Origin of the sequence: Polyangium jinanense (assembly GCF_028435265.1) — a bacterium.
Classification (GTDB): Bacteria; Myxococcota_A; Polyangia; order Polyangiales; family Polyangiaceae; genus Polyangium; species Polyangium jinanense.
The window spans coordinates 1-57671 of record NZ_JAGTJK010000034.1 but is presented as its reverse complement, the minus strand read 5'-3'; the positions used below and the strand labels follow the sequence as shown (position 1 = coordinate 57671).

Genomic DNA, 57671 nt, shown 5'->3' with positions numbered 1-57671 from the left:
CCTCGAGTTACCAGTCGATCGGAGCGATTTCAAAGACCGCGCTGCTCCACCTGGCGCAATTCTTCCAGCGCGAGCTGACATTTACGTGCGTGCCCCCCGGAACCGGTGAGCGAATTGGTATCGACCGGGACGAGGACGGTATCCGGGACGGCGACGAATGACACTGCGCGCCGCCGCCCGATGCGCATCCGATGGCGAGGCGGTCGAGTTAACGGTCGTCGATCTACGCTAAAAACATCAAGCTCAGGACCATCCCCTGTCCCGCGGGCCGACCGGCAACGGGTCCACGTCGAGCATCGACTCGCCCCTCTCTCGTAAAATCTTGTAACTCCAGGCGAAAACGAAGACAGCTGGCGCTCAGGCTCGGCTCTTCCGACGCACATCCACATTCATTTGGCGCTTACAGTGTCACGAGAACCCTTGCAACGGCGGCCCCAACTCGGGTAGGGTCTTCCCTTAAAGCCAAGCTCCTCGGAGGAGGCAACATGGTCGCGCAGTCTGCATTTCCCGCCTCGGCATCCGATGCATTCGACGGCTACGCATTCGTGGTGCCCGTCTATGAAGGCGCCGAAACGTTCGTGTACCGGGCGCGGAAACAGGATGGCGGGGCGCAGGTCATCCTGAAGCAGACGAAGAACGACTATCCGAGCGCGCGAGAGAACGCCAGGCTGCGGCGCGAATTCATGATCCTGCGCGAGCTTGGGCTCGACAACACGCCCCAAGCGCTCGCGCTGGAGGAGCACGGGCGCGGCCTGCGCCTCGTGATGGTGGACATCGGCCACCCCACGCTGCGCGAGATCCTCGAGGGCGGGAAGCTCGACATCGACACCGTCCTCGTCCTCGCCATATCGATATGCAACGCGCTCGCGGCGATCCACGAGAGGCGCGTCATCCACAAGGACATCACACCGAGAAACATCCTGGTGGACAGGTCCTCCTCCAGGGTTTTTCTCATCGATTTCGGCATATCGGCGCGCATCTCTCGCGAGCTCAACGCGCCGACGAATGCGCGTTCGCTGGAGGGCACGCCTCTCTATGTTTCGCCCGAACAAACGGGGCGCATGAACCGCGCCGTCGACGCGCGGTCGGATCTTTATTCGCTCGGCGTGATTCTGTATGAGATGCTCGTCGGTCATGTGCCTTTCCCGGACCGCGAGGTCGAGGACGTCCTTCAGGCCCACCTGACACGAAGCCCGGTGCCGCCGCGCGAGATGTCTCCGTCCGTGCCCGCGCCGCTCTCGGAAATCGTCATGAGGCTCCTCGCGAAGACACCCGAGGAGAGATACCAGAGTGACGCGGGCCTCGCGTTCGACCTCGCCGAATGCCTTCGGCAGTGGAGGGAGCGCGGCGCCATCGAGTCATTCCCTCTGTATACGAAGGACAGGGCGCCCGAACTGCGGCGCGCGCAGCGCCTGTACGGCCGAGAGCGTGATATCGAAGCGCTGCTCGAGGCGTTCGAGCACGCCCGCCAGCGCGGCCCGGAGCTGGTCCTCGTCTCGGGCTATTCCGGCATCGGCAAGTCGGCACTGGTCCGCGAGATTCACAAGACCATCACGCGGCACGGTGGTTTTTTCATCTCGGGCAAATTCGATCAGCTCTCCCGCGACGTGCCGCTCGCGCCGGTCGTATCGGCGTTCCGGGAGTTGATGCGCGAAATCCTGACGGAGTCCCCCGCGGCGCTCGCACGATGGAAAGAAAACCTGCTCGTTGCGCTCAAAGGCAATGGCGCGCTGCTCACCGAGCTCGTGCCGGAGCTCGCGCTCGTCGTCGGCGATCTGCCCAAAGTGCCGGATCTGCCGCCGGATCAAGCCAAGAACCGCTTCGAGCTGACGCTCCTCGACTTTTTGCACGTCTTCGCGAGCGCGGCGCACCCCGTCGTCCTCTTCCTCGATGACCTTCAATGGCTCGACCCGGCCTCGCGGCGGCTTTTGCATATTCTCCTGACGGACGCGTTCAGCCGGCACTTGTTGATCATCGGCGCCTACAGGGACAACGAAGTCGAGCCCGGCCATCCGCTCCTCTCGCTCGTCGCGGAGCTCGGCAAGTTCGGCTTCCGCGCCACGGATATCCAGCTCGGGCCGCTCGATCGTGAGACGTTGCATCACCTCGTCGCCGACACGCTCACGAGCCGGCCCGAGGAAGTCGAGAGCTTGGCCGAGCTGGTTTACGAAAAGACGCACGGGAACCCGTTCTTCGCGCATCAATTCCTGGTCACGCTGAACGAACGGAACCTCCTCCGCTTCGACCCGTCCACGGGCGCGTGGTCATGGGAGGTCGACACCATCCGCGCGGCGAACGTGACCGACAACGTCGTCGATCTGCTCATCGAGAGCATGCAGGAGCTCCCGGCAGCGACGCAAGAGGTGCTCTTGCTCGCGGCGTGTATTGGCCATTCGTTCGAATATGGATTGCTGGCCATCGTCGCGAACAAACCGCCGAATGATATCCTCGCCGCGATCTGGGACGCGATGAAGGCCGGGCTCATCGTCTCTCTGGACGGTGACTACAGGTATCTCGAGGTCGGGCTCGGAGGCTCGGAGGCGAGCGACTCGGCGGCGCGCTTCGACGTCCGCTATCGATTCGTCCACGATCGCGTCCATCAGGCTGCATACCTTCTCCTCCCGCCCGAACAGCGAGAAACGATCCATCTCGGCATCGGGCGCCTCCTCCAGCAGCACATCAAAGGAGCATCCATGGACGAGCATCTGCTCAAGCTCGTCCACCACCTCAACATCGGCGCTGCTTGCATGGATGATCATGCCGAGCGGGTCGACCTCGCGAGGCTCAACCTGCGAGCTGCCCAAAAAGCCAAGGCTTCCACGGCCTACCACGCGTCCACCGAGTATGCACGCGCCGGCATCGACCTGCTCCGCGACGAGGATTGGCACGAGCATTATGATTTGTGCCTCGAATTGCACATGCTCGCAGGTCAATGCGCATATCTGGGCGGCGATGCCGAACGCGCCGAGGCCGTCTTCGCGGAGCTTTCGCGCCGGGTGAAGACCGATATCGAGCGGGCCGCGATCCAGAGGGAGCGCGTCTTCAGCAGGATGTCCCACGGGCAATTCGTGGAAGGCATCAAGATCGGCCTCGATACGCTGGGGCTGCTCGGGCACCCGCTGCTCATGGAGGAGATCAAGTCGCCGCAGGTGATGATGGCGGAGCTCGCCCAGGTGACGACCAACCTGCGCGGACGCCGCATCGAGGACGTGGTCGACGCGCCGGCGGTGAAAGACCCGGTCATCGGCGCGGTCCTCTCGATCCTCGACTCCATCGGCGACGGCTCGCACCACCTCGGCGCGGTCGCGTTCTCCATCATCAATCTCAGGGCGGTCAACATCGCCCTCGTGCACGGTCATACCGAGCTCGTCGCGCTGCCGTACAGCTGCGTCGGCTACATGCTCGCGGCAATCCGTGGGCGCGTGGACGAGGGGATGGATTTCTGCAAACTGGCGGAAGCGATCAACGCGAAGTTTCCAAGCGCCTTGCAGACCGCGAGGCTCGGCTTCGCCGCGAGCAGCTGCGCGCATATGCGATATCCGATGCGCCAAGTGGGAGAGCGGTTCGCCGTCACGCGGCAACGCTGCCTGGAGACCGGCGAGCTTCACATGCTCGGCGTCGCCTGCTTCCTCGGGACGATGGCAAACCTCTTCGCCGGAGATCAGATCGACGATCTCATGGACCTCGCCGAGAAAAACCTGGCGATCGTCCGGCGCAGCAACATCCAGCGCAACAACGCCGCCATGACCGCCGTTCGGCAGGCCGTCGCATGCCTCGCAGGCAAGACGCGGGACGCGACGTCGTTCAGCGACGACAACTTCGACGAGGACAAGTTCGTCCGTGACCTGCAGAGCCAGCAGCCCAGCAGCACGAATGTCCACTATGGCGTATTGAAGTCATTCGTCCTCCTCGTGCACGGAAAACACGCGGAGGCCTGGGAGGCATCGGAGATCGCCGAGCGTGCCTTGATGTTCGGCGGAGGGACGATCCAACCGAAGATCCATTCCTTCTTCCGAGCGCTCCTGCTCCTCGCCCTACCGCCGGCTGAGGAGCCCAACGAGGCGGCGAGGCGCAAGGAGCTCTTCACGAGATACAGGGCGGAGATCGCAGACCTCGCGGCGTGGTCCCCGAAGAGCTTCGCGCATTTGAAGGCGCTCGTCGACGCCGAAGAAGCACGAACGCAAGGTGATATCACCGGCGCCATGCAGCGCTACGAAGGCGCAATCGCGCTTTGCCAGGAAAACAAGGCCCCCCACTTCGAGGCGATGGCCAACGAGCTCTTCGCCAAGTTTTTCGTGAGCATCGGCATCACCACGGGCGCCGGCGCCTACATGCGAAATGCATACCGGGCATACCTGCATTGGGGCGCCCCCCTCAAGGCCGCCTCGCTCGAGTCGGAGTCCTCACACGTGTGGCCCTCGTTCCGCGACGTTACGCGTACCAGGTCGAGCACGGGGACGACGAGCCAATCCGGGCTCACGGAGCTCGGCAGGACCCTCCTCAGCAAGACGGGCGCCGGCAGTCTCCGCGACGCCGCACTCGTCGTCCGTGCCGCGCAGGAAATCGCAAGCGAGACCGATCTCGCGAAGGTCATCGATCGCCTCGCCAACCTCGTCCTCAGCAACGCGGGCGCCGATCGTGGGGCTTTGATCCTCGCGCGAGACGGGCAGTTTGCGATTGTCGCGAGGCTCGGGGAGCAGAGCAGGACCATCGACGCCGGCGAGGGGGAGCCGCTGGACGGCGCCGCCGAATGCGCCAGGAGCGTCATCCTTTATGTGTCAAGAACACAGGAGGTCGTGCTCCTCGACGACAGGGAGAGCGCCGCGCGCTTCTCGGACGATCCGTACATCGTCCGCGAAAACCCACGGTCGATCTTGTGCCTGCCGCTCCTGCACCAAGGCCGGCTGAGCGGCGTACTCTACCTGGAAAACCGCGCCATCGCCGGCGTCTTCAACGAAGCGCGCGTCGAGCTCCTCACCCTGCTCTCGTCGCAGGCCGCCATCGCCATTGAAATCGCCAGGCTCCTCGAGAGCTCGCGCGCGGCCAATGAAGAGGTCAAGCGCGCCAACGAGCGGCTCGAGCTCGAGGTCGCGCGCAGGACAGAGGAGCTGCGGTATCTCAATCGTGATCTCACGGATGCCAACGGCCGCCTCGAAGCCGAGCTCTCCCAGCGCCGCATGGTCGAGGAGCAGCGCGAGGCGCTCCAGGCGCAAATCATCACGGCACAGCGCGCCAGGCTCGCGGAGCTGTCGACGCCGCTCCTGCCCATTACCCGCGAGATCGTCGTCATGCCCCTCATCGGCACCATGGATAGCGAGCGCGCCGCCCAGGTCCTCGCTGTCGCGCTCGAAGGCGCCCAGCGCCAAGGCGCGCGCGTGGTCATTCTCGATGTCACGGGAATGAAGGATGTCGATACCCATACAGCGCGAATGCTCATCGACGTCGCAGGCGCGCTGCGGCTCCTCGGCGCAGAGACGCTCATCACGGGCATCGCTCCGCGGATCGCACAGACGCTCATTTCGCTCGACGTCGATCTGCGGTCTTTCGTGACGATGAGCACCCTCCAGGGCGGAATGGAATACGCTCTCCGGCGCGTCCGCGGCGCGACGGCAGCTGCCCCTGCGCCGAGGCTCCGGGGGCGGTGACCACGCCTCGACGGCCTGAGCATTGGTCTCATCTGGGAGCCGCTTCGCTGGGGCGTTGCCCCAGGCCCCACCGGGGCTATCCGCCCCTGGACCCGGACCAGCGCAAGCGCTGGACCCGGGGTCGATGAACTGCGCTCCGCGCAGTTCATCGAACAGGCCGAGGAACGCCCCCTGCCAACCAAGACAGCCGCGCTGCCATTTCTATTGGCAATGCTGTCCCTGGTCTTGCCACCGGCCCGTGGAAGAACTGCGCACCGCGCAGTTCTTCCAACCCGAATCCAGGGCTTGCCCTGGTTCGGGTCGAGGGGCGAACAGCCCCCGCGGGGTCCGGGGCAGCGCCCCGGCGCGGCGTCCCCAAGAAGAAACCAATGGTCAGCGCAACGGCACCCGCGTCACCGCCCTCCCTTCATTTCGCCACGAGCACCAGCACGCTCCGGGCGCACATCCCGTATTTCGTGGATTCGCCGCCTATGAGCGTTTCCGCGCCCGGGTTTGCGACCTGGTTATCGCCCTCGGCCCAGTTGCAGGTGTCCGTCACGCGGTGCCACGCCTTCCCGTTGCCCGGCCACGGCAGCGTGAAGTCGACGCTGCCCGACCAGCCGTTGTAGGCGATGTAAATTGCGCTCGCCGGGTCGCCGAACTCGGTGCCGTCGATGCGCCACGCGAGGGCGTGGTTGCTCCCGCTGTTGAAGTAGGCGCTGTCGGGCACGGTCCCGTCCGACTTGAACCAGCGGAGCTGCTCCATGACGTTCCCGTTGCCGTCCGTGCCGCTGTAGTATTGATCGGGGCGCAGCGCGGGGTGGGCCTTGCGGAATGCGATGAGACGCCGGGTGAACGTGCGGAGGTTTTCCTTGTCCGTCGACGTCGTCCAGTCGATCCAGTTCTTGTCCGAGTCCAGGTTGTAGACATTGTTGTTGCAATACTGCGTGCGCAAGAGCTCGTCCCCGCCGGTGAACATCGGCGTGCCGGCGCTCAGCATGAGGAACGCGAAACCGTTCCGGGCTGCCCTGCGCTGGTCCGCGGCGGCGCCGCCCTGGTCCCAGCTGTGGTTGTCGTCCTCGCCCCCGTCCGAGGGCCCGTACGGCCAGGGTTGCGAATTGCTCTTTTGGTTGCACGCGTAAACATCTCGCAACGTGAAGCCGTCGTGGGCGACCATGAAGTTGATGGAGTTCCACGGCTTGCGCCCGTCGTCGCCGAAGAGATCCGACGAGCCGACGAAGCGGCTGGCGAGTTGGCCCGGGGTGACCGTCGCGACGCCGAGCTGGTTCTGATCCTTGCGCAGCGTGTCGCGGAAAATGCCGTTCCATTCGGACCAACCCGAAGGATAGTTGCCGACCTGGTACGAATTGCCGCCGATGGCCCAGGGCTCGGCGATGAGGTCCACGCCGGCGCCGCCGCCCGCGGGGCGGGGCTCGAGATCCTTCCAGATGCGATTGAGCGCGGTGTTCGCGTCGAACTTGTCGTAGTTGAAGCAGCCGTGCTGGCAGGTATTGCCCAGGACCGAGGCGAGATCGAAGCGGAAGCCGTCGACGCCGAGGGTGTCCTTCCAGTGCGCGAGCGAATGGACGATGAGGTCCTGGGCGATCGGGTTGTATGTATTGAAATTGCCGCCGACCCCGGTGTTGTCCCAGCTGTGTTGCAGGTCCGCGCTCAGGCTGTAGTAGGTGGGATTGTCGAGGCCCCGGAAGGACATCACGTTGTAGGTGGTCTTGTCGTTCGCGCTCCAGGCGCCGCCTTCGCCGGTATGGTTGTAGACGACGTCGATGAAGACCTTGATGCCCTGGTCGTGGAACGCCTTCACCATCTCCTTGAACTCGCGCGTGGGGCCGCCGGCCGTCTGATCGGAGGCATAGCGGCGATCAGGCGCGAAGTAATTCAGCGTCATGTAGCCCCAGTAATTGTCCCCCGCGGTGCTGGTCGGGGCGACGTCGTTCGCGTCGTTGTCCGTCTCCTGCACGGGGAGGAATTCGACCGCCGTGACGCCGAGCTGCGCGAGGGCAGCCGCCTTCAGGCCCGCACCCTTGTACGTGCCGCGGTACGCGGCGGGAATGCTCGCGTCGCTCTTGGTCAAGCCGCGGACGTGGACCTCGTAAATGACGTCGTCCTTGAGGGACCGTGTGGGCTTCGCGCCATAGGAGGTCGCGTCCGGCGGCAAGACGATGCCCTTCGTGGCCTTCGTGCCGCTGTCGAGGTTGCGGTACGAGGCGCCTGAGGCGAATACGGTGCCGTCCGTGTTGCTCGGGTTGATCGGGTCGTGGCTGATCTCGAAGGCGTAGGGATCGAGGAGCAACTTGTTCGGATTGAAGCGATTGCCCTGCGCGTCCACGTCCGCGAGGAAACCGGAGCCCGAGCCCTTGGTCCAGCTGCTCGTGTACGGCCAGTTCGGCCCCCAGGCGCGATACCCGTAATAAACGGGGCCGGTGATGCCGTAGGTATTCTTGAGCGTGGAGACGGCGACGGTCTTCGACCAGACGTTCGTCGCGGCGTCCTTGGTGAGCACGTACTTGATCTTCTCCTGCGCGCCTTGCGACTGCGCGTAGAGGTAGACCTCGATACGCGTGGCCCGAGAGGAGTAGACGCGGAAGGTGATGTTGCTCTGCGTCGCGTCGTAACGCGCGCCCAGCGTGAAGGTCACCGCAAGCTGGGAGGGCGCGGGGCCGTCGGGGAGCGCGAGGAGCGGCGCGTCTTCGTCAAGCGTGTCGTCGGGCGCGGTCTCCGTGAGCGCATCCTCCAGCGTATCCTCCGGCGCATCCAGCGCGGGGCCGCAGCCGGCGAGGAGTGTAATCAAGACCGAAGCAGCAAAGCGGCGCCCGAATACGTGGCGCCGCCCGCCCTGCGAAGTTTCGTCGTTTCCGGTGAGCATGGATAGGACCTCTTTCGCGCGGCCCGAGAAGGGGCCCGCACCGCCAGAGGTCCCGGCGTAAAGTCGCTCCCCGCACGAGTCAAGAAACCTTGGATGCGACCCTTGGACGTTTTTTTATGATGATATGGCTAAAATCTCCCATGACGGTCGAAGGGGGAGCCGGCCCCCGGAGCCGGCGCGCGTTTCCCCCTCGGCGTCCGCCTCCGCTCCGCTCCGATGGATGTAGCGTCCACCCTGCGATGAACGACCACACTCTCGTCTCGGAGTGTTTCCGGATGCGATTCAGGGATGCGGCTTCGAGGGCGCGTCGCGCTCGCCCGGAGCCGCGTCGCGTCTGCGGATTCCCAAAGCCTTCAGCTTGTGGACCAAGGTTCGGAGCGGCATGCGCAACCTGCGCGCGGCCTCCGTTTGATTGCCGCCCGCTTGCCGGAGCGCCTCCTGGATCAGCTCGCTCTCGTAGCGCTGCACGCGCTCGCGCAGGTCCGCCTGATCGTCGAGGGGAGCGGCGGCGCGGCGCGCAGGGCTCGGGGAGGCAGGCCGAGCGCCGTCACGTACGCGCTCCGGCAGGTCGCCCAGGGTGATCGTATTGCCCTCGGCGACGATCACCGCGCGCTCGATCGCATTGCGGAGCTCGCGAACGTTGCCCGGGAACGAATAACGATGCAGCGCCGAGAGCACCGCGGGGTCGATGCCCCGGATCTCCCTCTCGTGCTCCCGCGCAGCCTGCCTCGTGAAACGCAGCGCGAGCGGCTCGATCTCCTCGGGGCGCTCGCGCAGCGGTGGCAGGGTCAAGACCATGGTGTTGAGGCGGTAGAGCAGATCGAGGCGGAACGTCCCCTCGTCGCACATGACCTCGAGATCGCGGTGGGTCGCGGCAATGAGGCGAATGTCGACCGTCGTCTCCCTGCTCGAGCCGACCCGGGTCACGCGCTTGGTCTCGAGGACACGCAGGAGCGCGGCCTGCGCCGAGGCGGGTAGCTCCCCGAGCTCGTCGAGAAAAACCGTGCCGCCGTGCGCTGCCTCGAATACGCCTTTCTGCTGCTGCACCGCGCCCGTGAATGAACCCCGCTCGTGCCCGAAGAGGGTGCTCTCGACGAGCTCGCGCGGCAGGGCGCCGCAATTGACGGAGACCATCGGCCCCGAGCGTCGATCGCTGCGGTCGTGGAGGGCGCGGGCGAGGATCTCCTTGCCGGTGCCGGTCTCACCCCGCAGCAAAACCGAAATCGAAGAGCGCCGCAGCTTGTCGATGGCTTCGAAGAGGCGGCGCATCGCGGGGCTCGCGATGATGGGCCCGTCGTCCTCCCCACCGTCTGCGGCGCGCGAATGCGGCGAGGCTCGACCTCTCTCGCGGCGCGCGACGGCATCGTCGGGCGCGAGCGCGTACACGGAGACCACGACACGACCGAGGAGCAGCTGATCGCCGGGGCCGACCTCGCCGCGCGTGACGCACTCGCCCCGGATGCGAACCCCATTCGTCGAATCCAGGTCCTCGACGCGCACGACACCACCCTGCAGCGTCAAACGCGCGTGTCGTCGTGACAGGCTCGCGTCCGGGATCCGGACATGCGACGGCTCGAGGCGCCCGACGATAATGGGGCGCCCGGGGCTCAACGGGACGAATTGCGTTCGCCCGTCGTGATGGACGACCAGCGCGACACCGGCTCCCTTTCGATCCACCTGCTCCACGGCCTCGACGGCGCCTTCGGGTAGGCGCACGGTGATGGCGGCGGCGACCGGATCGATGCTCGGGATATTCATGGCTCCTCGGGACGAGCGAGACGCCCCGGGGACCGGGCGGTCATCCAGAGCATTGCGTGTCGCCATATCACCGGCGGCATCCGGCGCAAGGAAAACCAGCTCGCCCGCGGCCCTCGGTCGTGGCGTGCCGTACGGCGCGCCCACGGTGCCCATGGTTTCGTTTTATTCGAGGATTGCCCGCGGAGGTCGAGATGCGGGAGGGGGAAACGCAGCCGGTCGAGGACGACGAGGGCAGCAGGGGGCCCGACGGGGCCCCCGCCATTTGGAGGGTTCAGGGCACGTTCGCGGCGCCGGGCGTCACGGTGGAGGTGGCGGCCCAGTCGGCGGCGGCGTCATCGGTGTCCGCGCCGCTCGGGATGCGGCAAAGCGAGCGCTCGGTCCGGCCGCTGTCCGCGGTGGTGAAGGGGTTGCCCTCGACGAGACTCACCTGGCCGACATTCGGGATATTCGCGGCCGTGATCCGGCCCTCGTACGAGAGCGCGTCGAGCATGGCGCCGTCCTTGATGAGCGCCACGCCGTCCGGCCCACCGTTCTGGATCTGGTTTTCGGAGCCCTGGAAGTTGATCTTCAGCGCGCCCTCCGGGACCAAAACCGATGGGCTACCCACCACCAGGAATTGCCCCGCCCCGAGCGTTCCGGCCTGGCCGAGGTCGACGGTCGCGTAGACCTCACCGTATTGCCCTTCCACGAAGACCAGCGAATGGCCAGCGAGGTTCACGGGCGACGCGCTACCATTCCAGATCTCCACGAACTCCGCCTGGTCCGCCCCCGCGTTGTCGTAATCGATCTCGTTGATGACGAGGGCGGCGCCGTCGCCGTACGTGCCGGTCAACGTCACGCCCGAGTAAGCGCTGAAGCCGCGGACCATCACCCAGTACGTGCCGGGCTTGATGTCGGTGATGGTGCAAGTCTCGTTGCTATCCCCGCCGAACGGCCGGCACTCCCACTTCGAGCCCCGCGGCGGCTCGCCGAAGAGAACGTAAAGGTCGGCGTCGCCTTCTCCGCCCTCGATGGTGAACGTGAGGCTCGTCGCCCCCTCGGGCACCTCCAGCGTGAAATACTGCTTGCCGTTCGGGTCGCCGCTGAGGTTCGCGACGGGCACCCCATTCTCGAGCGCAGTTGCATTCGGTAGCGGTATCGGGACGCCCACGCCCACGGCCTCCCAGGCGTTCGAGACCGATTCGAGCTCCGCGTCCGGGAGCCCGAGGATCCGCGCCGCCTGCTCCGTCGCAGCCTTGGCCTGGTCGAACGTGGTGGTCGACGTCATGATCGCCATGTTGGCCAGGTAGAAGACGCGCGCCGCCTTCTCGACGCCGATGCCCCGCACCTCGACCGAGGTCTTGCCTCGCGGATGCGTGCCGCCCTGGGCGAGGAGATAAAAGGCGAGGTTCGCGATGCCCGAGCTGAAATGGACGTCGATGCCATCCTCGTAATCCGGGAAGTAATCGAGCGATATCCCGTCGAGCGCCGGATCGGCCAAGTAACGGAGCGCATCGCCCTCGGTCGCGGGCGTCCACACGTCCTCGCCAATCTTCCAGGTATTCTCATCGGCGACGCGGCCCGCCCGGAACCACTCGCACACGCTCCCGAAGATGTCGCTCATGGCCTCGTTCAGCCCCCCCGACTCGCCGACGTATTCCAGGTTCGACGTGCTCTGGGTGACGGCGTGGGTGAGCTCGTGGGCGGTGATGTCCATCGATTCGGCGAGGTTCGAGGCCGTCACGCCGTCGCCGTCGCCGTACACCATCTGGGTGCCGGTCCAGAAGGCGTTGACGAAGTTTTCGCCGAAGTGGACGGAGCTCACCAGCGTGGCCCCCAAGCCGTCCAGGGAGTCGCGGCCGAAGAGGGTCGCATAACAATCGTACGTGACGCCGATGTGCTCGTAGTTGGTATTGACGGTGCTATCCTCGACCGGTTCTTCCCCCTCGCTGCGAGCGAGCGCTCCGGGCAGCTCCATGCCGTGCGCGAGATCGTGGATCTCCCGGTTCTTCGCCGAGTGGATATGCGGGATGCGGCGGACCACCTTGCCGCTCTCGGCGTCCACGAGCACAGTGTCGCGAATGGGCGTGCCGTCTGCGCGCATACCCGTCACCTCGACCTGATAGACCAGCGAGAGGGCTTCGGGCGTCCGCACATAAGCAAGCTTCGCCTCGCCGGCGGCCAAGGCCTCGGGGAGCGACGGTACGGCGCCGTTGGCCACGGAGATCGCCGTGCTCGCGTCGATCCGCGGCTCGCGCGGCGCCGGCAGGTCGTCGCGGGCCTGGCCGTTGGCCGACGTGAGAATGCCCTTTTTCACGTGGACGACCAGCTCGCCACCGATGACGGGCAGGCCATGCTTCATCTGCTGGAAACGCAGATGCTGGTTGCCGAACGAATCGTGGTGGACCGTCTTCTGGACGAGATCCGCGGAGTTTGCGCGGAACGCAGGGGCCATGACAGCGAGGGCCGAGCGCACGTCGATTTTTCCGTCGTCCTCCCGGACCTCGGCAGCCCCGAGGTTGCCCTGGAGAGACGTCGGCACGCCGGCTTTGTCCACGTCGACGACGCGGACCGAGGGGAGCGCGTCGAGGTGCTTCTGGATATCGAGACCGGATCGCCCGACGAGACCGGATTGCCCGTCGAGACCGGATTGCCCTTCGAGCTCCGCGCCCGTGTCCCCCGGGCCCTGGCATGCAGCTGCGAGAACCGTGGCAGAAGCAAAACCAAGTACACCCACAATCCCAATCTTCTTCATCTGGAGTTCCTAGGATACAACGCTGCTCTTCGCCGCGCGCTCCGGTGATCCGACCGTCGGATCCACGTTCGCTCTGCGGCGTGGCGTCGGACTGAGCATTGAGCAGGGGTCGTGCCAGCGGCGGGGATACGGTCTGGCAGGGCGAACGAAAGGTCCTCCAGGGCGCGCCTTTTTATCCGCGCGGGGGCTTTTTCGCGGGAGCACCGGCTTCGTCGTCCCCTACCCCGGCGCATGAGCATCGGCAGCAATGCCATGGGGGTTCGAGCAACCCGTTGCTCGAACAGGGCTCCCATCCGAGCAACGGGTTGCTCGGGTGACCATGGACCTATCGTGTGGGGGCCGTGATGTGCGAAAGACGGGTATCTGGAGGAAGATTGAGACGCACCATTGGCTGGGCTACATCCATCGTCGGGCGACGAGCTTGCCCGGCAGGGTGCGCCCCCGAGCCATGACGTCCTCGGCGCGAAGCGAGCGAACTCGACGAAGGACCGAGCGTGCGACGAAGCGCCCGTCGCGGCGCCTTGCCGGTCACAGGCGCCCCACCCAGGTTTGGGGGAGGCCGTGCTATACCCACCCCAGCCGGGGCGCCTCGTTCGCGTCGTCCGACGGACCCAAAGATCATGGACATCCCGCATGTCGACGTCCCGCGACCGGGTGACATCGTGGCCGGCAAGTACCGGATCGAGGGTACGCTCGGGCAGGGCGGAATGGGCGTCGTGCTCGCTGCCGAGCACCTGGCGCTCAGGCAGCCGGTCGCGCTGAAGTTATTGCTCCCCCGCCACGGGGGCACTGTCGAGGCTGAGGAGCGCTTTCTGCGCGAAGCCCGAGCGACCGCGTCGCTGCAGAACCAGCACGTGGTGCGTATCCTCGACGCCGGCCTGCTACAGACGGGCGTGCCGTATCTGGCGATGGAGCGGCTGCGGGGGCTCGACCTCCAGGAGGTGCTCCACCTGCGCGGGCCCTTCTCGAGCATCGCGGCCGTCGACCGCTTGCTGGAGGCGTGCGAGGGGATCGCCGAAGCGCACGCGCGCGGAATCATCCACCGCGATTTGAAGCCGGCCAATCTGTTCCTGGCCACGGGAGCCGACGGGGTGGAAATCGTCAAGGTGCTCGATTTTGGTTTGTCGAAGTGGCTCACGCCCGAAGGCCCGACAGAGAGCAGCTTGACCGACTCGAATGCGATCGTCGGATCGGTCCCGTACCTCGCGCCCGAGCTCTTGCGAGGCCTGAAGTGGGCTGACACGCGCGCCGACATCTGGGCCCTCGGCGTGATCCTTTATGAGTTCCTCACGGGGCAACGCCCCTTCGAGGCCTGCACCACACCACAATGCCTGCTCAAGATCCTCGAGCATCCGCCGGTCCCCATGGATGCCTGGGGGGTCGTCGTGCCGGCGGGCATCGATCGCGTGGTCCTGCACTGCCTGGAGAAAGACCCCGGAGACCGCCCGCAGACGGTCGCCGAGCTCGCCCAGGCGCTCGAGCCATTCGGCTCCTCCGCGGCGCGCGCGTCCCTCGATCGCATCCGCCGCTATCAGGCGAACGAGGGTCCCAGCCGCCCCCAGAGCAGTCTCGTCGCCGAGCCACCTCCTTCGGAGCGCGTGGCGTCCCTCCACCGGGAGGAGACCCCGAAGCCCTGGGTGTCGTCGGACGCGCCTCCGCGCCCGCGTCCAGGAAGCGGCCGGTTCGGCCCCACGACGACCCCCCTACACGAATTGAACGCCCAGACACCCAGCCGTGCGCTCGCCCCGCCGGAGCGTCCGAGAAGCTTCTCCTGGGGCCTGGCCCTCGCCCTCGGAATGGCCGTGGCCGCTGGGCTCGCATTTGGGCTCTCGCGCATGACGCGGCGCATGGACGTCGTGTCGGCCGAGATCATACCGGAGCGGCTGACGAGCTTCGCGCCTCTGCCGGTCGAGTCGACGATACCGCCCGATCCGACGTCCGCGGCGCAGATTCGGCTGGGTCGGGTCCTTTTTCACGATCCGCGCCTGTCCAAGAACCAGGATATCTCGTGCGCCTCGTGCCACCCCCTCGAGGCCTGGGGCGTCGACCGCAGAAAGCTATCGCGAGGGAGCGACAATCGAGAGCCCCCCCGGAACACGCTGAGCGTCTACAACGTCGACGGCTATTTCGCCCTGCTCTGGGACGGTCGGCAGGACAACCTCGTGGATCAGGCCAAGGAGGTGCTGCGATCCCCGCGGGCCATGGCGGCCACGCCCGAGCGCGTCGAGGCGACGCTCCGCTCCTCCAAAGGTTATACGCAGGCGTTCGCGCAGGCGTTCCCCGGTCCGACGCAGCCCGTGACGTTCGACAATGTCGCGCGCGCGCTCGCGGCGTTCCAGGCCACGCTGTACACGCGGAGCCGCTGGGATCGATTCCTCGAGGGAGACAAGGCCGCGCTGAGCGACGAGGAGAAGGCGGGCTTCAACCGGTTCGTCGAGATTGGCTGCATCACCTGCCATTTCGGACCCAACGTGGGCGCGACGATGTACCAGAAGGCTGGGCTCGTGAAGCCCTGGCCGGACACGAAGGATCGGGGCCGCTACGAAATCACGCGGCGAGACGTCGACTGGATGGTTTTCCGGGTACCCAGCCTGCGCAACGTCGCCCGGACGGGGCCGTACTTCCATGATGGCTCGGTCTCCTCCCTGGAGGAGGCCGTGAAGATGATGGGGAGACATCAGCTCGGGCAGGAGCTGTCCGACAGGGACGCGCGCTTGATCATGCGGTGGATGGAGAGCCTGACGGGTGAGATCCCCCGCGACGCCATCGAGCTCGACGAGGCGTCACGCGTGCTCTTGAAGGGAAACGTGCCGTGAGGTCGGCCGCCCCGTGGTCCGGTTTGAACGGTAAAACCCTCAGAGGCCGAGCTCGGTCAGCCCGGGCCAATCGGCGGGCCTCGGGCCATCCGATTCCCACAGGAATTTGCGCTCGCTCGCGGCGATGTGCACGTCATTGATGCTGGCCTCTCGGCGGCGCATCAGGCCGTCGTCGTCGAACTCCCATTGTTCGTTGCCATAGGAGCGGAACCACTGGCCGTCGGCGTCGTGCCATTCGTACTGGAAGCGCACCGCGATGCGGTTGCCGTCGAACGCCCAGAGTTCCTTGATCAGCTTGTAATCGAGCTCCTTGGCCCACTTGCGCGTCAAGAACTCGATGATCGCCGCGCGTCCCTGGAAAAACTCCGCGCGGTTTCGCCAGACGCTGTCCTCGGTGTAGGCGAGCGCCACACGCTGGGGATCGCGGGAGTTCCAGGCGTCCTCGGCCAGGCGGGCCTTGCGGATGGCGGTCTCGCGGGTGAACGGAGGAAGCGGGGGCCGGGGGGACATGGCAGGGCTCCTTGGTCGGTACCGAGATAGGTACAGCGTTCAGGGAGCGCGCGTCAACGGGCGACGCCCCCTCCCCGCGGCGCCGCCGCGCCCTTCGCTTCACCAGCTCGCCAGGAGGGAGCCGTCGTCGGAGGCGACCAGCGTCGTCGTCTCCGCCGGGTCGAGCCGCGCATAAATCACGTATTGCCGCTCCCAGTAACTTCCGTCCGGGTGCGGCGTCGTCTCGCTGATGTCGCTGCGGGCGATGAAGCGCTGGGCGTTCATGGCCGTGTTCGTGAGCTTCGGCAGGATCCGATACTGCGCCGTCTGGCCGTTCGCCGCGCAATGATAGTACAAGGAGACGGGCGCCGTCGTCTTGCCGGACGCCGTCTTGAACATCCCGTTGAAGGGCATCCAGCATTGCCCGCTGTACCCGGCCGGGGTGACGTAGGCCGTTCCGTGAACGACCGGGTTATTGGCATTGGTCCCGGTCCCGTATTTGAGCTGCGTCCAGCCGTTCACGTACATGCCGATGCTGAAATCGTATTCGCTGCCCAGCGCATCGGTCTGCTCGTACACCGGAACCGTGGCGCCCTGCCAAACTCCGCAGCCGCCGGCGCCGCACGCTCGCTCCCGCATGCCCAGCATGAAGTTGCCGAACGTGGCAGGCTTCGAGGCGAACTTGGTGCGAATCTGCGTCGCAGTGAGCGCGCCGACCTTGATGTCGCTCTCGAACAGCTCCTCGGTCCCCGTGGTGAGGGCCGACGCGCTCGTCGAAATCGCCTCGTCGAGTGCGTCTTCCATCTCGCCCTCCGCGGCCGGCGAGGCCACGCAAGCGATGGGAGCCAGGCAAAAGAGCATACACAGACCAATCCAGCGAGACATGTTGCCTCCGTTATCGTCTTCGGCGCTGCAAGGGAGCGCGCCCGCGTTGACGGAGAGCACTATGCGCCTGGGACGGGCGCGCCTCTGGTTACGAGCGGTTACATCGCGCTCGCGCCGAGGCGGCCGAGGCGCACGGGCACGCCGAGTCGGTAGCCGTCTCCGTCGCGGAGGAGCAGCGCCGGCTCTTTCGGCTTCTCTTCCAGCACCTGCCGCATCCGGTGGACGGCGACCTGCAGCCGCTTGTCGTCGCGATGCGGATGGTAACTCGGCAGGCCCCACGCGCCGAGCACCAGGTCCTCCTTCGTCGCGCGCCCGCCGCCGCGCACGAGCACCTCCAGGATGCGCACGTGCAAGTCCGCCGACGAGAGGTCCACCCGCTTGCCGGAAGGCAGCAAAAGGGCGCGCTGCTCGAGGTCGAGCACCACCACCACCGAATCCTCGCTTCGTGCCGCCGCATGGGCCGAGCGCGCCACGATTCTTCGGTCCAGGGCGTCCTGCGTGTCCTCGCGCCCGAGCAGCCCTCGCGCCCGCCGGCGCACGACGGGCGACGCCGGGTCTTCCGCCATCGAAAGGAGGACGGCCGGGTCCCTCCGGTCCGAGACGAGCCAGGTCGCGAGGCGCGCCTCCGCGGCGAGGCGCGCCGAGCCGAGTCGCTCCGCTGCCTGCGCAAGAGAACGCGCGATGAGCTCGACGAGCGTGCGCGCGCTCGTGCCCCGGGCCGCGCGGAGGAGGCGCACGTCGAGCAGGAGCGCGAGCAGGTTCGCCTCTTCGATGGCAAAGCCCTCGCGCCGGGCGAGATCCAGCGCGCCCTCGAGAATGCCATCGGCGTGATCGAGCTCATCCCGGGCGATCGCAGCCTCCGCCTCCGCGCGTCGCGCGACGAGCCCCACGTCGGTCGGCAGGTCCGGCGGCGTCGTAAAGGAGGCCGTCGCCGCGCCGCGACGCGCCGCGACGATCACCTGCCACGCTTCGAGCAGCACCCGCGCCGTTCCTTCCGGGACAGCCATGCCGGCCGGCAGATCCGCGAGCGTGACAGGCGGCGCGCACGTGACGTCGATGGCCGCCTTGGCGCAGAAGGACCAGACGACGAGCTCCGGCAACTTGAACTGCGGGGCGTCGAAGGCGAGCTCGCGCGCGAGCTCCTCCAGGCCTTCCCCGGGTCCCGCGAAGAGGCGCAACCGGAGCGTATTGTAACGGTGAACGAAGCGCAGGTAGACGGATTCGTCGACGAAGGGCTCGACACGATCGAGGAGCCGCCGCCCGAGGTCAAAGCGTCCGCGCTCGACCGCCAGCGCGAGGTGCGCGAAGAGCTCGGTCGGGCGGCAGTCGGCGGGCGGCTCGCCAGCGCCGAGCACGCGCTCGAGCTCGCGGAAGCGCGAAGACGCGAGGAGCGCCGAGGCGAGCGTGGCGCGCAGCCGGCGGCGCTCTTCGACCCGGAGGCCCTCGAGTTTTTCCGGCATGGACGCGAGCATGTCCGTCGCGCGAGCGAAATCCCCGCGCAACATGAGCGCCGTCGCGAGCCGCAGGTCGCGATCGATCCGCTGGGACGTGCTGCGCACCTCGAGCCGCTCGAGCAAAGCGACCGACGCGTCGACCTCCGCCGTGTGGCGGAGGATGTCGGCGAGGAGCAACGCCGCGTCCGTCTGGAGGTCGACAGGCCCGTGCTCCGCGAGCGCACGGGCCGTGTCGCGCGCCCGCGCCACGGCTCCTCCATGCACGAGCAACCTGCACCAGAGCAGGCGCACGCGGGGATCGGCGGGCTCGGGCAGAGCCGCGGCCCATGCGAGCGACGCCCCCCCGTGGATCCAATCGGCGCAGCCGAGCCGATGCCCGAGCAGGGCCGGGCTTTCGAGGCGACCGAGCAGTTCGAAAAGCCCTTCGGCATACCCGGCCGCGCAGAGCATGAACAGGCGCTCGTCGAGCAGCGACGCGCAGAGCGCCGCGTCGCCTTCCTCGATCGCGAGTCGCACGGCCTCGAACGCAGAGGCAGGGCCCTCGGTATGGAGGACCAGCGAAAGCGCGGTACGCCGCGCCTCGGCCGCGTCGAGAGGCTCGGCGTCCAAAAGGGAGCGCAGGCGATCGTCGAGACGAACCCCGCTCGCCGTGAGCCGGATCAGCCCGCGCTCGTCGAGCTCGCGCGCCACATGCGCGGGCAACGCGGCGGCAAAGCGGAGAACCCGCAACGCTTGCACGGCGCGTTTCGCCTCGTCGCCGAGATCGACGAGCAGCGACCCGCCCGGATCGGCGCCCTGCGAGAGGACCAGGCGGCGGGCGCGGAAGGGGGAGCCCATGGCCTCGCGCGCGAGCGCCGCCGCCTCGGGGGCACCGCGCAAGGGCGCGCAGCGACGCACGAGCCGCGCGAGATCTTCTTCGGGGAGCGGCTCGATGCGGAGCGCCTTGTCCGCGAGCTCCTCGTGGCGGGGGCGCGTGCGTGTCATCACGACGAAACGGCTCTTGCGCGCATAACGGCTGATCGACAGGAGCAGCCGCTCCGTGAGGTCGTGATCGACCGCGTGGAGGTCGTCGACGAGGACCACGGCGCCCGCTCGCTCGGCGAGCTCGATGTTCAGCATGATGAGATCGGCGCGCGAGCGCCCCTGCGCCAGCCATTCGACCGTCTCTCCGGCGAGCCCGGCGAGGCATCGCCCGAAGCTGATCAGGAAGGTCGTATCCTCGGGCGTGTCGAGCGCCGAGTGATAGGCGGCGCGTGGGATTCGAAGGTCCGCGACGACGCGCAAAGCGAGCCCGGTCTTGCCGAGGCCGAGCGGGCCCCAGAGGATGGAGAGGGGGCTTTGCGCGAGCCGCCCGCAGAGCCACGCGCGCTCGTCCGTTCGGCCTTCGAAGATCTCCGGTGGATTCGGCAGGTGGTACATGCGGTCGTACATGTGCGATGGGCGGTCTCTGGCCGCAATCTCGTAGCTCGGCAGGTAGCCCGCCCGCGAGCTCCAACAGGCCGGCGGCGTACAGCGGCAATGGCGACTGCGATCACCGCGAGGCCGACCGTGTTCCTATCGTCGTCGGTGCTCGCGAAATCGCACGCGCACGCCGAGCGCTTCTGGACGCGTGGCGGCTCGACGGGCTCCGCGCCGCCGGTCGCGGGCTGATTTGCCGGAGCGGGGCGGGGCTTCGGATTGGTGACGAGCAGCTCGCCGAGCGCAATGCGCCGGTCCTTTTGGTCCTGCGCGCTCGTCATCCGCGCCATCAATTCGACCTTGTACACGCCGGGATCGAGGGGCGGATCGAAGGCGAGCAGGACACCCAATGAGCCGTCCCCCACGTAGCCCCACCCGCCTCCCATGTCCATCGGCACCCGCCTCTCGCCGGCCGAGCTCTTCAGCGTGATCTCGCCGTGGTCGACCCGCCAAGGACTTCCGTCGTACGAGACCCAGCGGAGGTGGAGCGCCCGCCCGCGAAGCGAGCCGCTCATCACGGGGCTCGGGGCGCGCGTCGTATCGAGTTGTCCGACGATCCCGAGAGCAATCGCGCTCCTGACCATGGCATACCGAACGGCATCGTCCTCCTCGAGTGGCCACCGCGCGACGATCGCGGCGCCGGAGATCTTCGCGTTCGGCTCACGCGTATCGACGGCGCCGGCGGCCGCGGCGCGGACGCGGGCGTCGGGGTCGTCGAGGAGGCTCGCAATGCGGCGGGGCATCGACTCCAAGAAGGATCGCGGCCCCCAAGCGTGGTGCAAGAGCTGGATTGCAGCGACACGGGCGCGCGGCGAGGCGGCGCGGTTCGTGGCGACATCGAGGATCCGCGCCTTGTCGACTTTCTGGCGCATGATCAAGAAGTCGACGCCCTGGGCGCGTCCGAGCGCGTCACAGAAGGATTCTGCATCGTTCGTCGTCGCGATGGCTTGGAGCGATCGCACCGCGACGAGGTTCTCCCAGCGGGGGAACGGCACCACGGCGAGTCCATCGACATCCCGTGTGTCGTCGGGCCCGACCTCGGCGGCGAGCGCCTCCACGTTCTGAGAAGGGGCGCGAAGCAGGGCGCGCACGCGGTCGGCACGCGCGATCGCGCGTTCGATCGCCGGCTCGAGCTCGGCGAGGGTCAGGGGAGCGCTTCCTCCGCGTGGATCACCGGCGGCGTCGTATGGATCGTGGCCCTGCGGGACCGGGACGAACGGTCCCGGGTTCCACCCTTGCTCGAACCGATACGCGCGGCCGTCGACGAACACGCGCAGCCCGGATTGCACGAGGTAGTGCTCCGGCATGCCGGGAGCCCGCTCGACCTTTTCGTCGAACCGCTTGAGGAAGAGGATGACGTCGGCCGAGGGAGCCCCGGGGAGCCGCCCGATGGACGGGTCGAGCTCATAGACCCCATATTCGACGGCCACCGCGTCGTTTGGCGCGAGCGTACCGCGATACGCCTTCTTCACGACGTGGTCGACGACCGCCTGGTAGGGCCCGATCCGTCGCTCGCCGGTGCGCGTCGCGAGGACGATGTGATCGCTTTCGAGCGCGAGCGACGCGAGGTCGTAGTGTTTCATCATGGCCGCCTCGGCGCGGCCAGCCGTTCCAAGCAGGAGCGCGAGCACGGCGATCATCAAGATCGACGCCCAGCGGCGGGCCCTGTGTCGGTGCGCCAAAGGTGCCTCCAGGAGCTCAGTCGAAAATGGCAGGGCCGGGCGTGAGGATGCGGCGGGGGTCGAAGCGGTGTTTCAAGTGGGCGAAGGCCGGCCACAGGGCGCCGAAGTGATCATGCCAATCGGCGGACGTGAAGGGAATGCCGCTCGCCGCATACCGTTTGCCGCCGAGATCGCGGAGGGTTTCGTAGATGGCGCGGTTCTTGGCGAGGAGAGTGGCGACGACGGGAGGGGGCGCGAAACGGAGGAGAGAGAAGAGATACACCGTGGGCTCGTCGGGGAGGGCGACGAAGGGAGCGGTGACGGCGGCGCGTTTGAACGGGTAGATGAGGATGGGTCCGCCACCCATGTCGTCGGGGGTCGTCTGGTCGAGGACGGATTGAATGAAGGAGGCCGCCTCGGAGCCGGGGACGAACATGTCGATCCACGGGTGGGGAAGCTGCCAGGCGCCGACGGACTTCAGGAGCGCGACGAGGGGGGCAATGCGGTTGGTGAAATCGAAATGGGTGAGGTCTTCCACCGTGAGGGTGGAAGGTGCGAAGGTGAGGTCGCCGGTGAGCGCGGCGTCGTCCGGGGGCTCTCCCGCAGCGTAGTATTTGACGGCCTCGATCTGATACACCCATCCACCACCTTCGGCGGGTTGAGCGAAACCTTCGAGGTAGTCGAAGCGCCCGTCGTCGATGAGTTTTTCCTGGTCGGCCATCAGGTCGACGAGGGCGGGGTACAAGGCGGTATAGCGGCGGGCCATGCCGGGGACGTCGATGAGGCGGACGCGGGCGCGGACGATGATGCCGAACTGGCCAATCCCCCCGAGGGCAGCCTGAAAGAGATCGGCGTGGTGGGTGGGAGAGCAGGCAATGAGTTTCCCCTTCCCCGTGATGATCTCGAGCTCGAGGACGTTGTCCACGAGCATGCCGTGGCGGAAAGCCTGGCCGCCGATGCCGCCCACGGAGAGGGTGCCGCCGATGCTGAGGTCGATGTGATCGGTGAGGGCAGGAGGGCTTTTGCCGAGCGGTGTCGTGGCGGCGAGGAGGTCGATCCAGCGGACGCCGGCATCGACGAGAGCGCTATCTTCGTCGATCTCGTGAATGGTGGCGAGGGAGGCCATGTTGATCACGATGCCAGCCTCGACCTGGGATTGGCCGTAGACGCTATGGGTATTGCCGATCATGCTCATCCCGCCGACCGGGATCCGGTGGGCGTTGGCGAAGCGGAGGATCGCGCGGATGTCGTCGATCGAGCCAGGGAGGAGGACGGCAACGGGGGTCTGGTGGACGATGTGGCCAAAATCGTCCGCCGCAGCGGCGAGGTCGTCGGGAGCGAAAAGGAGCTGTCCGTCGAGGGATGGGAGGCAGACGGCGTCGGAGGCGGCGTCGGGCTGGGATAACCAGGCGCGGGCAGAGGGGCTGAAGGCGAGGATGGCGGAGGCGGCGGTGAGGCCGGCGAGGAAGGTTCTGCGGGTCTGGGGCTGCGTCATGGTCGATCGCTCCTGAAGAAGGGAGAGGCGGACGGAACCAGTATAGTGGAAACGGGGCGCCCTGACAGCCGCCCTCGTGCGGGCTTCAAGAGCCGTTCGTGAAGCTGACGCGCAAGATCCGACCTATCTCCAGGGCGATCCATATGGCCCCATCGGGTCCGAGCACCAGGCCATGCGGCTCGGAGGACGGGGTTGGCAGATCGTATTCGTGGATCACGCCCTCCGAAGTGATGTGACCCAGCCGGTTCGCGCCCCACTCCGTGAACCAGCATGCACCGTCTGGATCGGCCACGATTGCGTGGGGCCGCGCAGTACGATCCGGGAGAGGAAACTCGCGCGTCGTGCCATCCGGGGTGATCCTCCCGATCTGGCCTGCGCCAATCTCGACGAACCAGAGGGCGCCGTCACGGCCGAGGGTGATACCCACGGGCGCGGCGAAAGGCGTGGGCAGAGGATGGATCGCGACCTCGCCCTCCGGCGTGACACGGCCGATGGCATTGGCCTGATTGAGGGTGAACCAGAGGGCGCCGTCGGGGCCAGCGGTCATGGCCGAAGGGAACGCGCCTTGGATGGGCAGCGCGAACTCCGTGATCGCGCCGTCCGTCGTGATGCGGCCGATCTGATCGGCGTTCATCTCTGTGAACCACAAGGCGCCATCCGGACCCGAGGCAATGCCGAAGGGACCCGCGTTCGCGGTGGGCAGAGGAAAAGACGCCATCTCGCCCGCGGTCGTGATGCGCCCGATCTGGTGATCGCCGGATCGGGTGAACCAGAGCGCCCCGTCGGGTCCCGGCGTGAGGATGCAGGGCCGAGATCCCGAGGCATCGAGCGGAAAGACGTCGAGCTGGCCTTCCAGGGTCATGCGCGCGACCGCCCCGCCGTGGACCAGCGTGAACCAAAGGGCTCCGTCGGGGCCCGTGGTGATGCCGTAAGGGCCAGCGTCCAGGCGCGCGAGGGGGATTTCCCGAAAGACGGGGCGTCCAATTCCTGCCATCGAGATCTACACCAGCAGGAGTCGCCCGGGCTGTCAACCGGGGTACGAAGACAGCCCAGCGTCAGCGATAGACGGGAGGTGCGTTTTCGTGCTGCACGAGCAGGGTGGTCATCTGCTGCCCGTACGTGAACGCGACGCGGCAGTAGACGATGCGGCCGCGGAACTGGGCGAGCGTGTCGAGATCGCCGCGCACCTCCAGCGACGGAGGATGGTCACGAACGATCAAGGAGCTTATCTCTCGATAAAACATGGCTTCCGAATAAATCACGCCGGTGTCGACCACTTGCAGCCAGGTGCCCTTGTAGTCGTTCGAGAAAATGCCGCCCTTTTGCTGCGCGATCCATACGTCGACCAGGGTGCCGTTCGCGAGGGGGACGGCCCCAGGCATGTCGATACGTACGACGTTGTTCGACGCTCTCATGTATCGACCTGTGGACCGCCCATGATCCCGTCGGCCTCTCGTAGCACGCATCCCGCGCGGCGGTCAAACCGTCCGGTGCGCGGGGCGCCCCCTCCCCTTTTGCATGCCGATCCCAGGTCCTCGCCGCGCCCTCCCCGGACCCGGGAAGGGTCTCCTCACGGCGCGCCGCCGAGGATGGGCGTCGCCGGAGCCTCGTCCCCTGCGCCTCCGGAAGCGGAACGAGCGTCGCTCCCGGGCCCGCGGGAGAGGAAAACGCCCGCGCTGATCAGGCACAACACCACCACGATGACCGCGATTATCTCGAGGACCTTCTTCATTCTCCTCCACTGCGATATCGCACCGCGACACCGCAGCCTCCTCGCCGGGACGGTGGATTGAATCTCAACAATGCGCGCGCACCGCGCCATTCCACGCGGAGCGATCCGCCTGCTCGGCTCGCGTGCGCAGCCCGTCGTCGAGCGCGGCGTAGATTGCCCGCCGAGAGGCCCCACGTCCAGAAGAATTCCCCGCATTGCGGACATTGCTTGTCCGACCCTCCCCCGCGGCGGCGAGCGCGGCGCGCGCCGATCTCCGTCCGAAGAGTTCACGAGGTGCGAGAAAGAGGTGGGTAAGCGGCCTACACGACGCGTGGAGGCGAAGGATGCGTTCGACTCTGTCAGAAGCGGATTCCCGGCCCGAGGACGCCCAGCGTCAGGGCCGTGATCGCGGCGCCCGCCGTCAACCACGCGGGCGTCGGAGCCAGCTCAAGGGGTGGTCCGACCTCCCCCCGCGGAGCCTTCACCCACGCGGGGAGCCATGCCAGAAAAAAGGTGCCTCCCAGGGTCGCGAGCGCGGAGGACACCACGTATTGCATCCCCTCGGCATTCATGAGCGCCGCGATGCTGAAGAGCACACCGCCGACCGCGCCGTAGGGAACCCAGCAGAGAATACGCGCCGCCGTCGCCCGCTCGGGGAGCTCGGTGCCCAGGTGAGGATCGAGCCGGCGTAGCAGCACGCGCAGCGCTGCGGCGGAAAGGATGGCTCCGGTGAGCGTCAGCGCGATCCTCCAGGCAAGCGGGCGCGAAAGGCCTGCGATGAAGTCGGCCCAGTCGCCATGATTCCCGAAGGGTGACGTCATCAAATAACCCGCGCCCATAAAGAGATTCGTGGCAGCGAGCAGCCAGTGTGCGTACCAGCGGTTGCTAGGCCGCCCGGGCGCGCGTGGCATGGTGGCCAAAAAGAAGGCGCCGAGGAGCAGGTTGGCGACGGTGCCGCCGGCCTTGATGGCGCGCACCGCCCATTCGCTCAAGCCCTGCTTGTCGCAATCGAACCAGGCGCTCGACATCCGCAGCGCCTTCCCGCCCACGATCAAGCAAGCTCCCCCGTGACCCACGCCCTCGTGACCCGCCGTGGCAACGAAATACGCCATCACGCCGATCACGAGGGTCGTCATCACGGTCGATCGCGTCGGGTTCTTCATGCAGAGGATCCTCGTCCGGCCGCGGTCCTGGCGGCCTCCGTCGAGGCTACAACGAGCGCGCGCCGCGGGACAACGGCGCGGCGTCCGCTCCCGCTCCCGCTCCCCCCTCCCAATCTTTCCCCGCCCTGCCCGTCCTACCCCCGGCCGTATGCTCCGACTTCTTCGCCGCCGCCCCGCCCCGGACGCCCACGTCATCCGTCCTCCGGGCCCTCGCCTCCTTCGCCGTATCGCCCTCCGCTTCTTTCAGTGCCCTCCCCGTGCGTGGCGCACGCTGCCGGGCGTGCGCGCGCCCGTCATCCTCGCCTTCATCTTGCCGCTCGCCTGTTACGCGTTCGGCTTGTTCCCCGCGTTCTCGGCCTCCGGAGAGTGCTGCAGCCCTTTGCGTCTGCCCTGCCTCCCGGCTGCATTCCATGGCGAGGACCTGGTGGACGCTCCCCTGGTCGTCGTCGATCGCCACCACGTGTCCGTCGACGGCGTCGTCGTGGCCGACACGCCCGAGCTCGGCGATGCCCTCGAGCCTCTCCACCTCGACGAGCTTCGCGTGCTGCTCGTGACCAAAAAGGAGCTCTGGAGGCAGGTCCGTCCCGACGCACCATTCCCTGGTGAGGTCCTCATCGCTGCCGCCCATGACCTCCCCATCTCCGCCGTCAAGAGCGTCATGGCCAGCGCCGCCGCGGCGGGGTATCCGCATACGAGCTTCATGGTCCAGAAGCTCTATCCCCCGGTGCGCTGAGGTCGAGCCGCCTCGGGCCGCCTGCGATTACCCGCGGCGCGATACGGACTTCATCGCGCGATCGATGCCGGTCTTGAGGCTCCCCGTCGTCACGAGGCCTCCGAACTCTGCGCCCAGGCCCACGAGGGTTTGCGCGACCTCCGCGCGAATTCCGCTGAGAATGACCTCTGCGCCGAGGAGCCGCGCGGCTTGCGCGGCGCGGAGCAAGGCGCTCGCGACCTGGGTATCCACCACGGCCACGCCCGTGATATCGAGGATGGCCACGGCCGCGCCCGTGCGGCTCACGCCTTCGAGCAGCGTCGTGAGGACCTGCTCGGCTCGCTCGGGATCGAGCGCCCCGACGAGCGGCATCGTGAGAATCTGATCGGTGATGGGGATGAGGGGCGTCGACAGATCCGCGACCCGCTGGCGCTGCGCCTCGATGATCTCTTTTTGCGACATCGTCTCGCGCAAGAGCTCCTCGGCTTGCTGGCGGTCGCTGATATCGATCAGCGTTCCGATGAAACCCTCGATCGCGCCATCCGCGCTCCTCGTCGGCACGGCCTTCCCGCTGACCCAGCGCAGGGATCCATCGGGCAAGCGGAACCTGAAGTCGATGGCGTGCTTTTGCTCCCCCGTTTTCACGATCTCGACCCAGCTCTCGACGACGTGGCTCACGTCGTCCGGGTGGACGGCACGGATCCATCCTTCGCCCAAGGCCTCACGCGCCGGCACGCCGGTGACGGTCGACCAGGTGTCGTTGACGAACGTGATGTGCCCCTCGGCGTCGGTCTCGAAGACCGCAAGGGGCAGGCGCATCGTGATCGAGCGGGAGCGCTCTTCGCTCCTGCGCAATGCGCGCTCCATCTCTCGCTGCTCGTTGACGTCGACGCAGCAACCGACCCACTTCCCGATGCTACCGTCCTCGAGCAGGTGCGGAACGCCTATCGACCAGAATTGGTGATAGAAACCGTCTCGGCCCCGAAGGCGAAACTCGACGTTGAATATGCCGCAAGTGCCGACGGCGTTCAGCCAGGCCGTCGCCGCGCGGGCGCGATCCTCTGGATGCAGGGCGTCGACCCAGCCGACGCCCTGGAGCTCCTCGACGGTTTGCCCCGTGAACGCGCACCATTCCACCGACGCGAGGCCCGACGTTCCGTCGGCGTTCGTCGACCACAAAATCTTCGCCACGGCCGCGACCAGCGCCTGGGATTGCTCCGCGCTCATGCGAAACTCGTGCCGCTCCAGCTCGAGCTCGGCGACCCTCGCCTCGAGAGACGCGATCCGCTCGTGCAGCGCGCTCATCTCGTCGGCGTGGCTGTCCGTCGTTTCGGGATCCATGGGACGACCGTACCACGATCGGACGTCGTTGGAATCACCCGTCGGCACCAAGGCGGGAGCCGGTGGGGGGCCCGGTGCCTTCCCTCACGGATCGCCAAAAACATGACGATTCGAGATGCAATTCCAGCATCGCGCGCTCGGCTTCCCAAGACGAACGTTCCTTCGGTACACTGCCGCGCATGCAGAGCAAAGCGGGCACCGTCGAAGCGTATCTCGAGAGCCTTCCCAGCGATCGTCGTGCGGCACTGGAGGCCGTGCGCGAGGTCATCCTGAAGAACCTCGATGGGGAGTACGAAGAGGGCATGCAATACGGCATGATTGGGTACTACGTGCCCCACCGTGTGTTTCCGCCGGGATACCATTGTGACCCGCGGCAGCCGTTGCCCTTCGCGAGCCTCGCATCCCAGAAGAACTACATGTCCGTCTACCTCATGGGCGTCTACGGCGATACGGACGCGCGGAAGTGGTTCGAGGACGCCTGGGCGAAGGCGGGAAAGAAGCTCGACATGGGCAAGTCCTGCGTGCGATTCAAGAAAGTCGAGGACCTGGCGCTCGACGTGCTCGGCGCGGTGATCAAACGAATGCCCGCGAAGAAGTACGTCGCGCAGTATCAAGCGACGCTCGGCGCCATGGGCAAGGGCAAGGGCCGGCCTGCGAAGGCGGAGGCGGCGACGGAAAAACCGGCGGCCAAGAAGGCCGCGAAGAAGGCGCCTGCCGCGAAAAAGGCTCCCGCGAAGAAGGCGGGCGCGAGGGGCTCGGCAGGTTGAACATGGAACCGAGGTCCTACCCGGCAGCTCGCGCGAGCACGGCGTAGAGCTCGCGGAGCTGGAATGCCTCGGCCATCGCCCGCACCTCGGCCGCCCACGCGGAGAACCGCGCGTCCTCCTCTTCGATGGCAGCAAGCGCCTGCAAGAGCTCCGGAATTCGCCCCCGCTCGGCCAGGTCGAGGAGGCGCGCCATCACCTCCCGAGGCGGCTCGATGCGTGGCGCGGGCGTAGGGTCCTTCTCGGCCTCGTCCACGACGCGCGGAGCGCGGATCCACGTGATTTCGAGGCGCCGCGCGAGCACGTCGAAGAGCGCCGGGAGGCGCACGGGTTTGGGGAGGAATTCGTCGCAGCCCGCGTCCTTGGCGCGCTTTTGTTGCGCCTCGTCCACGCTCGCGGACGAAGCCACGAGGGGCAAACCGGCGAGCGCAGGGAGACGGCGAAGGCGCCGCGCGACCTCGTCGCCGGGGAGGTCCGGCAATGCGAGGTCGAGGATCACGAGATCGGGCCGCCGCGCCTCGATCTGGGCGAGGGCCAACGTGCCGTCCTCGGCCAGGAGGACCTCGAACCCGAGCGGACCAAGCGCGTCCCGCAGGAATACCCGATTGCCCTCGTTGTCGTCGACGACGACCACGACCCGCCGCGCTCCCTCGTAGCCCGTGATCACCTCGGCGGGGTGCGCCTCGCCGGCCGACTCTTTTTCCGCGACGACGGAGAGCGGCAGCGCCACCGTGAACGTGCTGCCCTCGCCGAGCGAGCTTTCGACGTCGAGCCGGCCTCCCATTTGCTCCACGATCTTGCGGCTGATCGAGAGCCCGAGCCCGACGCCCTCGGCGCGCGCTCCCCGATCGCCGGCCTGCTCGAAGGGATCGAAGATCCGCGCGAGATCCGCTTTCGCGATCCCCGGCCCCGTGTCCTCCACGCGAAAAACGAAATCACCGCCGCTCGTATCGACCTTCAGGGTGACGCTCCCCGCGCGGGTGAATTTGATGGCATTGCCGAGCAGGTTGAGCAGGACCTGCGTCAATCGTTTCTCGTCGACCCGGGCCCAGACGGGCAGAGCCTCGGCGGGCATGTAATGAAAACCGAGCCCCTTCTGCTCCGCGCGGACCCGGCAGAGATCGGCGACGCTTTGCAAGAGCGCCGGGAGGTGGACCTCCGCCGGGGCGAGCTCCATCTTGCCCGCCTCGATCCGTGCGATGTCGAGGACATCGTCGATGAGCGCGAGCAGGTGCTCGCCCGACCGCTGCACGACGTCGAGCCCCGCGTGGTCCTCCCGCGAGAGCCGCGGGGACCGGGCGAGGATCTGCGTATACCCGAGGATGCCATTGAGCGGCGTGCGCAGCTCGTGGCTCATGCCCGCGAGGAAGCTCGATTTCGCGCGGTTCGCAGCGTCGGCCGCCTCCATCGCCGCTTTCAGCTCGGCCGTCCGCTCCTCCACCTGCGTTTCGAGCTCCTCGTTGCGCCTCGCGAGCGCCCGGAGCCTCACCCGAACGCCTCCGTACACGAGCGCCGAAGCCGTCAGCACATACCCGAGGTAGGCCCACCACGTCCGCCACGGCGCGGGCTTGACCTGGAACGCGATCGATACGGGCCCCGCCACGTTGCCGGCATAATCGCGGCCCCACGCCTGGAAGGTGTACGCCCCCACGGAGAGGTTCGTGTAACGCGCCTTCGTGTCCACGGTCCAATCGCTCGGCGAAGGGTCGAAGCCCAGGAGTTGCATGCGATATCGCGTGTCGGGCGCGCGAAAAAAGGAGAGGAGCGAGACGTCGAAGGCGACCGTGTTCTGATCCCAGGGGAGCACCGCCTCCGGCGCGAGCGCCCCGCCCGCCGCGCGGACCGCGGAGAGGACGAGGGGCTTCGGCGTGACGTCCTCGATTTCGCCCGCCGGATCGAAGACGGCCGCGCCTCCCACCGTGCTGACCCAGATACGGCCGCGGCTATCGACGAACGAGCCGTTCTGCTGGCACTCGTTGCTTGGCAGCCCATCGTCGGTCGTGAAGGTGTACAGGGAAAACTCCGCCGGATCGTCGGGCGTGGGCGCGCGGGGCGTGAGGCGCGCGACGCCGCGCACCGTGAAGAGATACGTGCGCCCCCGGCTGTCGGCGCGCACCTGCACGATATCGTCGCTCGGCAGCGCCGGCCGGCTCTTCGTGTCGAGCCGCTCGAGCCACACCTCGGCGTCGAGGTCATACCGCGCGACGCCGGCGCCCAGGGTGCCTATCCAGAGCACGCGCGCCCCGCGCGTATCGCGTAGCTCGGCGAGGGTCGTCACAAAATTGGAGCCGAGCGGCGTGTTCGCCGTGGTGTAACTCCTCCACGCTCCGTCGTCGAGGCGCGAGAGGCCCTTGAGCGTGGCAAACCACGTGCTCGTCCCGCCTCCCGGACGTGGGGTCTCCAGAATGGCGTGTACCTGGTCGTCGAGGAGCGGGGAGCTCCCCTGCTGAAATACCTGCCACGTCCCGTCTTCGTCGAGGCGCCCAGCGCCGACCGACGCCACCCAGAGGCCGCGCCCGTCGATCGACTCCTTCAGGTCGAACACGTTGCTTTGCAGGATCGGCACGTGGCTCGCGCCGTACGTCGTCAGCCGACCGGCCTCCCAGCGGTGGAGTTTGCCGCCGTCGTCCCCGAACCAGACCACCCCGGGCTCCCGTCGAGAGGGTAGGAGGGCCGTGATCATCGACTTGTCCGACATCTCGGGCGGAAGGACCGGAGACATCCCCTGCTCCGAGAGCCGGAACAGCTTGTTGTCCGCGCCCATCCAGGTCTCGCTCCTGCCCTCCGCGTCCCGCACCTCGCCGAGCCCCATGCTCGTGCCGGAGAGCGGTGAATTGCGCGGCGTGAAGGCCACCCACCCGTCGTGCCGGAGTTGCCCGAGCCCGCCTGCGCCCATCCAGAGCGTGCGGCCGGTCGCCGCGACCGCGAGGACGACGTTGTCGGGCAGATTGGAGTTTGTCGTGGTGAGCGTCGCCCATTGCCCCTTGGAGAAGCGGGCGAGACCGCCGCCATAGGTGCCGGCCCAGATCGTACGTTCTCCCGAACCATCCACCGTCTCGGCGAGCGCGCGGATCGGCACACGAGGCGCGTGCGGGGATTCCGGCCCGACACGCTCCCACCGGCCGTCCGTATATCGGAGGACGCCGGAACGCGCGGCCGCCCAGAGCTCGTGCTCGCCTTTCCCATCGGCGGTCTGCAAAAGCGAAAAGACGCCTTGCACGTCTTCGACTGCGCCATCCGCCTCGAAGGGCGCGCAGCGTCCCTCCTCGCAATGAAAGATTTCATCGACGCCGACCCAGAGCGTCGGCTCGCCAGACGGCAATGTACCTTCGAGGAGCGAGTAGATGTCCGGGTACTCGAGGCCCGGCCCGAGCTCGACGCGGTGGAAACGCCCGCCGTCGAACCGATACAGCCCATGGGTGCTGCCCACCCAGACCGCGGGCCCACGGCGTGATCCGAGCATGGAACGGATCGGATACCCACTCGGGAGGCCCTCGGCGGCCCCGAACCGCTGAAACGCCCCGTCGGCAAACCGGAAGACAGCGCCGTCGACCATGCCGAACCAGACGGAGCCGTCCTGCGCCGCGGCGATTGCCTGGACCCAGCTCGGCGAGCCGCCCGTCGGAATGGCCAGGGGCGTGATGCGCTGGCCATCGTGGTAGGCCGCGCCGCTCTGCGTGCCGATCCACATGCGGCCGCCGCGGTCGAAGGTGATGGCGTTGACGACGCTATGGGGGAGGCCCTGGTCGACGCCGAAGACGCGGATCGTAGGCGTGCCGAGCGCGGCCGCGTCCGCCGCGGAGGACGCACGAGCTAGTGTCGCGGCGAGCGCGAGGGCGAGGACGGCAACGAGGCGGCGGGTCACGCGGGTGGATGGTAGTCCCTGCGAGGTCGAATGTCCTCGGTCCACTTGCCCGGGATCCATAGGACTCTGGTCCCATGGCGGGATCTTTCCTGCAGAAGACGCCGCCGAAGCGCTCGCAGCGCTCGGCGACATCGTGGACGACGACCGGCGGGCCGCGACGATCATCCAGCGCATGCGCGGTCCGTTACCGGCTTCGGAGGAGAATGGTGCGTAAGGGGAGCGCGCCTCGTCCACGAAGGCGAGCTCCCAGAGCCGTGCGGTCTTCCGTACCCGTGCATCGATATCCGGCGGTGGGGGGAGGCGCCCCGGCTGATCAAAAGCTCGCTCGGTTCCCAGGCGCATCGTGAGCCCCCTGGCTCGTTTTCCATTGTCGTCCAGTCGGTCGACGTGCGATTCGATACTCCATGCAAGCAATGACGAGACACCGCTCGGCAATGCTGGGCGTGCTGGTGTTGGGCTTTGGTGGAGCAGGGATGACGGGGGCGTGCGGGTCGCCTCTCGATCCGGGACCTGTCGATTCGTGCCCGACTCCAGCCGACACCCCGACCGACACGTCGACCGAATGCGCGGAGCCGATGCCCAAGCCGTGCATGCTTTACCGCATCCCGCTCGTGGGAAACCCGAAGGAGGACGTCGCGCTGCGCAGCAAGTACATCGCCGCGTTCGGCAGCGCTTGCTACATGTCCGAGGCCGGTTCGTTCGACTGTTTTTACAAGACGTGGGAGGCAGCGTGCGCCGATGCCGCGAAGATCGGCGAGGTGTCGGGAAATGCGCCGTACGACACAGGCTACAAGTGCCAGCCCGTCGGCAACGGTGACTACACGCTGCAAGTCGGCTCGGATGTCGCGAACAAGATCCTGATCAACTACCAGGCCGCGCCGCTCCAGACGTCGCTCATCGAGATCAAGAGCGTCCCGACGGAGGTGAGCGGTCCGTACCGGAACTTGGTCGAGGTCACGACCATCAAAACGGACAAAGGCTTCTACTGCTCCAGCGGCCAAGTCAACGAAAAGGGCGAGCCCCTCAACCAGAGGGAGTGGGTCCTCCAGGTCAACCGCAAGGCGCACAAGGGCGAGATTCACTCCGATCTCGCGGGCTTCACGTGGCCTTGCGAGGATGAGAACTGCAAGCCAACGACGTGCACGGAGAAGCTCGTCCTCCTGGATCCGGATGATGACAAGACGCCTCGATACGACCCCGATCGCGCGGAGGTGCACCACGTGGTGCCCATGAAGGATCTGCGCAGTTGCCCGTGGGGCACGAACGCGTACAAGAACGCAGCCGTCATCTCGCGGAGGCTCAATCGATTTCTCTTCAACAAGGTCCCGCCGGAAAAAGAGGTGGCGCAGATCAACAAGGTTCTGCCGTACACGCCGTGACGCGGTAGGCGGACGCAGGCGGCGAGCCCGTTGACGCCGAGACCGACGAAGTCTAGGCGAAACACCATGATCGAACGGGCCACCCCTCACTTCGGGCGCCTCGTCTTCGACCGAGACGCCATCGTCCGCGCCGCGCTGCGCGCGTACGTCGAGACCTACCTCAAGCGGATCGCGCGCTTTTGGTATCCAGCCTCCGACGGCGCCGAGTGGATGGGCGACCCGAAGCGGGGCGCCATCTACAACGACGACGGAGAAGGAAACTACGAGGTTGTCGCGTGGACCGAGGCGGGCGTCGTCGGCCTCGCGTGCGAGATCGGGGCCGGGTCGATCGAGCAGCTCGGCCTCTCGCTCGATGCGGTGACCGGCGGCCCGGACGACGTGCGCGGGGCCGTGCCGGGGCTCCCCGCCGAGCTCGAGCCCGCGTTCGTGGTGGCCGTCGGCATGCTCGACGTGGGGGAAGAGCATGGGGAGAGGCGGGCGGGCGTGGGCTTCTGGCTTCATGGCGATCGCGTCGGCGGCACGCTCCTCGCCGTCGACGATCCGTATCGGGCCCACGGCGCCGTCCGGCTGGCCGCGTGGGGCTTGCTCTACAACGGGCGGCTCTTGCCGCTGTCGTGTGAGTCGTATCGTCCACGCCCCGGGTGGATCGTGACGTACCACGACCGCCCGCAAGACGCCCCCGCCCACGCGGTCATCGACGCGGTGGTCGACCGGAGGCTCGCTGGCCCCACGGAATTCACGCCCGCCGAGCTCGAGACGCTCCTTCTCCCCACGCCCGACCCGAAGCGCGTACGTGGCGCTCAACGCAGGCTTCAAAAGGTCGGCATCACCTGGCCCGGCTCGCCCGAGATCCCCGAGGAGCCGACATAACGGGCCAACCCCTTTTTGCGGTGACTCGTCTCCCCAAATGAAGGCGCAAGCTCCCACCGATTGACCTACCTCGTCGCAAAGCGGCAGCGGTGGCGGTAGCGCGAACGGCAACTTCGGACTCCGCGCGCGCGTCCACGCACCTCGCGAGCACGTCCACGGACCCCGCAAGCAAGTCTTCGGACGCCGCGAGCACAAGCCCGGCCTGCTCGCGACGTTCGAATCGACGATCCGGTATCACGCGCTCTACGCGGACAGGAGCGCCGCCACCCGGCGCAAGAACCAGGAAAGCGCAGCCGCGTCTGCCGCGGAGCCCACGAACGAAGCATAGAGCCCCGGGCGCCACGCCCCCGCGGGACGCCCTACCGCGCGCCTACAAGAGCACCGCGCATTCGATCCCGTGAGCCCACCACCCGTAAAACGGGGGGCTACGCTCACCCCGATGCGAGCTTCTCGCAGAGCTCGCGAAGGCGATACGTCTCGGCCAGCGCGCGCACCTCGCTCACCCACGCAGAGAGCCGCGCGTCCTCTGCTGCGAGCCCCTCCAGCGCCTGCAACAGCTCCGGGATTCGTCCTCGTTCGGCGAGGTCGGACAAGCCCGCCACCACGTCCGCGGGTGGCTCGATCCGGGGCGCGGGCACCTCTTCCCGAGGAGCCTCCCCCATCACGCGCTGCGTGCGGATCCAGGTGAGGCCCAGGCGCCGCGCGAGCAGCGCGAAGAGCGCCGCGAAGCGCACCGGCTTGGGGAGGAACTCGTCGCAGCCGGCCTCCTCCGCGCTTCGCCGCTGCGCCTCGTCGCCGCTCGCGGAGCAGGCGACGATGGGCATTGCCTCGAGCGCGGGGAGCTGACGCAGGCGGCGCGCGACCTCGTCGCCGTGCATGTCCGGCAGGACGAGGTCCAGCATCACCAGATCAGGCTTCCTTTCCTCGACCAGCGCGATGGCGCGCGCGCCGTCCTCGGCCTCCTCCACCAAAAATCCGAGCGGGCCGAGCGTGTCGCGCAAGAGCGTTCGGTTGTTCTCGTTGTCGTCGACCACGAGCAGCACCCGCCGCGGGCCCTCGTAGCCCGTGATCGGCTCGGAGGGGCGCTCATCGACGGCCGTCGTCCGCTCCGGAACGTCGGGCAGGCGGAGCGCGACCGTGAACGTGCTGCCCTCGCCCAGCACGCTCCGCACCTCGATCCGACCGCCCATCTGCTCCACGATGGCGCGGGTGATCGACAGCCCGAGCCCCGCGCCCTCGGCGCGCGCGCGCCGATCCCCCGATTGCTCGAAGGGCTGGAAGATGCGCGCGACGTCCGCAGGCGCAATGCCCGGCCCGGTGTCTTCGACGTGAAAGAAAAATTCCTCGCCCCGAGCCTCGACGCGGAGGGTGACGCTCCCCGTTCGGGTGAACTTGATCGCATTGCCGAGCAGATTCAGGAGCACCTGGGTGAGCCGCTTCTCGTCGGCCCGCACCCAGGTCGGCGCGCCCTCGGCGGGCAGGTCATGAAATGCGATCCCCTTGTCCTGCGCGCGCACCCGGCAGAGGTCCACCACGCCCTGCACGAGCAGGGGCAAATGGACGTCGCTCGGGGCAAGCTCCATCCTGCCCGCTTCGATCCGGGCCAGATCGAGCAGGTCATCGATCAACGCGAGCAGGTGCTCGCCCGACCTCTGCACGACGCCGAGCCTTTCGTGGTTCTCCCGTGAAATCTCCGACGATCGGGCGACGAGCTGCGTGTAGCCGAGAATGCCATTGAGCGGCGTGCGCAGCTCGTGGCTCATGCTGGCGAGGAAGCTCGATTTCGCGTGGTTCGCCCGGTCGGCCGCCTCCTTGGCCGTTTTCAACTCCGCCGTGCGCTCCTCGACCTGCTGCGCTAGCTCCAGGTTACGCCTGGCAAGCGCCCGGAGCCGCACGCGCACCCCTCCCCAGACGAGCCCCGAGAGCGCGAGCGCATACCCGAGGTAGGCCCACCACGTCCGCCACGGCGCGGGTTTTACCTGGAAGGCAATCGAGACCGGCCCCGCCACGTTCCCGGCATAGTCGCGCCCCCAGACCTGGAAGGTGTACGCGCCTGCGGAGAGGTTCGTGTAGCGCGATCGAGTGTCCGTGGTCCAGTCGCTCGGCGCCGGGTCGAAGCCGATCATCTGGGTGCGCAGGCGCGTGTCGCGCTCGCGGAAGAACGACAGGAGCGCGTAATCGAAGGAGACGGTGTTCTGGTCCCACGCGAGCGCCGCGCCGGGATCGAGCGCGAGCGCGCCCCCCGCCGCCCGCGCCGAGAACAAGGCGAGCGGCTTGGGCGTGACGTCCTCGATCTCCTCGGCCGGATCGAAGACCGCCGCGCCGCCGGCCGTGCCCGCCCAGATGCGGCCCCGGCTGTCGACGAACGAGCCGTTCATATTGCACTCGTTGCTCGGGAGCCCGTCGTCGATGGTGAAGGTGTAGAGGGAAAATTCCGCGGGATCGTCCTCGGTGGGCGCGCGGGGGGCGAGGCGCGCGACGCCGCGGTTGGTGAAGAGGTAGACCCGGCCGCGGGCGTCCGCGCGCACCTGATAGACGGCGTCGTCCGGCAAGGCCGGGCGGGACTTGGTGCCGAGAGGCGCGCGCCACGCCTCGGCGTCGAGGTCGTAGCGCGCGACGCCGCCGCCCAGGGTGCCGATCCAGAGCACGCGCGCGCCACGAGCATCGGGCAGCTCGGCCAGCGTGGCGACGAAATCCCCTCCGAGCGGCGCATGGGCCGACGTGTAGCTCGTCCACTGGCCGTCCTCGAGCCGGGACAACCCGCGGCGCGTGCCGAACCACGTGGTGATCTTGCCGCCCGGGCGGCCCGTCTCCAGGACGGCCGTCACCCCGTCATCGAGGATCTGCGAATTGTCCCGCCTGAGGACTTGCCACGCGCCCTTGTCGTCGAGGCGCGCGGCGCCGCCGCCCAGCGTCGTGACCCATAACCCGTGCCCGTCCAGCGACTCGCGCGCGTCGGTGACGTTGCCGCGTGGCATCGGGGAGCTCCGCGGGTCGTAGGTCGTCAGGTGCCCGTCCTGAAAGCGGTGGAGCTGCCCGCTGGCGCTGCCAATCCAGACCACGCCGAGCTCGCGACGCGAGGCGAGGAGCGTGGTGATGCTGCTGCCGAGCCCCCCCGGTGTCTCGGGCTCCGTCAGCGTCGAAAAGCCTCCCGCAGCGTACCGGATCACGCTGCCATCCATGCCGAACCACAGCTCGGGCGCGCCGCCCTGGGCGTGCACCTCCGTCATCGCGTACACGGCGCCGGCGAGGGGCGAGTTGCGCGGCGTGAACGCCGTCCACCCCTCGTGCCGCAACCGGGAGAGCCCGCCGTTGTTCGTGCCGATCCACAGCACCTGCGCCCCGTGCGCGCCGCCGCTCGGCGCAAGTGCCATGACGTAATCGTCCGGCAGGGCCCCGCGCGCCTTGTTCGACACCGCCCACGTGCCGTCGTGCAGGCGTGCGAGGCCGCCGCCGAACGTACCGATCCAGAGCGTCCGTTTTCCGGTGCCGCTCACCGTCTCGCCGAGCGTCCGCACGAACCCGGCCGGCAATGGTGAATTCTTCGTCGTGAGCTGCTCCCAGCGCCCGTCTGCGTAATGGGCCAGGCCCTCCATCGTGCCGACCCAGAGCTCGGGCCGGCCCCCGTCGCCGACGGTGGTGAGCAGCGCGGTGACGGTGGGATGGGGCAAGCCGTCCGCCTTGGTCGCGAACGGGGCGCAGCGCCCGGCCTCGCAATGCAAGAGCCCGCCGGTCGTGCCGACCCAGAGCGTCGGCTCGCCGCTCGGCAACCGGCCTTCGCGTACGGCGTCGACTCCGACGCGCTCGAAGCCCGGCCCGAGCTCGACCCGGCGCAAACGCTCGCCCTCGTCGACGCGATAGAGGCCGCCCTGCGTGCCCACCCAGAGCACGTGGCCGCTCCCCTCCTGCGTCTCCACGATCGTGCGCACGAGGCCGCCCCCGGGGCCCTCGGCCGCCACGACGCGCGTGAACCGTTCGCGCGCATAGCGGAAAACGTCGCCCATCTCGAGCCCGAACCAGACGGCGCCGTCGTGCGTCACCGCGATGGCCGTCACCCAGTTCGAGGCCGCCGCCTGCGGCAAGGGCAGCGGCGTGAAGCGCCGACCGTCATAAGAGGCGGGGCCGGCCTGGGTGCCGATCCACATCCGCCCACCGGGCTCGAAGGCGATGGCGTTGACGCTGTTCTGCGGGAGGCCGTCGTCCGCGCCGAAGGAGCGAATCGTGGGCGCGCCGAGCGTGACGATGTCGGCGGCGGAGGATGCGCGCGCGAGCGACAGGACGAGCGCGCTGGCGATCCCGGAGAGTACGCGGCGATGGCGGGAGGAGGGTCGGAGGGTCACGCGGCGCGCATCTTACGCGCACGACGGCTCTTGTGGCGCCCGTCGACAGCGGCATCCGTCGGAGCGGGCCACGAGTTGCGCAGACACAACCGTTCCGTGCATCATGCGCCCCCATGCACCCCCGGCCGAATCGAACCCCGCTCACCCCCGCCGCTCGCAGCGAGCTCGCCGCCGACGCTGCCCGCCTAAAGGTCTGCTTCGAGCATGTGCGCGCGCACGCTCGCGGCGAGGTCGAAGGCCTGTTCGGGCCGGGCTCGATGACATGGCGCGTCTGGCGCGAAGGCTCGTGGGTCACCTCCATGATGGCGATGTTGCTGCTCGAGATTGCCCATCCAAGCGTCGGGGCCGGCGTGGTGCAGAACAGCAACTTCCAGAACGACGTGATCGGGCGGGCGCGAAGGACCGTCGCCTCGACCGCCGCCTGGGTCTTTGGGGATCTGCAGACCGCCCTCACGACCAGTTACAAGATCCACAAGCTGCACGCCCGCGTGCGCGGGACCATCCCACCCGAGGTCAGCCCGCGGCTCGCCGGGCAGCCCTACCGCGCCAACGACACACAGCTGCTCTTCTGGGTTCATGCCACGATTGTGGATAGTGTCGTGAAGATGTACGAGTCTTTCGTGGAGCCGCTCTCCGCTGCGGAGCTCGAGCGCTACCATGAAGAATCGAACCTGCTGGCGATCCTGATGGGCGTACCCCCCAATGAGGTGCCGGCCACCTGGGCGGACTTCCGTGCCTACATGGACCGCATGCTCAACGGCGATACGCTCGAGGCTGGCCCAGCCGTCCGCAAGGTCGCTCATGCTCTCTTCAATACCTCGGTCACGCGTGGTCCGCTCGACGAGGCGCTGACCCTCGGGCTGCTGCCGCCGCACCTGCGCGAGGCGTTCGGTCTGCCCTGGGGACCCCGCTGGCAACAAGCGCACGATACGCTCTTCGCGGCGCTGCGCGCCGGCCAGCGAGCGCTCCCCGAGGCGCTACGTTACCTGCCCGGCTACCATCAGGGATGCCTGCGTGTCGCCGTGGCCCGGGGCGAGCACCTGCCCTGGGACGCGCGGCTCGTCAACGGGCTGGACCGCTGGGTAGACCTCCCATGGAGCCTCAAGCCCATTCCCATTCCAGACATGGACGACGATATCTGATGGCGCTGAGCTGGGGCGTTGCCCCAGGCCCCACCAGGGGCTATCCGCCCCTGGACCCGGACCAGCGCAAGCGCTGGACCCGGGGTCGATGAACTGCGCGATGCGCAGTTCATCGAACAGGCCAGGTCAAGACCAGCTACGACCCTGCCAAACAAGACAGCCACGCTGCCCTTTCAACGGGCAACGCGGTCCAACCGGCCCGTTGGAAGAACTGCGCGGAGCGCAGTTCTTCCATCACGAGTCCAGGGCTTGCCCTGGTCCGGGTCGAGGGGCGGATAGCCCCCGCGGGGTCCGGGGCAGCGCCCCGGCGCGGCGGCCCCAGCCCAAGAAGAGGCCAATGCGCGCGCCTACAAGAGCACCACGCAATCGAACCCGCCGATCGACAGTCCCCAGTCGTCCCCGATGTTCCAGCGACGGAGCTCGGCGTCGATGATGCGGAGCGCCTCGTCGGCGTGGCGGAAGTCGTGGATGCGGCTCGACCAGTTCCACTGGGGGCTCGGCGCGTCGCTCGGGTCGGCGCAGGCCCCGAGCCCCAGGCCTTCGACGCTCATCTCCCCGAGCGCTTTCTGCATCGCCCCGTGCACCGACAAGCTGAACGCATGGAAGTGCACCTTCGGGCACGCGACGGGATCGGCGTCGGGGGCGTCGCATTCATTCAGATCGCGACGGCTGTAATCGATCCGGCGCGTCCCGTGGCCGTGGACGCGAACGTAATACTGCGGGGCGTCCGGATACTGGCCCCGACAGGTCTTCAGTGGCTCGAACGAGACCCCTTCGGCGCTCGGGACGAGCGTGATCTGCGAGGGCTGCCCCTTCACCCTTGCCTCCGGGCAGTCCGTCGCGGCCAAGCGCGGCGGGGGAGGCGCGCAGCCGACGAAAGCGGCGCAAGCCACGAGGACGAGGACGTGAAGCCGCATTGTCACGAGCGCTTCGCGCCCGAGGGCTCGTTGTCTGAGCATGCCATGTCTTCTCCAGCGGACGTCTTGATGAACCGTGCACGCGCTGTCCAGGCAGCGATCGTGCCAGCCCGAGCCGCCAGCTCCGACGCCACCGAAGGCACGTAGCTGTCGACAGGGCGTCCACGCCCCCGCTTCGGTTGTGGACGCCCCGTCGACAGCGCTCGGGCGAGGATGCCGAGAAGGAAGATCGCGGTCGCTCTCCGCGAATCGCCTCCTGCACCGCCGCGAGTCGGCCCCCGCCTGCGCGCCCGCCGACCTCGAGCGCTGTGAACCGCCGATCCCTGGGCGCGTCCTCCCCCCTGCGGCGCCGCAGGCCGCCCTCCGCGCTCACCCGCACCCGATCGATGGCGCCCGAGGTCGCCGATCCCGCTCCGGGAACGCCGACCTCGGGCGCCGCAAGTCGCCCTCCGCAAGGCCGTCTCCCATCCTGCAGCGCCGCAGGTCCCCGAACGCGCTCTCCGCCCCCCATCCTGCGGCGCCGCAGGTCCCCGAACGCGCTCTCTGCCCCCCATCCTGCGGCGCCGCAGGTCCCCCTCCGCGCTCGCGCGAGCACGATTTGGCCGCCCTCCGCCCGCATCGGTCCTTTCTCCGCTCCGTCCGACGCCGCGGTAACCATCCCCGCAACCCTTTCGAGAGGTATTCCCATGGGAGAAATCATTCGCAAGAACGCGGCGGCCGACGACATCATCGCCGACGCCCAGACGACCCTCACCCAGGCCAAGGCCCGCGGCAGCCGCTGGCACGAGCTCGCCGAGGGTCGCCTCGGCTCCGCACTCGCCCTGCACGCGGGCGTCGAGGCCCAGCGCAAGGCCGCCGAAACCACGCTCACCCCGCTGCGCGCCCAGATCGACGCCCGCAACGACAAGGCCGACAAGACCATCGGCAAGGTGTACGATATCGTCTGGAACGAGATCGGCCGCCCCGCCCACGACGCGGCCCTCGCCGTGATCTTCCCCGACGGCATCGCCTACTACGCCGAGGGCGACACCAACGAGCAGCCCGATCGCATGGATATCCTCGTGCAGCTCCTGCAATCGGGCATTCACCCGAAGCTCTCCCACGCGACCGCCACGAGCGCCGCCGCCGAGATCATGGCAGAGAGCGAGGCTCTACGTGCCGCCCTGGAGGCCGCCCGCAAGCCCGCAGCGCAGCTCAAGGTCCTCGGGCGCGTGCGCACCTCGCTCGCCCGGGTCGTGCACGCAGAGCTGTCGAATCTGAAGCGGCTCTACAAGGCTGAGGGATTCAGCGAGGCAGAGATCCACGCAGTCATCCCCGACCGCCCCACGGCAAAGCCAGCAAAGAAGGCTGCGCCGACCGAGTGACCTGGGAGGCGCTGCGCTGGGGCGTTGCCCCAGGCCCCACCAGGGCTATCCGCCCCTGGACCCGGACCAGCGCAAGCGCTGGACCCGGGGTCGATGAACTGCGCGATGCGCAGTTCATCGAACAGGCCGAAGCAAGACCAACGACGATCCTGCCCATCAAGACAGCCGCTGCCATTTCAACTGGCAACGTTGTCCCACCGTCCCGTTGGAAGAACTGCGCATCGCGCAGTTCTTCCACCCTCGGTCCAGGCCGTGCCTGGTCCGGGTCGAGGGGCGGACAGCCCCCGCGGGGTCCGGGGCGGCGCCCCGGCGCGGCGGCCCCAGGCGCCATGGGACCAAGGTCCTATATCCGGCGCCCGCGGGCTCATCGTAAAGGACGTGAAGACATCAGGGAGCGCATCTCTGATGGGGAGGATTGCTCCGTCATGTCAGCACCCAATACCCAATCTGCGTCCGCTGAAGGGCTCGACCTCGTCTTCTGGAACCCGTCGGGGTACCGGTGGAATGGCCCCGGCGACTGGAACCAGTGGCGTTACATCCCCGATGGGCTGGGCGGCGAGATCGGCATTCGATTCGGCGTCAGCGCTGGCTTCGGCACCTTCGACTGGAACCTGGGGGGCGTGCCCCCGCGCGGTTCGGTCAATGACGGCACCGGCGCCTCGTCGTTCGGGAAGAACGAGCAGACGGGCATGGCGTCGAAGAGCGTCAATGCGATCCGCATGCAGGCGAACAAGCAGTTCACGGGCGCCCGGAACAACTTCACGGTCGAGCTCGACTTCTCCCGCTACAAGGGCTCGAGGGTCGGGGGCAAGGACGGCGTCGCGGGGGCAAACACCCTCGTCGGCGTGAGCGACATCTACGCGGGCCTGACGTACGCCAAGACGACGGTCACCATCACCGGCACGCTCGAAGGCGGCGGCGCCGCCAGCCCGGCTGGCTGGAAGCTGTACAATGGCGGCGTCGCGCCGAACACCTCGGGGGGCAATCAGCCGAGCGCGCAGTTGAGCCTCGTGAACGGCGTGCTGCAAGGAACCAACAGGCCGGCTCCCGGGGGCCAGGCCAATTCGATCGACACCGTGATGGGCCTGGTGCGGCTCGACGCGGCCGGCTGCAAGACCCTGCGCTTGAGTTATGACCTCTACCCGATGCCGGGTAGCTGGGGGCCGCGCGTCGACAATTCGGGGCTGTACGTCGCCTCCGCCTTCCCGCGCAAGCCCGCCGAGCCGCCCAAGCCCGTCGAGCCGCCGAAGGCACAGGAGCCGCCCAAGGCCGCCGAGCCGCCCGCGAAGCCGGCCACCCCCACGGTCGTGATCAAGGACCCCGGGAAGCCCGGGACCACGACCAGCTATACCTACACGGTGAAAAACCCGGACGGCTCGATCGCGGGCAAGGGCTGCTTCACCTACGAGACCCCGGCCGACGGCGGCCCGCCGAAGCTGGTCGCGTTTTATTACCACGACAAGGTGGTCGGCACGATCAACCAGAGCAACGTCCAGACGTTTTATTTCGATGGAGAGGGTGACGACAAACGCTTCACGTTCGTCACGGGGACCCCGGCCAAGGGAATCTGCAGCCTGACCGCCGACACGACCCTGCCGGCGCAGCTCACCGGAATCGGCGGCGAAGGCCCGCAGAGCTACCTCGGCAAGACGATCGACTTCCCGAAGGTCGCCACGGGGACCACGGTCGCGGAGGAGAGCACGTCCGTTCCTCAAGTCGATCTCGTCGTGGTCATCGATTCGAGCGTGTCGATGAAGGACGAGGCGGACGCGCTGAACCAGGCGGTCGCCGCGGCCATCGAGGCGGCCAAGACCAAGTGCCCCTCGGACCTGCGCGTCACGTACCTGGGCATCGAAGGGACGTTCAAGAACACGCGCTTCGAGACCACGGTCCGCAATTACCTGACCGACGTCGCCAAGGCAGACGAGGCGGCACTGCGGGGTCGCAAGAAGGGCACGGTCTCGGGCGGCGGCGCGCAGGAGGACGGGGCGCGCGCAATCGAGGACGTGATCACCCATTACGACTGGCGACCCAGCGCCAAGCGCGCGGTCTTCTTCCTCGGCGACGAGGCATTCGAGGGCGGCGGCAACGTCGACAAGGACGACATCGCCGAGGCCAACCGCGCCATCGACGCCGCCAAGAAGAACGACGTCCGCGTCCACACCTACCTCGGCACGAGCGGCGCAAAGGAGAAGCAGCGCAAGGCGCTGGAGGACGAATTCGCGCGCGTGGCCACCGAGACCGGCGGCAAGGCCTTCACCTCGAAGGACGCGCTGAACGGCTTCCAGGCCCTCCTCGAGAAGGTGATCTGCGGCAGCAAGTCGAGCACGGCGACCACGACCGAGTTCTGCTGCTGCCAGGAGTACGTGGAGTCCGAAGGCTGACGCAAACCGCCGCGCCGGGGCTCTGCCCCGGGCCCCGCGGGGGCTGTCCGCCCCTCGACCCGGACCAGGCACGGCCTGGACCGAGGGTGGAAGAACTGCGCGATGCGCAGTTCTTCCAACGGGCCGGTGAGACGGGGTTGCCAGTCGAAATGGCAGCGCGGCGGTTTCGGTTTGGCAGGGTCGTCGCCGGTCTTGCCTCGGGCCTGTTCGATGAACTGCGCATCGCGCAGTTCATCGACCCCGGGTCCAGCGCTTGCGCTGGTCCAGGTCCAGGGGCGGATAGCCCCGGTGGGGCCTGGGGCAAAGCCCCAGCGCAGCGCCTGCCAAGATGCATCACGCAGCCGCCGTTGCCAGCCGATCCCTGTCCCCGTGATACGACAGCGCCTTCCCCCGGAAGCCGCCGTCGTGCACGCCGAAACGCGCGCCGAATGTCGAGCGCAGGATCGACCCCACGGCGTCTGCCGCCGAGATGCCCCCCACGAGCAGCAGGCATGCGGCTTTCCGCGCCCCATCGATCTCGGAGAGCCCTTGCTCGCCCACGGCCCGCGCGGAGAAGCCCAGACGCACCGAGAGCACCCCGAGCGGCGACAGCGGGCCGAGCCGGCTCAGCCATTGCCATTCCGCGGGCAAGAATGCGCGGCCGAGATACGGGGTGATTTCCACGGTATCGGCGCCACGCAAGAGGCGCAGGCGCAGGAGCTCGGCGGCGCTGTCGGGGAACCGGTGCGTCGTGTGCGCGGCCGGCTCGAAACGGATGCGCACCCCGTCCGCGGCGAGCCGCAGGCCGAGCGCCTGGCAATGGCCTCGGTAAATGCCCTCCGCGGGCTGGTACCGCCGCGCTGCGAAGACGTCGCGCCGGAAGGCGACGTTGTTTGCATAAAAGTTTCGCGTCGTGCCCTCGCCGAGGGGGCTCGGGAAGTACATGAAATCGATCGCGGTCGCGGCGATGCCGAAGAGGTCGTCCCGGTACGTAGTCCGGCCGGCCACGACCTCGGTGCCCGGATCCGCGGCGAAGGGCGTGAGCAGACGCTCGAGCCAGGCGGGGTCGGGCCAGCAATCGGCGTCGCCGAAAACCACGACGTCCGCGGTGGTGGCGTCGAAGCCGCGGTTCTTGGCATCGTAATACCCGACCTCCGCGCCGATTTCGAGAAACCGTACCTCGCGCCCCATCGCCTCCCCGAGGCGCGCTTGCTCCCGAGGAGAGAGGCCGTCGTGCGTGATCACGATCTCGTCGAGCTCGCGGAGCGGGAACGTCTGCGCCCCGAGGTGGCGGAGCAGGCGTTCGAGGCTCTGCACGATACGCTCCTTTTCGGTGGTGCCTCGCAGGTTGTTGGTCTCGAGGACGAGGGCGGCGCTGGGGCGATTCGTGGTCTTCATGAATGAACCTCCTTGGGGTGTTGGGTCGAGACGGAGAGCATCCGCCGCGCAGGGGTGGATGCGGCGATATCGAGGAGAATGCGGGCCCAGCTCTCGTGGATCCTGCCCACGAGGGCGGAGGCCGAGGGGCGCGCGAGGGCCGCGCCCGCCGAGGGGCCGAGGGCGCGGAGGGAGCGACGCAGGCGGGTTTCGAGGCGGCCGGGGGCGTCGAGCTCGACGCCGGCAAACGCGCCCGCGGGGCATGACGCGAAGACATTCGTGTTTTGCCGTTGCTCCGGCTGGTCCGTGAGGAGCGCGAGGAGCGGGACCCCGAAGAGCCGCGCCATCCCCACCGCGCCCATGCCCGGCGCCGAGACGAGGAGATCCGCCGCGGCCGCGACGCTGCCGAAATCGGGATCGTAAGGCCGAAAGGCAGGGCGCGCGGCATACCCCTCGCCCACCGCGTGCATCACGTACCCCTCCGCAGCGAGGGATTCTTCGATGGCCGAGGCCACGGCCGGATCCGCGAAATGGGGATTGAGGTACACGGCCGCGAGGCGCGCGCCCGGGGCAAGGTTGAGCGAGGCCCGCACGTCGGCCGCGGACCTACGCGGCGCCGCGACGATGGGCAGGAGGCGGTGGCTTCGTCGCGCAGGATCCCCATCCCCGGCGAGGGGCGCGGCGAGGGTATGCTCGATCCGCGCGTGGGCCCGATCCCGCAAGGCCCGCACGAGCGCGCCGAACCCCTTGTGGGCGAGCGCCGGGCCGCGGCCCTCGAAATGGCCCTCGATGGCGCGCCAGATGTTCTCGCCATACACGTGGACCACGGGGCACGGGAGCGCGTGGCCCTCGCCGGCCGGGCGCGAGCCAGTGAGGAGCAAGAGCGGGTGGAAATCGTTCACCACGTACGCCGCGCCCCGCGCGAATTCGGAGAGGCGCCCGAGATCCGCGGCGCCGCGGCTCGGGGTGAAGAGATATCGCAGAATACACGCCTCGGTCCGGGCCCGGGCCATGTTCTGGTGGGCGTCGTAGGCCAAGCTGTAATGGGCGGACAAAAGCTCGGAGGGCGTGCCAAGGGCCTGGAGGAAGGACCGACCCTCCTCCGAGGTGGTCATCACGTCCACGCGAACGCCGTGCCGGGCGAGCAGGCCCCGCACGAGGTGAGCGCGCATCAAATGGCCGCGGGCGTCCGCGGCGGCGAGCCATACGATCCGCAAAGCAACCTCCCTTCGACACGAGGAGGTTGCACCCGCCGTATGGACGGCGCGCTAGCGCGGGGGTGAAACGTCGTCGGAAGGGATGTGGACGCCGTGTGAAACGAGCGGGAGGCGGAGGAGGAAGAGCGCGCCTTTCCCCGGCTTCGATGCGGCCACGAGGCTGCCGCCGTGGGCCTCGACGATGGCCTTGGCGAGGGCGAGGCCGAGGCCCGTGCCCTGGCCCTTTCCCGCGGGCCGGTCCGTGAAGAATCGGTCGAAGATACGCGGCAGGTTCTCCGGCGGGATGCCGGGACCGGTGTCCTCGACCTCGATCACGCATTGCCCGGCCTCCGCGCGGACGCGCGCCCGCACGGTGCCGCCCTCGCCGGCGAAATCGGCGGCGTTGTCGAGCAGGTTGCGGACCGCCGCCTCGATGCGGGCCGGGACGACCTCGACCGGCGCAGGCGCGGCGTCGAGCTCGAAGGTGATGCCCGCGTGGCGCTCGTCCTTCTGGAGGGCCGAGGCGATGGCGGCGACGAGCTCCGCGGCATCGAGCGCCGTCCGCTCCTCGCTGGGCAAGCCGGCCTCGGCGCGCGCGAGCTCGAGGAACTGGCTCACGAGCGCGTCGAGCCGCTTGCTCGAATCGAAGAGGACCTGGCGCAGGCGTTCGATCCGCGCGGGGTTCGGCGGGCCCTCGCCGGGCAGGGCCTCGGCGGCGGCGCGCACCGCGGCGACCGGGCTCTTCAGCTCGTGGACGAGGTCGGCCATGAAGGCGTGGTTCTTCTGGCTGCGCTCGGCGATCGCGGCGAGCAGGGTGTTGAAGGCGCCCGCGAGGTCGCCAAACTCGTCCTTTTCGCGCACGGGGATCGGCGGGCCGGAGAGGGGACGCGAGGCCCGATCGAGGACCTCGGCGCGGAGCTCCTCGATGGGCCGGACGATGCGGCGGCCGAGCCACCACGCGAGCGCGAGGCCGCCGACGAGCACGAAAAAGCTCAACTTGAGGAGCGGATACCGCACGTCGGAGATCGCGCGGATGACCCGCGGCGAGCTCTTCTGCGCAAGCACCACGCGCGCGGGGGTCGTCAAAGGGACACGCAGGGCGGCATGGCAAACGAGGAGCTTGCCTCCGAGCGCGCGCTCGCAGCCCTCGGCGTGCCCCTCGGCAAGCGCGCGCTGGACCTCGGGACGCTCGGCGAGGCGCGGCGCGAGCTCCTCGTAGGTGCGAAGCGTGGGCGCGCCGTCGGGGCCGAAGAAGAGATCGCCAATCCGGTCCCGCAGCGAGGTGGCCGGTTCGTGATCGTGATCCGCGACGACGACCCCCGCGCCGTCGATCACGCGGAGCCGCACCCGCTCGCCCGCCGCGGCCTCTTCGATCGACGCCGCGAGCGTGGAGGAGGCGTCGGGGTTCGTGGCGACGATCGATCGAGCCGCCTCGGCCGCGCGAAGGACGCGGGCACGCATGCGATCCTCTTCGCCTGCGTCGTCGTACCGGGCGCCGAAGACGATCCCCACGGGCGCGAGGACGACCGCGAGGACCACGGCGAACGTACGGCGCCGGAGGGAGTGCTTCCTACGCGCCACGGTCCTTGTACCGATACCCCGCGCCGACCACGGTCTCGATGCCGTCGAAGGCCGGCTCCACGGCCTCGAACTTGCGGCGCAGGCGTCGCACGTAGGTGTCGACGAGGCGCGCGTCGACCACGCTCTCGTCGCCACGCGCGAGCTCGAGCAGCCGCTCGCGGGAGAAGACGACGCCCGGGCGAGCGACGAGCGCCTCGAGGAGGCGGAACTCGGTGAGGGTCACGGCGATCGGCGTGTCGTGGTAGCGCGCCTCGATCCGCTCTGGATCGAGGCGCAGTGGCCCCGCAGCGACCACGCCCCGGGACGTCGCCGCGCTGCCCGGCGCCTGCTTTCGGCGCAGGAGCGCGTGCACGCGCAGGAGGAGGACGCGGGTGCTGAACGGCTTGGCCACGTAGTCATCGGCGCCAAGCTCGAGCCCGAGCGCCTCGTCGATCTCGGAATCACGCGAGGTGAGGAGGATGAGGGGCACGAGGTTGCCCGCCTCGCGCAGGCGCCGGCACAAGCTGAAGCCATCGAGGCGCGGCATGTTGACGTCGCTGATCACGAGGTCCGGGCGATCCCGCGTGATTCGAGCAAACCCTTCGAGCCCATCCTTCGCGACGATCACCTCGTGCCCCGCGTCCTCGAACGCGAGGGAGAGCACGGAAGCGAGCGCAGCGTCGTCCTCGATGAGGAGAAGTTTTCCCATCAATGCGCCTTCGCTTTCCGAAGCCGCTGCGCTGGGGCGTTGCCCCAGGCCCCACCGGGGCTATCCGCCCCTGGACCCGGACCAGCGCAAGCGCTGGACCCGGGGTCGATGAACTGCGCGATGCGCAGTTCATCGAACAGGTCGCGTCGATACTGGAGTTCCCTCGCTCTGTCGCTCCCGTCATGCATCGGGCCCCTCCCCTGGAAGCGGTCGCCGGTCGAATCGCGCGCCCTCGGACGCCGGAAGAACGTGGACGAGCATGTTCGGATGCATTGCGCCGATTTCGACGAAGGTGGCTCGCGCTTGCCGCAACGACTAGAAGTCATCTCATAAAAATAGGCGAGGAGCGCCCTGAGGTACAGGACGATGCATCCGAGGTGGACGAAGCCGAGGAAGTTCTCGGCGTAGCGCTCGTACCGTACCACCATGCGGCGGAAGCTTTGGAGCCAGGCGAAGAGGCGCTCTACCTTCCAGCGGCGCTTGTATCGGCGGAGGGGGCGGAGGTCTTGGGTAAGGCGCTTGCGATTCGAGCGATTGGGCGCGCGATCAGCTCGATCCCCCGCTCCTGCGCGAGCCGCGCGTCGAGCGCGTCGCTGTCGTAGGCCTTGTCGCCGATGAGGCGCTTGGGGAGCTGGGCGAGGAAGCAGTTATCGAGGGTTCGCTCAACGAGCGTGACTTCATGCGGCGAAGCACTTTCGATGCAGACGGCGAGAGGAAGACCAGAGCCGTCTGCAATGGCCATGATCTTGGTCCCCTTGCCACGCTTCGTTTTCCCGACGCAGCGCCCCCCTTTTTGGCGCTCACGAACGTGCCGTCGATGAACGCCTCGCTCAAGTCGATCTGCCCTCGGTCACGTAAGTCCCCGGCCAAGGCGTAGAGGATCCGTTCGAGCGTGCCGTCCTTCGACCACTGCTGGAACCCCCGATGACACGTCTGGTAGGGCGGATATCTCTCGGGCAAGTCGGCCCATCGGGCGCCGGTGCGCAAGATCCACAAAATGCCGTTGAGCACCTCGCGCGCATCCTTCCACGGCCTGCCACGGCGATCGGCGCGCACGCGCGGAGCTGGGATAAGCGGCTCGAGGAGCGCCCACTGAGGGTCTGTCAGGTCCATACCCGCATATGTCGCCAGCACCAAAAATGTACCGACCGCTGGAGCGAGGTTCGTTCGATTGATCCTACAAAGTAGGAGGTTGGCGCTGATAGACCTACTGGACGGTTTGTGAGATGAGTTCTAGTGTCATTCAAAAGACGCGCAAGCGAGGACATCGCCATCCGTAGCGCGCCCGGAGAATACGCACCGCCACGCAGGGCGGGAAATGTGCATGGCGCAGGCGCAGCTCGGCGAACGACGCGGCAGCCGGGGTATTCCATCAGCCAGCGTGTACGAGAGCGGGTGGAGGAGACTGGGCAAAGACGGGAGGGCACTTCAGGAAGACGCGATTCCGGGGACTCTCCTGGCGGAGGGAGATGTGTCCTCGCCGGGTGGAGCCGGAGATCATCCGGCAGATCCGCGATCTGGCGGCCCGCGGCTTGGGCGCCGAGCGAATCGCGCGAGAGCTGAAGGTCGCCCGCAATACGGTGAGACGTTGCCTGCGGGGTGGCCACGCCCTGATTGACGGACGGAACCGGAAACCCAATGAAATGCATGACGCGAGTCTGTCGGCTCCGAAGACTGCGAACCATGATGGGTCCGCGGGAAGGGACACGACTGCGCGCGATACACGCAGGAGGGCAGGTCATGGCAACAAAGCATTCGAAAAAAATCGAGTCCACGGCGGAACCGGCGCAGGAGTTCGTGACCGAGGTGCTCGAGCGGAGCGAGGTGGAGGGCCTCGAGCTCGTGCTGGAAACGCAGGTCGCCGACCTCGAGACGCTCATGCCTGGCAAAGCGGTGCCGAGCGAGACGTTGGTCAAGGCGATCTTCGCGCATTGCGCGGAGCTCAACCAACTGGCTAAGGAGGCCGCCGCCCGCTCCGGGAGCCACTTGGCTGCCGCGGAGGCCGGCGAGGACGAAGATGAGGTGGCCCCTGACTTTTCTTTCCCCACCTTCGAGGCTTTCCTCGCGAACGAGGCCGCCGCCACCGAGGCTGCCCAGGAGGGCGCAACGTCCGAGGCTGGGGCCCCGCCCAAGAGCCTGGTGACAACCGTGGCCGCGAAGCTCGTCTCCGCGCTCGGCATTGAACCGAGCATGATCACCGCAATCATCTTTGCGGTGCAGGTGGCGGACAAGAAGAGCTGGCAGGAGCTGATCGGTCACCTCAAGGCGAAGCGCTTCGCGAAAGCCAAGAAGCCCTTGAAGAAGGTCCTGAACGCGATGCGCTCGAGCAAGTTCCGGAAGGAACTCGCGAAGCGGGTCGGCGCCAAGGCTGCCGCGAAGACGGTGGCCAAGGTCGCCTCGAAAGCCGTCCCGTTCGTGGGGTGGGCTACCGTGATTGTCGGCCTCGTCTGGGCCTTCGCCAGGCAGATCCGCTGAGCCTGTAGCTGGCGCATCGACGAGAATGCGCCGTTTCGCGCACACGAAGGCGCGCCCCCCCGCGGGTACGGGGGGCGCGCCTTCGTGTGCGCGAGGCGATCGTGAAGTCTGACCGACCGCCGTCGCACCTACCGCATTCTCGCAGACGTCAAGCCCTCCAGCGCCAGCCCCCCGATTTCCGCGCCAGGGAGGGCAGACCATGTCCATCGGTGAATTCCTCGGTTCAGGCAGCAATGGACGTATCCGGGCCGGCTGCGCTCGGCACAGCCGGCCCGGATACGTCGCGCGGCGGCGCGTTCAGGGCGCTACGCATCGACAAAGGTGGGGCATGATGGCCTGGAGCTGCGCGAGCTATACGCCGCCGCGCGTCGGGCGGCCGGGCTTCGGCGCTTGGGCCACCTTCGCGCCGAGCTTCGCGAAGGCCGCGCGCGTCTTCGGGCCGTAGGTGCCCGTGGCCTGCAAGCCGTGTTTGGCCTGGAACTTCTTCAGCGCCGCCTCGGTTTGCTCGCCGAACGTGCCCCGGTCCGCATTCACCTGGGCCTTCGTCATGTGGCCGAGCTTCACCAGCGCATTCTGGAGCTGCGTCACGGCCGCGCTCTTGACGCAGCGTTTCATGCCTGTCCCCGGGAGTGGCATCCCACGCAGCGGAAGTCTCGGCGGCGCCACCACGGTTTCGTTCGTCATGTCCTCTCTCTCCGAATCGAGCACGATGGTCGCGTCGCTCGGCTCGTCCCCCGCGACGGTGGTCGTGGTGGCGCCTCTGCCTCCCGCCGAAAATGCCTCCACCCCGTAACGCCCCGACCTCGTGATCGGCAGCGTGAAGGAGCCGTCCGCCGCCGAGATCGCGGCGACCTCGGGATAAGGCGCGTCGCCTGCGCTGATCGCGACGGTGGCGCCGGCGATGGGGCGTCGTTCACGGTCGATGACCCGGCCCCTGAGCATCGTCGCCGTACGCTCCCGCGGCCGTTCCCCTGCGCTCTCCGTCGCGGGCGCCTCTTCTCTGCGCGGCGCGCGTCGCCTCGGCCGCGGATTCGGCGCCTCCGCCCCCGCCTCCGCCGCCCATTTCGTCAGGTTGCGGAGCACCTCGGCGGTGATCCGCGTCCCCGAGTTGAACTTCACGCTGGGCGTGGTGCCGTTCGTGTGGATCGCCATCACGATGCGCCTCCCATTCGGGAGCGTGACCCACACCGGGCTGCCGCTCTGACCGCCGAACGTATCGATGTCGTACTGGACCCGCCGCGTCCCGATGTTCTGGAGCTTTCGCGCGTGGAAGAAGAGGCGCCGGCCGAGCTCTCGATCCGAAGGGTACCCCGCGATGTTCGCGAGGACGCCCTCGAGCTCCGCGTTCGAGGCCGGCATGGGCACGAAGAAGCCACTTTCGAGCCTGATGGGCTCGTCGAGCAGGATGACGCCGTAATCGTACTCCGACGACTTGTCCTTGATCCACCCCTCCGCGGCGCGGAACTTCTTCCCCACCACCGAGCCGAACGGCCTCGCGTCCGAATCGAGCGCCGGGGTGACCTCCACGGATTTCATGAAGCCTCCGAAGGCGTGGGAATAGACGCAATGCCCCGCCGTGACGACGGTGCGCGGATTGATGAGCCAGCCCGTGCCGATGAACCGCTTTCCATCGGAGCTGGTCATGCGCAACGAGCAGATCGCGCGCCAGGGCAGCGCCGTCGTCGGGGTGATGAGCCGCCGATCGTCGACGGTGCCGACGATGGTCTCGGTCGCCGTGATGGGGGCCAGGTAGGCTGGGTCGAACAGGGTCTCCGGCTCGGACGCGGCCTCGATCGCGAGCGTGGCTTCCACCCTCGTGGGCTTGGCGGGGCGCAGGACAGGGTCGGAGGGCGCAGCGCCCGTTTCGAGCTCATGCTGGAGCTCGGCGGCGACCCCGCCGGCGCGCCGATACCCAGGTACGAACTCCAGGACTCCCTCCAAGGGAGCGACGTTGGTCTCCTCCCCCCGCTCCCCGGCAAACCCGACGTTGGTCTCGTCCCCGTGCTCCGGGGCAGACCCGACGCACGGCCCGGAAGCGACCGGCTTTCCACGTGCGCGCGATTCTGTCTCCTCCATGTCCGCCTCGTCCATGTCCGCCTCGTCCATGTCCGCCTCGTCCATGTCCGCCTCGTCCATATCCGCCTCGTCCATGTCCGCCTCGTCCATATCCGCCTCGTCCATATCCGCCTCGTCCATGTCCGCCGTTTCCGATCGCCTTGAGCCTCTCGGCGGGCTCGCGTCGTTGATGTGACCGCAGGACACGTCCACGGCCGGCTCGCCCTCGTCGAAGCGGATCGTCGTGAGCCCGTTCTTGTCGGTCCGCGCCCAGCGCAGGTCGCGCTTGGCGCGTGTCCTCTTCATGAGATCGATCGTCCTCGCGTTCGGGTGCCGGCTGCTCTTTTCGCCGGCGCATATGCCGAGCAATCGGGGATTCCCCATGAGCTCGAGGAGCTCTGCGCTGATTCCGTTGTCGCTCCCGTGATGCGACAGCTTCACGAAGTCGTAGGGAGCGTCCTTCCGGATGGCCCCGAGGATCTTCTTCATCCCAGCGAGCACCGTGGGGTCCGTGGTTTGCGGATCCGCGAGCTGCATATCCCCGGTGAACAGGAACTTCTTGCCTTGATATGCGAAGACCAGCACCGAGCTCTGGAGGTTCACGAACTTCGATACGCGGGGAATTCCCGCCTCCTCGACCCCCCCGGCCTCCTCGTCCTCGGAGGCGAAACGAGAGGCGAACCTGCGGTAAACCTCGAGCTCACGCGCCTCTTTGGCCTCGTCGGCCTCCTCGTCGGGGCTCCCGGTGCTCTCGGCCGCGAGCACTTTCTCGATTTCGACGCTCAAAGTCTCCAGTCCCCCGGAGATGCCCTCCGCGCAGGCGGCGACGTGTTTTCGGGTCGGGCCGAGGAGCTTCAGGGAAACCCTGCGGCGCGAGAGCGCTTCCACGAGCGGCCGGACCGCGGGGTCGTCGCTCCCCAAAAACGGAATGACCCGCGTTCCTTTGCGGGCCAGCGTATTCAGCATCTCGCGGTACTCCTCGTCCATGCGCTGCGCCGCTTCGAGGAACGCGCTCTCCTCGCCGGCGTCGTCGAACTCCTGCGGCTCCTCGCGCAGGGCCGCCGCGATCCGGAGCGCGGAGGGCGATACCTCCGGCGCCGCGCGTTCCCTGCCCGCTTTGCCCCAGCCGAGCTCCGGATGCGCCACGAGCGCCCATTCGGCGACGAGGTGCCCGTCGCGCACGAGCCGCGGCAGGCACCCGATGTGATCCTGATGCGCATGAGAGACGATGAGGAGGGTCACCACGGATGCGCGACCTCGCTGCGGCAGGAGCGGCTTGATTTGCTCCTGAATCGAGCGGTGTCCGTCTTTCCGCCGGTAATTAGCGGGGTGGGCCCCGTCGATCATGATAGAGATGTCGCCGAAGCGGCAGAGCACTGCATCGCCGTAGGGTTGTTCCCCTACGTCGAGCAACGTGAGCGTGAACGGCGCCTCGGCGGAAAGGGCGGGGCGCGCCTCGGTCCCGCCCGCGTCCTCGGGTGTTTTACGGGCCATGGTCATACCTCCACGTGATGCACATCGGGCGTTCGTGTCGCCGCCGCGAAATGCTCCTCGCTCATTTCGTTGTAGAGCCTGCCCGACGCCGCAAGGTCCTGCCGCGTGGCGATCGTGTTCGTGCACCGATCCGTTGCCACGTGAAACCCAGACACCATATTGACAGAGGATCCGAGGTCGAGGCGGACGTCGACCCGAGCGGGAACCGGTGGCGGGCTGTTCGACGCGCCGCCACCAGCTCACTCGTCCATTAGCACGGAGAAGGCGAAGGAGAGCTGCGATGCCAGCTAGGAAGCGAATGAAGGAGGACTCCGATGGCTAACCCGAACCCCTCCGCGATCACCAATCCAATGTGGAACTTCTGGCTTGCGTTCAAGGCCCTGGAGCCCTCCGTAAGGATGGGCGGGATCTACGCCAACAAGCCCGGGTACCACAACAAGCGCTCCAACCTCCCCAAAAGTGACTACTCCGTCCGGTTGGCTGCCGACAAGACCGGCCCGAACCATGCCGCTGCCATCGACCTCTCCCTTCCACCTGCGAAGATGAAGATCTACTCCAGCCGGCTGCTGAAGTCCGGCAAGGACATGAAAGACGAGCGAGGCAACTACCTCCGGGAGTTCTACGGCACCATCAACGGCCGAAGCGTCGTGGGCTGGGACTTCCAGTCCGTCACCGCGGCAACCTCTGATACCACTCGAACTCATCTCATAAAATAGGCGAGGAGCGCCCTGAGGTACAGGACGATGCATCCGAGGTGGACGAAGCCGAGGAAGTTCTCGGCGTAGCGCTCGTACCGTACCACCATGCGGCGGAAGCTTTGGAGCCAGGCGAAGAGGCGCTCTACCTTCCAGCGGCGCTTGTATCGGCGGAGGGGGCGGAGGTCTTGGGTAAGGCGCTTGCGATTCGAGCGATTGGGCGCGCGATCAGCTCGATCCCCCGCTCCTGCGCGAGCCGCGCGTCGAGCGCGTCGCTGTCGTAGGCCTTGTCGCCGATGAGGCGCTTGGGGAGCTGGGCGAGGAAGCAGTTATCGAGGGTTCGCTCAACGAGCGTGACTTCATGCGGCGAAGCACTTTCGATGCAGACGGCGAGAGGAAGACCAGAGCCGTCTGCAATGGCCATGATCTTGGTCCCCTTGCCACGCTTCGTTTTCCCGACGCAGCGCCCCCCTTTTTGGCGCTCACGAACGTGCCGTCGATGAACGCCTCGCTCAAGTCGATCTGCCCTCGGTCACGTAAGTCCCCGGCCAAGGCGTAGAGGATCCGTTCGAGCGTGCCGTCCTTCGACCACTGCTGGAACCCCCGATGACACGTCTGGTAGGGCGGATATCTCTCGGGCAAGTCGGCCCATCGGGCGCCGGTGCGCAAGATCCACAAAATGCCGTTGAGCACCTCGCGCGCATCCTTCCACGGCCTGCCACGGCGATCGGCGCGCACGCGCGGAGCTGGGATAAGCGGCTCGAGGAGCGCCCACTGAGGGTCTGTCAGGTCCATACCCGCATATGTCGCCAGCACCAAAAATGTACCGACCGCTGGAGCGAGGTTCGTTCGATTGATCCTACAAAGTAGGAGGTTGGCGCTGATAGACCTACTGGACGGTTTGTGAGATGAGTTCTAGTG

At 67.8% G+C, this 57671-nt stretch carries 33 protein-coding genes and 4 pseudogenes (1 of these 37 running past the window's edge); 12 read left to right on the top strand and 25 right to left on the bottom strand.

Translation table 11 applies throughout. From position 1 onward, the window contains the following. On the top strand, positions 1 to 161 hold the final stretch of the coding sequence (locus tag KEG38_RS38315; RefSeq protein WP_372518219.1) for a YncE family protein. 2671 nt of this gene lie to the left of the window's left edge; the window shows 161 of its 2832 coding nt (coding positions 2672–2832); the start codon falls outside the window, past its left edge; the stop codon is at positions 159 to 161. A gap of 324 nt (positions 162 to 485) precedes the next feature. Then, the gene (locus tag KEG38_RS38310; RefSeq protein WP_272425389.1) at positions 486 to 5645 is read left to right on the top strand and encodes an AAA family ATPase; all 5160 of its coding nucleotides are present in this window, start codon (positions 486 to 488) and stop codon (positions 5643 to 5645) included. Positions 5646 to 6051: 406 nt separating this feature from the next. On the opposite strand, the gene KEG38_RS38305 is transcribed toward KEG38_RS38310, so the two are convergent. The 3 genes from KEG38_RS38305 to KEG38_RS38295 form a co-directional block, all read right to left on the bottom strand. Further along, positions 6052 to 8508: an alpha-amylase family glycosyl hydrolase gene (locus KEG38_RS38305; RefSeq protein WP_272425388.1), complete on the bottom strand. Its 2457-nt coding sequence runs from the start codon at positions 8506 to 8508 to the stop codon at positions 6052 to 6054. Between the two features lie 282 nt (positions 8509 to 8790). After that, positions 8791 to 10266, bottom strand: a complete 1476-nt coding sequence (locus KEG38_RS38300; protein ID WP_272425387.1) for a sigma 54-interacting transcriptional regulator — start codon at positions 10264 to 10266, stop codon at positions 8791 to 8793. Positions 10267 to 10537: 271 nt separating this feature from the next. Then, complete coding sequence (locus KEG38_RS38295) at positions 10538 to 13000, bottom strand: M4 family metallopeptidase (RefSeq protein ID WP_272425386.1); 2463 nt, start codon at positions 12998 to 13000, stop codon at positions 10538 to 10540. A gap of 620 nt (positions 13001 to 13620) precedes the next feature. Between KEG38_RS38295 and KEG38_RS38290 the strand changes: the two genes are divergently transcribed. Next, positions 13621 to 15816, top strand: a complete 2196-nt coding sequence (locus KEG38_RS38290; RefSeq protein WP_272425385.1) for a cytochrome c peroxidase — start codon at positions 13621 to 13623, stop codon at positions 15814 to 15816. Positions 15817 to 15855: 39 nt separating this feature from the next. Here the strand turns inward: KEG38_RS38290 and KEG38_RS38285 are convergent, their stop codons facing one another. The 8 genes from KEG38_RS38285 to KEG38_RS38250 form a co-directional block, all read right to left on the bottom strand. Then, on the bottom strand, positions 15856 to 16326 hold the full coding sequence (locus tag KEG38_RS38285; RefSeq protein WP_272425384.1) for a nuclear transport factor 2 family protein: 471 nt from the start codon (positions 16324 to 16326) through the stop codon (positions 15856 to 15858). Positions 16327 to 16425: 99 nt separating this feature from the next. After that, on the bottom strand, positions 16426 to 17190 hold the full coding sequence (locus KEG38_RS38280) for a hypothetical protein (protein ID WP_272425383.1): 765 nt from the start codon (positions 17188 to 17190) through the stop codon (positions 16426 to 16428). A 98-nt stretch (positions 17191 to 17288) separates the two neighbouring features. Then, the gene (locus KEG38_RS38275) at positions 17289 to 20075 is read right to left on the bottom strand and encodes a winged helix-turn-helix domain-containing protein (protein ID WP_272425382.1); all 2787 of its coding nucleotides are present in this window, start codon (positions 20073 to 20075) and stop codon (positions 17289 to 17291) included. Between the two features lie 1725 nt (positions 20076 to 21800). Beyond that, positions 21801 to 23258, bottom strand: coding sequence for an FAD-binding protein (locus tag KEG38_RS38270; RefSeq protein WP_272425381.1), 1458 nt, complete (start codon positions 23256 to 23258; stop codon positions 21801 to 21803). Between the two features lie 85 nt (positions 23259 to 23343). Then, a complete protein-coding gene (locus KEG38_RS38265; protein ID WP_272425380.1) occupies positions 23344 to 24252 on the bottom strand; it encodes a Vgb family protein in 909 nt (302 codons plus the stop codon). Between the two features lie 61 nt (positions 24253 to 24313). After that, complete coding sequence (locus KEG38_RS38260; protein ID WP_272425379.1) at positions 24314 to 24673, bottom strand: hypothetical protein; 360 nt, start codon at positions 24671 to 24673, stop codon at positions 24314 to 24316. A gap of 155 nt (positions 24674 to 24828) precedes the next feature. Continuing rightward, positions 24829 to 24990, bottom strand: coding sequence for a hypothetical protein (locus KEG38_RS38255; RefSeq protein ID WP_272425378.1), 162 nt, complete (start codon positions 24988 to 24990; stop codon positions 24829 to 24831). Positions 24991 to 25328: 338 nt separating this feature from the next. Further along, positions 25329 to 26132 (bottom strand): hypothetical protein, encoded by an 804-nt coding sequence (locus KEG38_RS38250; protein WP_272425377.1) that lies wholly within the window; start codon positions 26130 to 26132, stop codon positions 25329 to 25331. A gap of 148 nt (positions 26133 to 26280) precedes the next feature. Between KEG38_RS38250 and KEG38_RS38245 the strand changes: the two genes are divergently transcribed. Next, positions 26281 to 26865: a biopolymer transporter ExbD gene (locus KEG38_RS38245; protein WP_272425376.1), complete on the top strand. Its 585-nt coding sequence runs from the start codon at positions 26281 to 26283 to the stop codon at positions 26863 to 26865. Positions 26866 to 26892: 27 nt separating this feature from the next. Here the strand turns inward: KEG38_RS38245 and KEG38_RS38240 are convergent, their stop codons facing one another. Further along, the gene (locus KEG38_RS38240) at positions 26893 to 28185 is read right to left on the bottom strand and encodes a PAS domain-containing protein (protein ID WP_272425375.1); all 1293 of its coding nucleotides are present in this window, start codon (positions 28183 to 28185) and stop codon (positions 26893 to 26895) included. A gap of 179 nt (positions 28186 to 28364) precedes the next feature. Here KEG38_RS38240 and KEG38_RS38235 point away from each other — a divergent pair, with 179 nt between their 5' ends. Further along, complete coding sequence (locus KEG38_RS38235) at positions 28365 to 28952, top strand: DUF1801 domain-containing protein (protein WP_272425374.1); 588 nt, start codon at positions 28365 to 28367, stop codon at positions 28950 to 28952. A 16-nt stretch (positions 28953 to 28968) separates the two neighbouring features. Here KEG38_RS38235 and KEG38_RS38230 read toward each other — a convergent pair whose 3' ends face one another. Then, positions 28969 to 32814, bottom strand: coding sequence for a hybrid sensor histidine kinase/response regulator (locus tag KEG38_RS38230; protein WP_272425373.1), 3846 nt, complete (start codon positions 32812 to 32814; stop codon positions 28969 to 28971). A 575-nt stretch (positions 32815 to 33389) separates the two neighbouring features. Between KEG38_RS38230 and KEG38_RS38225 the strand changes: the two genes are divergently transcribed. Continuing rightward, complete coding sequence (locus tag KEG38_RS38225; RefSeq protein WP_272425372.1) at positions 33390 to 34193, top strand: hypothetical protein; 804 nt, start codon at positions 33390 to 33392, stop codon at positions 34191 to 34193. Positions 34194 to 34259: 66 nt separating this feature from the next. Beyond that, positions 34260 to 35063, top strand: a complete 804-nt coding sequence (locus KEG38_RS38220) for a hypothetical protein (protein WP_272425371.1) — start codon at positions 34260 to 34262, stop codon at positions 35061 to 35063. 431 nt (positions 35064 to 35494) lie between these two features. Here KEG38_RS38220 and KEG38_RS55790 read toward each other — a convergent pair whose 3' ends face one another. Next, positions 35495 to 39403 carry a hybrid sensor histidine kinase/response regulator gene (locus KEG38_RS55790; RefSeq protein ID WP_272425370.1) on the bottom strand — a complete coding sequence of 1303 codons (3909 nt, stop codon included), beginning with the start codon at positions 39401 to 39403 and terminating at the stop codon, positions 35495 to 35497. A gap of 113 nt (positions 39404 to 39516) precedes the next feature. Here KEG38_RS55790 and KEG38_RS38210 point away from each other — a divergent pair, with 113 nt between their 5' ends. Then, entirely contained in the window at positions 39517 to 40545 is a 1029-nt protein-coding gene (locus KEG38_RS38210) for an oxygenase MpaB family protein (protein ID WP_272425369.1), read from the top strand. A gap of 347 nt (positions 40546 to 40892) precedes the next feature. On the opposite strand, the gene KEG38_RS38205 is transcribed toward KEG38_RS38210, so the two are convergent. Next, positions 40893 to 41504, bottom strand: a complete 612-nt coding sequence (locus tag KEG38_RS38205; protein WP_272425368.1) for a hypothetical protein — start codon at positions 41502 to 41504, stop codon at positions 40893 to 40895. Positions 41505 to 42148: 644 nt separating this feature from the next. Here KEG38_RS38205 and KEG38_RS38200 point away from each other — a divergent pair. Next, on the top strand, positions 42149 to 42826 hold the full coding sequence (locus KEG38_RS38200; RefSeq protein WP_272425367.1) for a hypothetical protein: 678 nt from the start codon (positions 42149 to 42151) through the stop codon (positions 42824 to 42826). A 425-nt stretch (positions 42827 to 43251) separates the two neighbouring features. Continuing rightward, positions 43252 to 45210, top strand: coding sequence for a vWA domain-containing protein (locus KEG38_RS38195; protein ID WP_272425366.1), 1959 nt, complete (start codon positions 43252 to 43254; stop codon positions 45208 to 45210). A gap of 333 nt (positions 45211 to 45543) precedes the next feature. Here the strand turns inward: KEG38_RS38195 and KEG38_RS38190 are convergent, their stop codons facing one another. The 6 genes and pseudogenes from KEG38_RS38190 to KEG38_RS56185 all read right to left on the bottom strand — a co-directional run. Further along, positions 45544 to 46587 carry a glycosyltransferase family 2 protein gene (locus tag KEG38_RS38190; protein ID WP_272425365.1) on the bottom strand — a complete coding sequence of 348 codons (1044 nt, stop codon included), beginning with the start codon at positions 46585 to 46587 and terminating at the stop codon, positions 45544 to 45546. Beyond that, positions 46584 to 47783 carry a hypothetical protein gene (locus tag KEG38_RS38185; protein WP_272425364.1) on the bottom strand — a complete coding sequence of 400 codons (1200 nt, stop codon included), beginning with the start codon at positions 47781 to 47783 and terminating at the stop codon, positions 46584 to 46586. Before KEG38_RS38185 ends, KEG38_RS38190 begins: the two co-directional genes overlap by 4 nt. Positions 47784 to 47834: 51 nt before the next feature. Further along, positions 47835 to 49343, bottom strand: coding sequence for a sensor histidine kinase (locus tag KEG38_RS38180; protein WP_272425363.1), 1509 nt, complete (start codon positions 49341 to 49343; stop codon positions 47835 to 47837). Continuing rightward, on the bottom strand, positions 49333 to 50031 hold the full coding sequence (locus KEG38_RS38175; RefSeq protein ID WP_272425362.1) for a response regulator transcription factor: 699 nt from the start codon (positions 50029 to 50031) through the stop codon (positions 49333 to 49335). Before KEG38_RS38175 ends, KEG38_RS38180 begins: the two co-directional genes overlap by 11 nt. Beyond that, positions 50031 to 50773: pseudogene (locus KEG38_RS56190) on the bottom strand (IS5 family transposase). The gene KEG38_RS38175 and the pseudogene KEG38_RS56190 overlap by 1 nt, the downstream one beginning before the upstream one ends. Positions 50774 to 50859: 86 nt before the next feature. Beyond that, positions 50860 to 51144 (bottom strand): annotated as a pseudogene (locus KEG38_RS56185) (transposase); the annotation flags it as partial. 570 nt (positions 51145 to 51714) lie between these two features. Here KEG38_RS56185 and KEG38_RS38155 point away from each other — a divergent pair. Further along, positions 51715 to 52506 carry a hypothetical protein gene (locus tag KEG38_RS38155; RefSeq protein ID WP_272425434.1) on the top strand — a complete coding sequence of 264 codons (792 nt, stop codon included), beginning with the start codon at positions 51715 to 51717 and terminating at the stop codon, positions 52504 to 52506. Positions 52507 to 52857: 351 nt separating this feature from the next. On the opposite strand, the gene KEG38_RS38150 is transcribed toward KEG38_RS38155, so the two are convergent. Continuing rightward, positions 52858 to 56055, bottom strand: a complete 3198-nt coding sequence (locus KEG38_RS38150) for a peptidoglycan-binding protein (protein WP_272425361.1) — start codon at positions 56053 to 56055, stop codon at positions 52858 to 52860. 2 nt (positions 56056 to 56057) lie between these two features. Beyond that, positions 56058 to 56195: a hypothetical protein gene (locus KEG38_RS38145; protein WP_272425360.1), complete on the bottom strand. Its 138-nt coding sequence runs from the start codon at positions 56193 to 56195 to the stop codon at positions 56058 to 56060. A 174-nt stretch (positions 56196 to 56369) separates the two neighbouring features. On the opposite strand from KEG38_RS38145, the gene KEG38_RS38140 reads away from it, so the two are divergent. Next, positions 56370 to 56771 carry a hypothetical protein gene (locus KEG38_RS38140; protein WP_272425359.1) on the top strand — a complete coding sequence of 134 codons (402 nt, stop codon included), beginning with the start codon at positions 56370 to 56372 and terminating at the stop codon, positions 56769 to 56771. Here the strand turns inward: KEG38_RS38140 and KEG38_RS56180 are convergent. Continuing rightward, a pseudogene (locus KEG38_RS56180) lies at positions 56756 to 57174 on the bottom strand (IS5 family transposase). The gene KEG38_RS38140 and the pseudogene KEG38_RS56180 sit on opposite strands and share 16 nt — an antisense overlap. An 86-nt stretch (positions 57175 to 57260) precedes the next feature. After that, positions 57261 to 57545, bottom strand: a pseudogene (locus KEG38_RS56175) (transposase); the annotation flags it as partial. Positions 57546 to 57671 lie beyond the last annotated feature (126 nt).

Excerpts from the sequence above, each read along its gene's own strand:
- KEG38_RS38245 (WP_272425376.1), top strand. The coding sequence starts at position 26,281 with ATGCTCCGACTTCTTCGCCGCCGCCCCGCCCCGGACGCCCACGTCATC.
- KEG38_RS38200 (WP_272425367.1), top strand. The coding sequence starts at position 42,149 with ATGGGAGAAATCATTCGCAAGAACGCGGCGGCCGACGACATCATCGCC.
- KEG38_RS38270 (WP_272425381.1), bottom strand. The coding sequence starts at position 23,258 with ATGACGCAGCCCCAGACCCGCAGAACCTTCCTCGCCGGCCTCACCGCC.
- KEG38_RS38265 (WP_272425380.1), bottom strand. The coding sequence starts at position 24,252 with ATGGCAGGAATTGGACGCCCCGTCTTTCGGGAAATCCCCCTCGCGCGC.
- KEG38_RS38260 (WP_272425379.1), bottom strand. The coding sequence starts at position 24,673 with ATGAGAGCGTCGAACAACGTCGTACGTATCGACATGCCTGGGGCCGTC.
- KEG38_RS38220 (WP_272425371.1), top strand. The coding sequence starts at position 34,260 with ATGATCGAACGGGCCACCCCTCACTTCGGGCGCCTCGTCTTCGACCGA.
- KEG38_RS38195 (WP_272425366.1), top strand. The coding sequence starts at position 43,252 with ATGTCAGCACCCAATACCCAATCTGCGTCCGCTGAAGGGCTCGACCTC.
- KEG38_RS38235 (WP_272425374.1), top strand. The coding sequence starts at position 28,365 with ATGCAGAGCAAAGCGGGCACCGTCGAAGCGTATCTCGAGAGCCTTCCC.
- KEG38_RS38310 (WP_272425389.1), top strand. The coding sequence starts at position 486 with ATGGTCGCGCAGTCTGCATTTCCCGCCTCGGCATCCGATGCATTCGAC.
- KEG38_RS38210 (WP_272425369.1), top strand. The coding sequence starts at position 39,517 with ATGCACCCCCGGCCGAATCGAACCCCGCTCACCCCCGCCGCTCGCAGC.
- KEG38_RS38225 (WP_272425372.1), top strand. The coding sequence starts at position 33,390 with ATGCCCAAGCCGTGCATGCTTTACCGCATCCCGCTCGTGGGAAACCCG.
- KEG38_RS38275 (WP_272425382.1), bottom strand. The coding sequence starts at position 20,075 with ATGTACGACCGCATGTACCACCTGCCGAATCCACCGGAGATCTTCGAA.
- KEG38_RS38175 (WP_272425362.1), bottom strand. The coding sequence starts at position 50,031 with ATGGGAAAACTTCTCCTCATCGAGGACGACGCTGCGCTCGCTTCCGTG.
- KEG38_RS38305 (WP_272425388.1), bottom strand. The coding sequence starts at position 8,508 with ATGCTCACCGGAAACGACGAAACTTCGCAGGGCGGGCGGCGCCACGTA.
- KEG38_RS38255 (WP_272425378.1), bottom strand. The coding sequence starts at position 24,990 with ATGAAGAAGGTCCTCGAGATAATCGCGGTCATCGTGGTGGTGTTGTGC.
- KEG38_RS38300 (WP_272425387.1), bottom strand. The coding sequence starts at position 10,266 with ATGAATATCCCGAGCATCGATCCGGTCGCCGCCGCCATCACCGTGCGC.
- KEG38_RS38150 (WP_272425361.1), bottom strand. The coding sequence starts at position 56,055 with ATGGCCCGTAAAACACCCGAGGACGCGGGCGGGACCGAGGCGCGCCCC.
- KEG38_RS38285 (WP_272425384.1), bottom strand. The coding sequence starts at position 16,326 with ATGTCCCCCCGGCCCCCGCTTCCTCCGTTCACCCGCGAGACCGCCATC.
- KEG38_RS38295 (WP_272425386.1), bottom strand. The coding sequence starts at position 13,000 with ATGAAGAAGATTGGGATTGTGGGTGTACTTGGTTTTGCTTCTGCCACG.
- KEG38_RS38155 (WP_272425434.1), top strand. The coding sequence starts at position 51,715 with ATGATGGGTCCGCGGGAAGGGACACGACTGCGCGCGATACACGCAGGA.
- KEG38_RS38140 (WP_272425359.1), top strand. The coding sequence starts at position 56,370 with ATGGCTAACCCGAACCCCTCCGCGATCACCAATCCAATGTGGAACTTC.
- KEG38_RS38190 (WP_272425365.1), bottom strand. The coding sequence starts at position 46,587 with ATGAAGACCACGAATCGCCCCAGCGCCGCCCTCGTCCTCGAGACCAAC.
- KEG38_RS38240 (WP_272425375.1), bottom strand. The coding sequence starts at position 28,185 with ATGGATCCCGAAACGACGGACAGCCACGCCGACGAGATGAGCGCGCTG.
- KEG38_RS38250 (WP_272425377.1), bottom strand. The coding sequence starts at position 26,132 with ATGAAGAACCCGACGCGATCGACCGTGATGACGACCCTCGTGATCGGC.
- KEG38_RS38280 (WP_272425383.1), bottom strand. The coding sequence starts at position 17,190 with ATGTCTCGCTGGATTGGTCTGTGTATGCTCTTTTGCCTGGCTCCCATC.
- KEG38_RS38205 (WP_272425368.1), bottom strand. The coding sequence starts at position 41,504 with ATGCTCAGACAACGAGCCCTCGGGCGCGAAGCGCTCGTGACAATGCGG.
- KEG38_RS38290 (WP_272425385.1), top strand. The coding sequence starts at position 13,621 with ATGGACATCCCGCATGTCGACGTCCCGCGACCGGGTGACATCGTGGCC.